Source organism: Microbacterium lacus (assembly GCF_044794305.1).
GTDB classification, from domain to species: Bacteria; Actinomycetota; Actinomycetes; order Actinomycetales; family Microbacteriaceae; genus Microbacterium; species Microbacterium lacus_B.
Genome location: NZ_CP084996.1, coordinates 2,295,744 through 2,352,066, shown reverse-complemented (window position 1 = coordinate 2,352,066; position 56,323 = coordinate 2,295,744). Strand labels below are relative to the sequence as shown.

Here is a 56,323-nt window from a genome sequence, read left to right as displayed (position 1 = left end):
TTGCCGTTGTCGTCGAAGACGGTGGCGGTCAAGGTCAGTCGGGTAGCGGCAACACGATCGCCGCGCCGATCGCGAAGAAGGTCATGGAGGCGGTGCTGGGACGATGAGACCGACACAAGGTGTGACTTTCGGCGGCCGGTACGAGCTGGACTCTCGCATCGCCATCGGCGGTATGGGTGAAGTGTGGGAGGCCACCGACCACGTCATCGGGCGCACGGTCGCCATCAAGATCCTCAAAGACGAGTACATGGGCGACCCGGGCTTCTTGGAGCGCTTCCGCGCCGAAGCCCGCCATGCCGCTCTGGTGAACCACGAAGGAATCGCGAGCGTCTTCGACTACGGCGAGGAGGCCGGCTCCGCGTTCCTCGTCATGGAACTCGTACCGGGCGAAGCACTCTCGACGATTCTTGAGCGCGATGGGTCGCTGTCGACCGACAAGACTCTCGACATCGTGGCCCAGACGTCCGCTGCCCTGCAGGCGGCACACTCTGCGGGTCTCGTCCACCGTGACATCAAGCCGGGCAACCTTCTCATCACGCCGGACGGGCGTGTGAAGATCACCGACTTCGGCATCGCCCGCATCGCCGACCAGGTGCCGCTCACCGCCACCGGTCAGGTCATGGGAACAGTGCAGTACCTCTCGCCCGAGCAGGCTTCGGGTCACTCGGCGAGCCCTGCGACCGACACCTACTCGCTCGGCATCGTCGCGTACGAGTCGCTCGCGGGAAAGCGCCCCTTCACGGGCGAATCGCAAGTGGCCATCGCGATGGCGCAGATCAACGAACCACCGCCGGCCCTACCGCCCACCGTTGCGGTGCCCGTGCAGAACCTCGTCATGGCGATGATCGCCAAAAAGCCTGAAGATCGGCCGGCCTCGTCCGCCGCGGTCGCCCGTGCAGCAACCGCACTGCGTCGCGGCGACGTCGCCGCAGCCGCGGCCGCGGTTCCCGCGATCGCGACAGGGGCTGCTGTCGGCGACGACGCGACGCAGTTGCTCGTTCCCGCGGGTGATACCGCCGGCGCAACGATGATCCTTCCGGCTACTACTCCCGTCGAGTTGCAAGAGGGCGAGCAACGCAAGCGCAGCCCATGGACCTGGCCCCTGATCGCCTTGATCACCCTCCTTCTACTCGTGCTGGGTGGAACCATTTGGGCGGTCCTTGCAAATCAGGAACCCGCTCCCGACCCGACAACCTCGTCAAGCGGTCCGTCAGAGACGCCCTCCGAGACTCCGAGCGAATCTCCAACGCCGACCACGGTCGATATCGACGCACTGAGCCTCATGGACCAGGACTGCGAACAAGCTAGGGCGACGGCGCTGGCTGCCGGGATGGCGACGGTGACCTGCGCGCCCGGCCGTGCGGCGACTGATTCGGCCCAGGTCAACCTCGTCTACTCGATCGAGCCGCGAGGCAATGTCCCGAAGGATCGTGAGCTCGTGCTGACGTTCTACAGTGACCTCACGCCGATCAACCCGCCGAGCGCCGCTCCGACCATCGAGGGTGGCACCTCGGCGACGACGGTCGAAGAAGGATCGACGGTCCAGATCAACTGGGCGGCCTTCACCTGCCCGTCTGGCACCGGATCGGTGAGTGCATACAACCTGACCGCGGTGAACGGAACGTTCCCAGCCACCGGTCAGTCCACGGCATCCTTCGGTCCGACTCAGCGGCCGATCGATCTGGTCGTGGCCAACGCACCCGGCCAGTCGCTTTTCGTCACCTATACCGTGACCTGCACGGGTAACGGTGTGAGCCGAGACTCCGGTGAATCCCCGCAGGCGCAGGCCGTGATTGAAGCGGCCACGGCACCCGCTCCCGACCCGGCGCCGAGTGCTACACCGTAGGACAGACGGCTAATAACGCACGCGGTGGCCGGGGACGTCAGCGGCAGAGGTGCGGGCCAGGCTAGTCTGGCTGTAGTTCCACCAGGGAGTGAAGTGACAGTAGAGCCGCGCGTCCTGTCCGGACGCTACCGCATTGACGAGCCGATCGGCCGGGGCGGTATGGCGAGCGTCTATCGCGGTTTCGATCTCACCTTGGGTCGGCAGGTGGCGATCAAGATCCTCGACCGTGACCTCGCGAGCGACAACACGTTCCGTACGCGTTTTCGCCTCGAGGCGCAGGCAGCATCGCGCATGGCGCACCCCACGATCGTCCGCGTGTACGACGCCGGTGAAGATTCCGAGACGCAACCCGACGGCACCGTGCGACCGGTTCCGTTCATCGTGATGGAGCTCGTTCATGGGCGCCTTCTGAAAGAGATCATCGCCGAGGGGCCGGTTCCGGTCCCCGAAGCGATTCGCTATGTCGACGGCATCCTCGAAGCGCTCGAGTACTCGCACCGCGCGGGAGTCGTCCACCGCGACATCAAACCCGGCAACGTGATGGTCACCGACGTCGGCCAGATCAAGGTCATGGACTTCGGCATCGCTCGTGCAGTGTCGGACTCGTCTTCGACGGTCGCCGAGACCACCGCGATCATCGGCACAGCGGCGTACTTCTCTCCTGAGCAGGCTAAGGGTGACCCCGTCGACTCGCGCGCCGACCTGTACTCGGCCGGTGTCGTCCTGTACGAACTTCTCGCGGGCCGCGCGCCGTTCCGTGGCGAGTCGCCGGTCGCCGTCGCGTATCAGCACGTGAGTGAGGCGCCGCTGCCGCCGTCCGAGATCCGCGAGAGTGTGCCGCGCGCCCTCGACGCGGTGACGCTACGCGCGCTGGCGAAGGATCCCTTCCAGCGCTATCAGGACGCCGCATCGTTCCGCGATGCGCTCGATGCCACGGTCCACGGTAAAGGCCCTTCGAAGCGTCAGGTCGGCGCGCTCACCAACGACCTCTACGGACCGAACCCTCGGCAGGCTGCCGAGACCGCTCGGTCACTCCGCCAGCTGAGTACCGACACGACGATGCGTCGGACACAGGCGGGGCCTCCCGTGGCGTGGATCTGGGCGGCGGTTGCTGTCCTCGCCGTCCTGCTGATCGCGGTGCTGTTCTGGGTGCTTTCGATTCGTCCGGAGTCGACGCCTCCCTCGACGGCACGCATCGTTCCCGACGTTTCGGGCATGACATACGAACGCGCGAACACCGAACTCTCTGCCGTCGACCTCCTCGCCTTCCGCGTGGATGAATCGAACGCAGACGTGGCGATCGGCAACGTCATCAGGACCGATCCCGAAGCCGATGCATCGGTCAGCCCCGGGCAAACGGTTCGGGTGTACGTGTCGACGGGGCAAGAGGTGGCTGCCGTTCCCACATTGGAGGGGTTGAGTCAGGATGCCGCGGCTCAGGCGCTCACCGGCGTCGGGCTCGTTCTCGGCACAGTAACGCAACGCAACGACCCCGGACTCGCGGGCGGAACAGTGATCTCTGCCGATCAGACCGCAGGTACCGAACTCGCGCTCGGTACGGCCGTGAACCTGGTCGTAGCGTCCGGTCTCGTCACGATCACCGATGTCACGGGCTACACGATCGACGCGGCGACACGCGAACTGCAAGGCCTCGGTCTCGAGGTCATACCTCAGGAAGACCCGAGCTGTCCCGCGGACGCTCCGCCCACAGTCGCGTCGCAGTCGCTTGCACCCGGTGACCAACCGATCCGCTCGCAGATCACTCTGAACTTCTGCTCGGGTACCTAGGTGAGCTGACTCAGCGGCGCGGATGCAGCGTCGCGCCGCGGACCGCAGCATCCGCGTACCCGACCTGACTCAGCCAGTTGCCCAGCAGTCGATACCCACCCTCGGTGAGCACGCTTTCGGGGTGAAACTGCACACCCTGGATCGGCGCGGTGCGGTGGGCGACGCCCATGATGACGCCGGATTCGGTGCGGCTCGTCACCATGAGTTCGGCTGGCATGGTCGCCGGCTCGATCGCGAGCGAGTGGTACCGGGTGGCGACGAAAGGATCGGGGAGTCCGTCGTACAGCGGGTCGCCCGCGTGGTGCACGAGCGAGGTCATCCCGTGCATCAACTCCGGGGCACGCGCCACCGTGGCCCCGTAGGCCTCGGCGATCGCCTGATGGCCCAGGCACACGCCGAGTAGCGGAACTGCGCGAGCCGACGCGGCGTGCACGACGGCGATCGATGCCCCGGCCGCCGTGGGAGCGCCCGGTCCCGGAGAGATCAAGATTCCCGCGTGGCCCTGGATCGCGGCATGCGCGTCGTCGATCGCGTCCGCCTCGACGAGGTGAGTGCCCGCACCGAGCTCGTGCAGGTAGCCGACGAGGGTGTGAACGAAGCTGTCGTGATTGTCGACAACCAGAATGCTCACTGGACGGTGACTTCTTGCGGGTTGACGAATTGGCTGATCCACGGAAAGACGTAGAACAGCAACCCGTAGAGGACCGCCGCAAGAAGGATGAGAAGGATCAGCAGACGAACCCACCACGGGCCGGGAAGCACGCTCCATAGTGCGGCGTACATCAGAGTTCCTCACTGAGAGCGGCGGGCGGGCCCGCGTCACGGGGTGTGTACGACTCGAACACGCCATAGGCGATGATCCGCTCGGTCATCGCGAACATAGGGCTGCAACTGGTGAGGGTGATGTACTTCGTACCGGCGGGGATGCCCGCCGCTTGCGGCACAGGAAGCAGCACCTCCACCTCGTCCGGCGTGACGTACTCCAGCGTGCGGAATCGGTAGGTGTACCACCCACCCTGGGTCTCAACGACGATCGCGTCGCCGATGTGAAGATCAGCGATGCGGTTGAAGGGCTTGCCCCAGGTCGTGCGATGGGCGGCGAGTGCGAAGTTGCCCACCTCGCCGGGCATGGCGGTGCCCGGGTAGTGACCGATCCCGATCGGATCCAGTGTCCGTGCGCGCGACACTCCACCCGCAATCGGGAACGCGTAGTCCGCACCGAACCGCGGAACGCGCATCACTCCGAACTGCTCAGCGTCGGCGGGCTCGGCGATGATCACGGGCTCGACCTGAACCGGAGTCTCGGGCTGGTCGGGGGCGATCGACGGCGGCGTCTCGGGTGTGAATTCCTGTGCCCAGGTTTGAGACAGTTCGTTGCCCGATGCATTGCGCTCAGCGCCGTAGATCACATCGCCGATCCACAGTTGCCAGACAACGTAGAGGAGTGTGATGGCACCGGCCGTGATGAGGATCTCGCCGATCACGCCGACGAAAGACGTCCGTCGACGTGGCCGGGCAGGACGAGACTCGTCGCGCAAAGAAGCGCCACCCCCGGCATCCGTCACGATCTCATCCACAGGTGGATTCTAGCCAGCACATGCTGTGGCCGCGCTGGCAGATAGACTTCATGCCATGGCACGACGCGGCAATGACGACGAGACGCTCATCGAGCGCGCAGAAGGCGAAGCCGCACCCAACCCGGTGTGGTTCAAGCCCATCATGATCGGCCTCATGCTGATCGGCTTGGTCTGGGTGCTGGTCTTCTACTTGAGCGGAACGCTCTACCCGATCCCCGGTATCGGCGGCTGGAACCTGGTTGTCGGCTTCGGCATCGCGTTCGTCGGCTTCCTGATGACGACGCGCTGGCGCTAGCCATGCTCTCTCGGCGATTTCGCTCGCGCTAATCACACTGGTGTAATTCATCCCCAGCTGTGGATAAAGCTGGGGATAACTTCAGGCGAGGACGAGTAGCCGCGCGACGAAGAACAGCGCGATGAGACCGACCGCGACGGTCGACAGCAGCACGATCTGCAGCGTTCGCTGTTGTGGTGCGCGTGTGCGAGTGAAGATGAGGCCGACCAGAAGTCCGGTGACGAGCCCGCCCACGTGCGCCTGCCACGAGACGTTGAAACCGGGGATGAAGCCGATGACCAAGTTGACGCCCAGCACCACGGCGATGCCGGCGATGTTCGCGCCGAGGTGACGACCGATCACGATCAGCGCTCCGAAGAGTCCGAAGATCGCGCCGGATGCCCCCACCACCGGGATGGCCGGTGCGATCAACGCCACGGCCGCCGAGCCACCGATCGTGCTCAGGACGTAGAGCGTGATGAACCTCCAACGCCCCAGGAGTGGCTCGAGGCTTCGCCCGATCAACAGCAGCGCCAGCATGTTCAGGGCGACGTGGATGAAACTGCCGTGCACGAGTGCGACCGTGACGATCCGCCAGGGCTGGAAGGTTCCGACGATGTCGGGGAACAGCACATCACGAGCCCGGAACAGCAGCGCTTCGCGGACCGTGTCACCGAACCCGGGAATCAGCGTCACGAGATACACGAGCGCCGTGACGGCGATGATGCCGTAGGTAGCCAGCGGTCGTGAATCGCTGACCGCTACCGGCCGCGAGCTCGCCCAGCGGCGCTCCGCCTTGCGCTGAGCACCGGTGGCCTGCGACCGCTGTTCTTTCATACACTCGGGGCAGATAACCCCCACGGCTGCCTGAGTCTGACACTCGGGGCAGATCGTCCGCAGGCACCGCTGGCACAGCACGAAGCTTTGTCGGTCGGGATGCCGGTAGCAGTAGTTGTCGCTGTTGCGAGTGAAATCGGCCGAAGTCACGGGAATGGCTGCGGACTAGACCGCGACGATGTCGACAGACTGCAGGACGACGGGCTCGATCGGCCGGTCACCTGCAGCGGTCGGCACAGCCACGATGGCGTCGACCACAGCCTTGGAGTCTTCGTCGGCGACCTCACCGAAGATGGTGTGCTTGCCCTGCAGCCACTCCGGTCCGCGGCCACCCTGACCCGGCACGGTGATGAAGAACTGCGAGCCGTTCGTACCCTCAGCCTTGCCGGTGATGGCGTTGCGGCGCAGGCCGGCGTTGGCCATCGCCAGCTTGTACGGAGCCGTGAACGTCAGCTCGGGAGAGATCTCATCGTTGAACGTGTAGCCCGGGCCACCCGTTCCCTGACCGAGCGGGTCGCCGCCCTGAATCATGAAGCCGTCGATGATGCGGTGGAAGACGACGTCCTTGTAGAGGGGTCCTTCACCGGGCTTTCCGGTCGCAGGATTCGTCCATGCTCCGGTCCCGTCGGCGAGGCCGATGAAGTTCTGGACGGTGCGGGGAGCGTGGTCACCGAAGAGGTTGACGACGATGTCGCCGTGATTGGTGTGGAAAGTGGCGACTGAAGTGTGCTGAGGCATGTCGACTATTCTCTCAGAGTTCGGTGGGAAGGCTTCCGCCTTGGCGTAGGTCTGGCAAGATGGACAGAACCACATCCCCCGTAGAATGGGAGGGCCTCGTGAGCCTCAGCCGCAAGCGCAAGAAGGAACTCAGCAAGTTGCAGACCCAGGCCAACAGCCTGTGGGAGTCGCAACAGATTCTCGTTGGGGAGGCGGCCAACGTTGCCCGCGAAGCAAGTCGGCAACTCGGCCACTTGCACCGCGAGCAGGTCGTCCCACAGGTACAGGCGACCTACGGCAAGTACGGCGCACCAGTCGTTGACCGCGGGGCGCAGTTCGTCGACCAGGGCGTCAAGGTCTCGAAGGACGTGATCGAAAAGAAGATCGTTCCGACGGTCGGTGGCGTCGTCGGTCAAGCGCTTTCAGCGTGGGATGCCGCGGGTGAAACCCGCGCGCGGCTCGCCTCGAGCCGCGCGTTCTCGGCGTTCGCCAAGCCAGTCGCTGCAGTCGTTCCGCAGAAGAAGGGCATCGGTGCCGGTGGCATCTTCGCCATCATCCTCGGCGTTGCCGCTGCTGCGGCGGTGCTGTACGCCGCTTGGCAGACGCTGCGCGCGGACGATGAGCTCTGGGTCGCTGACGACCCGCTGCGCGCACCCGACGCGTGATCGCTGACGAAGCCGCGGGCCTCACGAGAGTGCGGGCCGCGGCTTCGTTGCGCGGTCTTGAGATCGAGATCCGAGAGCGACCCGCTGCGAAGAGTCTCGCGGAAGCTGCAGAACTGCTCGGGCTCAGCCCGGCCGGCATCATCAAGACGCTCGTGGTCAAACGTGCCGACGATACCTTCCTCTTCGCGTTGATTCCGGGTGATCGAGCGATCTCATGGCCGAAACTGCGCGCTCTGGTGGGTGTGAACAAACTGCAGATGCCGGATGCTGCGGTCGCCCTCACGGCCACCGGGTACGAGCGCGGCACGATTGTTCCCCTCGGTGCCGACGGCGACTGGCCGATCTTCGCCGACGAGCGCATCGTGGGCAAGCGGATCGCTATGGGCGCCGGCGCACACGAGTACAGTCTGTTCATCGAGGCCGACGACCTGATCTCGAGCTACGGTGCGACGGTCGCCGACATTTCGCAGGAGTCTGGGCAGTAGCATCCGGTCATTCGTGGCCCTCGACGGAGAGCCCGGCCATCTGCATGCCGATGTCGACGAGCTTGACCCTGTGCAGATCCGCCACGCTCGAGAGTGGGAACCACTCCGCACGATCGGTCGAACCGTTCTTCTCGTTGCGCAGTGTCCCACCTACGACGTGCGCGCGATAGACGATGCGCAGAGTATGCAGTGGTTCGCTCACGTCGCTGAGCCGGCGTGCAGGCGGAATCACGCGGGAATGGATGCCGAGCAGGTCATCGAGCACGACCTTGTAGCCGGTCTCTTCTGTGACTTCACGGCGAGCGGCCCTCTCGGGCTCTTCACCGTCCTCGAGTCCGCCACCCGGGAGGGTCCAGGCTGCCCGCCGACCCTCGTTCCAATGCGCGAGCAGAATACGGTCGTCCCCATCGACGATGATCGCGTACGCCGCGACTCGCATATCCATGCTTCAGCCTATCGAGGCACCGGCATCACGACGAAGCGCCGCTCCTTGCGGAACGGCGCTCACATTTTGTGGAGCCTAGGAGATTCGAACTCCTGACATCCTGCTTGCAAAGCAGGCGCTCTACCAACTGAGCTAAGGCCCCGGGGCTTCGGGAGTGGGGCTACCAGGATTTGAACCTGGGACCTCTTCATTATCAGTGAAGCGCTCTAACCAACTGAGCTATAGCCCCGAATCGTGCCGGAGTTTCCGCCGTCAACCTCCAAGACTTTACCCGAACCGGGAGGTTTTCACGAATCGATCAGTTCGAGGTGAATCCGACCAATAGTCCACCGGTGACCTTGACCGCGAGGTTGTAGATTCCTGCGACCACCGCACCCATGACAGTCACGACGATCAGGTTGAGGATCGCGACGACCGCGGCGAATGCCATGACCTGCGGGAGACCCACGAACGCCTGGATCGACGACCCATCCGTGATGCTCATGAAGAACTCGTCGACCGTGTCAATGAGTCCGGTAGAACTCACAACCGTAAACACCAGCAAGAAGGTGACGACGGTAACGATTGCAATGGCGATCGCCGCGAGGAACGACAGTTTCACGGCCGACCAGAAGTCGATGTAAACCAGGCGCAGACGGACCTGCTTGGCCGTCGTCTTGTGACTGGACTTCTTTGCGAGCTTGTCGGCTACGGTGCTCATGCGTCAGTACTCTCTTCGGGGATCTCGGGAGATGAGGCCTGCTCATCAGTCGATTCGGCGTCGGCCTCTGCGGCGGCGGCCTCAAGTTGTGCGGCCAGCCCTCGCTCCCCATTTCGCGCGATCGCCAGGATGCGATCGTCCTCGTCGGGGCGGGCAAATACGACACCCATGGTGTCGCGACCCTTGGCAGGAACCTCGGCCACGGCAGAGCGTACCACCTTGCCGCTGGCAAGAACCACAAGGACCTCGTCGTCTTCGACGACGATCAACCCACCCGCGAGCACCCCGCGATCGTCGTTGAGTTTGGCCACCTTGATGCCCAAACCACCGCGACCCTGGACTCGATACTGGACGACCTCGGTGCGCTTGGCGTAGCCGCCCTCGGTCACCACGAAGACATAGCCGTCGTCAGTGGCGACGGATGCCGAAAGCAGACTGTCACCCTCGCGAAACGACATTCCCTTCACGCCCGAGGTCGAGCGACCCATCGGACGCAGCGTCTCGTCGGTCGCAGCAAAGCGCAGCGACATTCCGTGGCGGCTGATGAGCAGAATGTCATCGCCCTCGTCGACAAGCAGGGCGCTGACGACCTCGTCCGAGCCGGGGGCGTATTCGTCGCCGTGCTCTTCGGTGTCATCCGACGCGTCGTCGCGCAGACGAATGGCGATCACGCCGCCCTGGCGATTCGTGTCGTAGTCAGTGAGGCGGGTCTTCTTGACCAGTCCGCCGCGCGTTGCCAGCACGAGGTAGGTGGCCACCGTGTAGTCGCGGATGTCGAGAATCTGCGCGATCTCTTCACCGGGCTGCAGTGCCAAGAGGTTGGCGACGTGCTGACCCTTGGCGTCACGGCCGGCCTCGGGCAGTTCGTACGCCTTCGACCGGTAGACGCGACCCTTCGTGGTGAAGAAGAGCAGCCAGTGATGGGTCGTCGTGACGAAGAAGTGCTCGACGACGTCGTCGGCGCGCAACTGCGCGCCCTTGACACCTTTGCCCCCGCGGTGCTGAGACCGGTAGTTGTCGCTCCGGGTGCGCTTGATGTATCCGTCGCGCGTAACGGTGACGACCATCTCTTCTTCGGGGATGAGGTCTTCCATCGACATGTCGCCGTCGAATCCGTGCAGGATCTCGGTGCGACGTTCGTCGCCGAAACGATCAACGATCACGGTGAGTTCGTCGCGGATGATGTGACGTTGACGCAGCTCGTCCGCAAGGATCGCCTTGAAGTCGACGATCTGGGCTTCGAGCTCGTTCGCCTCGTCGATGATCTTCTGGCGCTCGAGAGCCGCGAGGCGACGCAACTGCATCGCGAGGATCGCATCGGCCTGAATGTCGTCGATCTCGAGCAGGGACTTCAGTCCAGTGCGGGCATCGTCGACGGTCGGCGAGCGTCGGATGAGCGCGATGACCTCATCGAGCGCATCGAGGGCCTTGAGGTAGCCCTGCAGAATGTGCATGCGCTCTTCGGCCTTGCGCAGGCGGTACCGCGTGCGACGGACGATGACTTCGATCTGGTGGGTGATCCAGTACGAGATGAACCCGTCGAGAGGCAGGGTGCGCGGCACCCCGTCGACGATCGCCAGCATGTTGGCGCCGAAGTTCTCTTGCAACTGGGTGTGCTTGTAGAGGTTGTTGAGCACGACCTTGGCGACAGCATCCCGCTTCAGAACAATGACGAGACGCTGACCGGTGCGACCGGAAGACTCGTCACGGATGTCGGCGATGCCGGTGATCTTGCCCTCGCGGGCGAGGTCGCTGATCTTCACCGCTACGTTGTCGGGGTTGACCTGGTACGGCAGCTCGGTGATCACCAGGCACGTGCGGCCCTGGATCTCTTCGACGTTGATGACGGCACGCATCGTGATCGAGCCGCGACCGGTGCGGTAGGCATCCTTGATGCCCTTGGTACCCAGAATCTGCGCGCGGGTGGGGAAGTCGGGGCCGGGGATGCGCTCCATGAGCGCTTCGAGCAGCTCTTCACGCGAAGCATCCGGATTCTCGAGTGCCCACAGCGCACCCGACGAGACCTCGCGCAGGTTGTGGGGGGGAATGTTCGTGGCCATACCGACCGCAATACCCACCGAACCGTTGACGAGAAGGTTCGGGAAGCGAGCGGGCAGAACCGTGGGCTCCTGCGTCTGACCGTCGTAGTTGTCTTGGAAGTCGACGGTCTCTTCTTCGATATCGCGCACCATCTCGAGCGCGAGGGGAGCCATCTTGGTCTCGGTGTATCGCGGAGCCGCCGCACCCTGGTTGCCCGGGGAACCGAAGTTTCCTTGACCGAGCGCCAGCGGATAACGCAGCGACCAGGGCTGAACGAGACGAACAAGGGCGTCGTAGATCGGTGAGTCACCGTGCGGGTGGTACTGACCCATCACTTCGCCCACGACACGCGCGCATTTGGAGAACGACTTGTCGGGACGGAAACCGCCGTCGTACATGCCGTAGATCACGCGGCGGTGGACGGGCTTGAGCCCATCGCGGACATCGGGCAGCGCACGCCCGACGATGACGCTCATCGCATAGTCGAGATAGCTGCGCTGCATCTCGGCTTGCAGATCGATCTGGTCGATCTTGCCGTGGTTGTGGGCGGGCGTCTCGTCCGGGCGGATCTCGTCAGTCATGTGAATTCTTTCCTTGTATGCGTGTGGTCTCGCTCCGCGGTGTCACCGCGGAGGGAACACGCATCAGATGTCGAGGAAGCGGACGTCCTTGGCGTTGCGCTGGATGAAGCCGCGACGCGACTCGACGTCTTCACCCATGAGGATCGTGAAGATCTCGTCGGCCGCAGCCGCGTCGTCGATCGTCACCTGCTTGAGAGTGCGCGTCTCGGGATCCATCGTGGTCTCCCAGAGCTCTTTGTCATTCATCTCGCCGAGACCCTTGTAGCGCTGGATGCCGTTGTCTTTCGGGATGCGCTTGCCCTGGGCAACACCCTCGACCAGCAGCGCATCGCGCTCACGGTCGCTGTAAACGTACTCGTGCGCTGAGTTCGACCATTTCAACCGGAACAGCGGCGGCTGTGCGAGGTAGACGTAGCCGGCCTCGATCAGTCCGCGCATGTAGCGGAAGAGCAGGGTGAGCAGCAGAGTCGTGATGTGTTGACCGTCGACATCGGCATCGGCCATCAGCACGATCTTGTGGTACCGCGCCTTGGCGATGTCGAAGTCTTCACCGATGCCCGTGCCGAAGGCTTGGATCATCGCCTGGACCTCTTTGTTGCCGAGTGCTCGATCAAGCCGCGCCCGCTCGACGTTGAGGATCTTGCCGCGCAGCGCGAGGATCGCCTGGGTGTGCGGGTCGCGACCCTGAACTGCTGAACCGCCGGCCGAATCACCCTCGACGAGGAAGATCTCGCTGATCGCGGGGTCTTTGCTCGTGCAGTCCTTGAGCTTGTCGGGCATGGCCGCCGACTCGAACACGCTCTTACGTCGGGCGGTTTCTCGAGCCTTGCGCGCGGCGAGTCGAGCCGTCGCGGCATCAAGCGACTTGCGGATGATGTTCTTCGCCTGAACCGGGTTGCGGTCGAACCAGTCACCCAGGCGATCACCGACGACCTTCTGGACGAAAGCCTTCGCTTCGGTGTTGCCGAGCTTGGTCTTGGTCTGACCCTCGAACTGCGGCTCGGCGAGCTTGACCGAGATGACGGCGGTCAGGCCCTCGCGGACGTCATCGCCCGAGAGGTTCTCGTCCTTGTCTTTCAGGATGTTGTTCGCACGCGCGTACTTGTTCACCAGAGTGGTGAGCGCCGCACGGAAACCCTCTTCGTGGGTGCCACCTTCGTGCGTGTTGATCGTGTTGGCGTAGGTGAAGACGTTCTCGGTGTAGCTCGTCGTCCACTGCATGGCTACTTCGAGCGAGATCTTGCGATCGCCGTCTTCGGATTCGAAGGCGATGATCTCGTCATTCACGTGCTCGGCCTTGCGCACGTGGTTCAGGTGCTCGACGTAGTCGACGAGCCCGCGCTCGTAGAGGAACGAGTCGGTCGGCTGTTGGAGCACAAACTCGCCGGGTTCGGTTTCTTTCTCATAGGCGTGAGCAGGGCGCTCGTCGTGCAGATCGATGCGGAGTCCCTTGTTGAGGAACGCCATCTGCTGAAAACGGGTGCGGAGGGTGTCGTACTCGAACTCGACCGTCTCGAAGATCGAGTCGTCGGGCCAGAAGGTGATCATCGTTCCGGTGTCGTCGCTCTTCTCAGCACGCTCGAGGGGTGATTGCGGCACGCCCCCGGTGTTGTACGTCTGGCGCCAGACATAACCCTGACGCTTCACTTCGACATCGAGGCGGGACGAGAGCGCGTTGACGACGGATGAACCGACACCGTGCAGACCACCCGACACGGCGTAACCGCCACCACCGAACTTGCCCCCGGCGTGCAGCACGGTCAGCACGACCTCGACGGTGGACTTTCCCTCGGTCTTGTGCATGTCGACGGGGATGCCTCGGCCGTTGTCGATGACGCGCACGGCGCCGTCGGGGAGGATCGTCACGTCGATGGCGTCCGCGTAGCCGGCGAGTGCCTCGTCGACAGAGTTGTCGACGATTTCATACACAAGGTGGTGAAGGCCCCGCGGGCCGGTCGACCCGATGTACATACCGGGCCGCTTGCGGACCGCCTCGAGTCCTTCGAGGACCTGAATCTCGTCTGCCCCGTACTCACCGCCGGTCTTCTCGCGTGGAGCGGGAGTCGGCTTTGCGGGTTCTTGGGGAACGCTGTCGGGATTCACAGAGGTCATAAGTATTTCGCGCTCCAGCTCGGTCGTCGGCGTGCCCCTCCAGTCTATCGCGCGCGACGACATCCTGCGTGGTCATATGCCCGTCTGGCGCGACCAAATCCGCCGCGACACCTACGGACGTGACTTAGCCGTAGGTATCGCGTGGGCCGCGCCCTGGAATGGCTCTGGGGCCCCATTTCCAGGAGGGGACGTCAGGCCCGATGAAGCGGACTGTATCCACTCCCGCCGCAGGGAAGCGTCGGATGATCTCTGTGAGGATCTGCGACCGCATCAACTGGAGCTGTTTCGCCCACGCCGTGGAGTCGGCCTGGACCGTCAGGGTTCCCCCTTGGAATGCCACCGGATGCGTGTGCTGCGCGGTGTTGTCACCGGCGACTTCTGCCCATGCGTTCACCACGTCTTCGCGTGCCAACTGGGGTTCCCACCCGGCGTCTCGGGTCATGGCGGCGAGCACATCGCCAACCCCGCGCGGATCGCGACCGGGTGTAAAGGGGGCATTCTCGTCATCATCGCGGGTGCGCTTGCGTCGGCGGTACGTTCGCGCAGACGGCTGCAGTCCGCGCAAGCGCAGGTAGGTGGCGACGGTCTCGGGAAGGACGTCAGCGGATGCCTCGGACGGTGCCTTCTTCTTGGAGGCTGTGCTCTCGACCGCTGTCGTGTCGGGTTCGCCGGGTTCAGGCATCCGTCGCCTCCAGAATGCGACCCGCCTCAACCCGCACGATCTGCACGCGTAATCCCACCGGAACGTCTGCTTCGACGGCGGCAGTGACGATGACCTGTTCGTAGCGACCAGCGAGCTCGGCCAACCGGGCCCGTCGATCCGTGTCGAGTTCAGCGAAGACGTCGTCGAGGATCAGCACGGGGTCGCCGAGTTGGGACTCGGCGCGGAGGAGTTCTGCCGAGGCCAAACGCAGCGCCAGCGCTACCGACCACGACTCACCGTGGGAGGCGTATCCCTTGACCGGAAGACCGCGCACGCGGAGCACCAGGTCGTCTCGGTGCGGACCCACGAGCGTGAGACCGCGATCGAGTTCTGCTGCGCGCCGCGCAGCGAGAGCCTCGCGGAACTGCTCTTCGAGCTCGCCTGCCGAAGTGCCGGCGACCTCGGTATCGCTGCCCTCCTCGGGATCCGCACCGCGGATGGACAGCGCCCATTCGAGCTGCGGCTGGTGATCGGATCCGGCGATCGACGTGTACGCATCGACCAGCGGTTGGCGTAGATCGTTCGCCAGCAGAAGACGCGCACGGATGAGCTCTGTGCCCAGGCTCACCAACTTGTCGTCCCACACGTCGAGTGTCGAGAGTGCGTCACCGCGGATTCCGCGGGCGCGTGCGGACTTGAGTAGGGCGGTGCGCTGCTTGAGCACTCGGTCGTAGTCGCTGAGCACGCCCGCCATGCGCGGGATGCGCTGTATCAGCAGTTGGTCACTGAAGCGGCGCCGAGAAGACGGATCACCACGAACGATCTGCAGATCTTCGGGGGCGAACAGCACAACCTGCGCGTAGCGCGGAAGTTCGGCGGTGCGCACAGGCGCCCCACCCACCCGCGCCTTGTTGGATCCCTGGCGATTCAGCTGGACCTCGAGTTGGACTCGGCGCTCACCGTGGGCGAGGCGCGCGCGGATGATGGCAGCATCCGCACCATCGCGCACCATCGGAGCGTCGTTCGACACGCGGTGCGAGCCCAGGGTGGCGAAGAAGGCGATCGCCTCTGCGAGGTTTGTCTTGCCCTGACCGTTGCGTCCGACGAAGACGTTGGGACCGGGATGCAACGCGACCTCGGCTGCCGCATAGTTGCGGAAGTCCACGAGGCTCAGGTGCTCAACGATCACCGAGTCAGACTACGCGGCGGTGTCGACACCGCGTTCACCTCAGGAGCAGGTTGGGCTGCAGCAGGTACCGGAACGACTCTTCACCGCTCTTGTCGACCGAAGTCTGCGGAGTGACAAGAACCGGGCTGAGCTTGTTCGCGTTCTCGCTCGAGGTAAACGTGATGCGGACGAACTCGCTCTTGACCGCACCGAGCGATTCGAGCAGGTACTGCGGGTTCAGGCCAAGAGTGACATCTTCGCCGACCAGGTTCGCATCGACGGACTCGGTGGCCCGCGCCTGTTCAGTACCCGAAGCATCCATCGACACGCTGTCGGTCGTGAACGTGAAACGCAGTGGAGCCGACCGGTCCAGCACGAGCGATACACGGCGAACGGCCTCGACGAGATCTGCGGTGTTCACCACGGCGTGGTGCTCGGTTGCTTCGGGGAACAACCGGCGGACGGGCGGGAAGTTGCCCTTGATGAGCAACGAGGTCACGGTCTTGTTGCCCGAAGAGAACGCGATGATTTCGCGATCGCCTGTTCCTGAGAACGCGATCGAAATGTCGCCACCGTGGGCGAACGTCTTACCCACCTCGGTGAGCGTGCGTGCCGGAACGAGCGCAGTCGTCGGCTCATCGGAGGTGACGCCGGCTGCATCCCACGGAATCTCTCGAAGTGCGACACGGTAGCGGTCGGTCGCAACCAGGCTGAGGGCAGTACCGCTGACCTCGAGTTGCACGCCGGTGAGCACCGGAGTGACATCGTCGCGAGAGGCCGCGAATGCGACCTGGGCGATAGCGGTCGCGAAGTCTTCAGCCGGAACGAAACCCGACTGACCCGAGACCTCGGGAATCGCCGGGTACTCCTGCACGGGCATGGAGGAAAGCGTGAATCGAGCCGAACCGCAGGTAAGGACGATTCCACCATCCTCGTCGACCTCGATCTGGATCGGCGCGTTCGGCAGCCGGCTCGAGATCTCATTCAGCAGACGGCCGTGCACCAGGATCGTGCCTGGCTCGTCGACGGTGGCCTCGATCGTCGTGCGAGCGGATGCTTCGTAGTCGAAGGCGGCGAGCGACAGACCCGCTGCGGTGGCCTCGATGAGCACACCGGCCAGGATCGGCTGCGGATTGCGCTGCGGCAGAAGCTTCACCACGAACGACACGGCTTCGCTGAACACATCGCGATTGACGTGGAACTTCACGGACGCTCCCTTGACATCTGGCTGGGAGTATTCATCCTAGTGACCTCGTTCGTCGGAACCAGAGCAATATTCGTCGGATGCCGCATCCGGAGCGCTGTTCGCTAAAGGTGATCGGATCACGGGGATTCATTAACTCTTCTTGTCATGGTGTTAACCCCTGTGGAAACTGTGGATAACTCGCGCGATCTCAGTTGGGACGATGAAACTACACGCGTGTGAGATGTGGAACGGCTGAGGAAACTCGGCCGGCTCTCAGACGCCGAGTCTGTGGACAGTTTGTTGTTATCCACAGGAGGACCTCCTTCAGCGCCACTGTTTCCGCAGGGTTGCCAAGTTATCCACAGGTTTTCCACACTGGGGAGAAACGGCATAATGCCGCGATGAAACAGACCTGTCAAGAACTTCTTGGGGAATGTGTCGGCGAACGGCCGACACACAGGTCAGCGGCCGTTGCGGCCGAGCTGGGTGGTGATCTCAGAGACCTGGTTGTAGATCGAGCGACGCTCTTTCATGAGGTCGCTGATCTTCTTGTAGGCGTACATCACCGTCGTGTGATCGCGGTTTCCGAAGAGCTGGCCGATCTTGGGCAACGACAGACTCGTCCGCTCGCGACACAGATACATCGCAATCTGGCGGGCCGTTGCGACGGACTGGCTGCGGCTTGACCCGTACAGATCGTCGACGGTGAGCTTGAAGTACGCCGCAGTCGCCGTGATGATGTCGGTCGGCGAAATGACGTTCGCGTCGTCCTGGTCGACGATGTCACGGAGGACGGTCTGGGCGAGCGACATGTCGAGCGTAGACCGGTTCAGGCTGGCAAATGCCGACACGCGAATGAGAGCGCCCTCGAGCTCGCGGATGTTCGACGAGACCACGGTGGCGATGTACTCGAGCACTTCGTCGGGGATGTGCAGACGCTCGCTCTGCGCCTTCTTACGGAGGATGGCGATGCGCGTTTCGAGGTCGGGCGCCTGCACATCGGTGATCAGACCCCACTCGAACCGACTGCGCATGCGATCTTCGAAACCCGTGAGGTGTTTCGGCGGCACATCGCTGGTGATGACGACCTGTTTGTCGTGATCGTGCAACGTGTTGAACGTGTGGAAAAAAGCTTCCTGCGTCTCGGCACGACCCTGCAGGAACTGGATGTCGTCGATCAGGAGGACGTCGACATCGCGGTAGCGAGCCTGAAAAGCCGAACCGCGATTGTTGGCGATCGAGTTGATGAAGTCGTTCGTGAACTCTTCGCTCGAGACGTAGCGTACGCGGATGCCGGAATACAGGCTCATCGCGTACTCACCGATGGCGTGCAGCAAGTGCGTCTTGCCAAGTCCGGAGTCGCCGTAGATGAAGAGTGGGTTATATGCCTTCGCCGGCGCTTCAGCGACGGCTACAGCTGCCGCATGAGCAAAGCGGTTGGACTGTCCGATGACGAAGTTGTCGAACGTGTACTTGGGGTTGAGTCGCGTATCGCTACGCGAGGCGAAGGATGCAGCATCCGGTTCATCCATTGCGGACCGCATCGCTGTCAGTTGTGGTGCCGGCGCATTCTGCGCGGAATTGTGCGCGGAACTCTGCACCGCAATGGGTGCGGTGAGGTGGACGTCGGCGATCTCGGGGTTCACCACCACTCGGAAGGACGTGGCCGGCACCTCGAGGCTGTCGTTGTCGAGACGACCGAGAGCCTCCATGATCGGCGTGCGCATACGCTTCGTGAACTGGGCCGCGGTCAGGTCGTTGGGAACATCGAGATACAAAGTTCCGCTCATCACACCCTGCGGAACAGCCAGGCTCAAGAACCCATGCAGCTGAGGAGTAATGCGCTCGTCGCTCGCGAGGATCTCGAGCACCGCTGACCAGACAGGAACATCTGGAACTTCTTGCGGTGACATGGCCCCCCCGGGGTGTTGATGAGTCCACTTCGACCCGCGGAATATTCACGCAGAGCCTGTGGATAACTGCCCGAGCCACGCTAGTCAGCGCGAGTCGCGGGAGCAAACTCCACCCTAGATCCTGGCAGCGTGTCACTGCCAGGATGTTCGGCTAGATTGGGGATAATGCCGCCCAGAAGTGCTCAGTTTGAGTTATCGGGCGCGACGACGTAGCCTTAATCGGTTGACTTGTGCCTACGGGCCAGTCCCTTCATCGTCGTCTCCGGTCCCACACACCATTTCTCGGTTCCGGTGACACCCTTCACTCGGAAGTGATCTCATGACCAAGCGCACGTTCCAGCCCAACAATCGCCGCCGCGCCAAGAAGCACGGTTTCCGCGCCCGGATGCGCACGCGTGCCGGCCGTGGCATCCTCGCCGCTCGCCGCGCCAAGGGCCGCACCGAACTGTCTGCCTGAATTCGAGCGGTGCTGCCGAGGCCGAACCGACTTACCCGCGGAGCGGATTACAAGGCCGTCGTCCGTAGGGGTCGTCGTTGTGCCACGGCGCATACGGTGACCTACGTGACCGCTTCGGGTGATGGTCACAGCACTCGGTTCGGTTTCATCGTCAGCCGCCAAGTCGGTTCCGCTGTTGTGCGCAATACCGTTCGTCGGCGCCTGAAATCAGTCTGTGCCGGAGCCCTGCCCGACGTGGCACCCGGATCCGACATCGTGATTCGTGCCCTCCCGTCGGCCGCGAGCGCGGACTATGCGCAACTTCGCGACGAGGTCGTCGGTTGCCTGTCTCGGAAGGCCGCCGCATGAGCGTGCTTCCGTCTTACGCCCTCGGTGACGCCCGGTTCGAAGCATCTGCCCTCCTTCGTTCGGTGCCTCTTCTCCCCCGTAACGCCGGCCTTGCGCTCTTGCACGGCTACCGCGCGACGATCTCGCACACCTACGGTGACGTCTGCAAGTACTACCCGTCGTGCTCGGCCTATGCGGTCGGCGCGCTGCAGCAGCACGGGCTGGTCAAAGGGTCGGCGCTGACCGCCGCTCGAATCGGTCGCTGCCATCCCTGGGCCGCGGGCGGCGTCGATGACGTGCCCGCACACTCGAACTTCCGGCATGAACTCACCCCACACGGGTTCGTTGTGCCTGCACCCACAGGAAAGGATTGATCCTCCGCATGGATCTTCTGTTCTCCGCGACGCCGTCGCCAGCCCCCGTCGACGGCGGTGGGTTCGATCTCCTCGGAACCATTCTCTGGCCGCTGAAGTGGCTCGTCGAGGCCGTGCTGGTGTTCTGGCACTGGGTGTTCACCGCTGTGGGGCTTCCCCCCGCGGATGGCATCACCTGGGTGCTGTCGATCATCGGCCTCGTCATTGTCGTTCGCTCGGCACTGATCCCGCTCTTCGTGAAGCAGATCAAGAGCCAGCGCAAGATGATGGAAATTGCCCCTGAACTGCGAAAAGTTCAGGAGAAGTACAAGGGCAAGCGCGATCAGCTCTCTCGTGAGGCGATGAGCCGCGAGACCATGGGGCTATACAAGAAGCACGGCACCACACCGGTCTCTAGTTGTTTGCCACTGCTGGTTCAGATGCCGATCTTCTTCGCACTGTTCAGCGTGCTGAACGATGTCACCCGGCACTACGACGCCGGTATTGGTGGGGTTGGGCTGCTCAACGCAGAGCTCACTGCCGAGTTCTATAACGCCAAGCTCTTCGGGGTCGCATCGCTGCACGAGACGCTGATCGATGCGTTCAACACCGGCAACACCACGGCGATCATCATCCTGCTCGTCCTGGTCGTTCTGATGATCGCGTCGCAGTTCTTCACCCAGCTCCAGATCATCTCGAAGAACCTGTCGCCCGAGGCCAAGACCGGCCAGGCGTACCAGATGCAGAAGATCATGCTCTACGTCCTGCCCTTCGCCTTCGTGTTCTCGGGTGTCTTCTTCCCCCTCGGCGTCGTCATCTACTGGTTCGTGTCGAACCTGTGGACTATGGGTCAGCAGTTCCTGGTCATTCGCGAGATGCCGACCCCCGGCTCGGATGCGGCCAAGGCCCGTGAAGAGCGTCTCGCCCGCAAGGGCAAGGCCATCGACTCTTCGGGCAAGGTCGTTCCGATGGAGAAGTACCAGGCTGAGCAGCAGCGCCTGCTGGAAGAAGCTGAGCGGGCAAAGGCCGCAGCTCCCAAGCGCCAGCAGCCGGTCGGCAAGCAGCGCGCCAAGAAGAGCGGTCAGAAGCCGACCGGTGCGCCGGGCGGCGCGGCTGGCGGCGCATCCGGTGCTGGTGGCGGTCAGAAGCAGCCTCAGAAGCAGCCGAAGCCGGATGCCACGGGCGCCAGCGGCGCAGCATCCTGACCACTCCCCTTGAACTCCTACTCACTCTGAGGAACACATGACTACTTCTGACTTCACGGAAGTCCGTACTGAGCGCGAGCCGGCCACGATTGAACAGCTCGAACAAGAAGGCGACGTCGCCGCTGACTTCATCGAGGGGTTGCTCGACATCGCAGACATCGATGGTGACCTCACCATGGACGTGCGCGCTGGCCGCGCCTATGTATCGGTTGAGGCGCCGGACGGCGGCTCGGTTGCTCTTCTGGCGGACCCTGACACCGTACAGGCGTTGCAAGAGCTGACCCGGATCGCCGTGCAGAACAGCACCGGCCGTTTCTCACGCTTGATCCTGGACGTCGGCGGCTCGCGCGACATGCGTCAGCGTGAGCTGACCAATTTGGTGGAGCGTGCGATCGAACGTCTCGATGAGGGCGCAACCCAGGCCTCACTACCCGCGATGTCGAGCTACGAGCGCAAGCTCGTGCACGACATCGTGTCGGAGAAGGGCTTCACGTCGGAGTCGTACGGCGAGGGCGCTGACCGTCACACGGTGATCAGCCGGGGCTGAATCCGACGGGGATGTTTCACGTGAAACATCTGTCAACGGTTGTCGCTAGACGGTGATCGAGTACCCGGTGATCGAGTAGCGAGGTACGAGCGTATCGAGTTCAGAAACGCCAGGAGATTGAAATGATCGAGCCAGAACCAGCCGTTGCCGCACAGATCTTTGGTAGCCGCATCGAGCTCGCGCGTCAGTTCACCGAGTCGCTCGGACTGTACGGCGAAGAGCGTGGCCTGATCGGTCCCCTCGAGCCGCCGCGGCTGTGGAGTCGCCACATCCTGAACAGTGCGATCGCTGCCCCCCTCTTCTCGGGGCGTGTGGGCGACGTGGGTTCAGGCGCCGGTCTCCCTGGTCTTGTGTTGGCAATCGCGCGTCCTGACGTGGAGTGGGTACTCATCGAACCCATGGAGCGCCGCGTGGCCTGGCTCACTGAGCAGGCGCAGGAGTTAGGGCTCGACAACGTAGAGGTTGTGCGATCGCGCGCCGAGGACTGGAAGTACGGACCGGTGCTGGATGTTGTGACAGCCCGCGCTGTCAGCGCCCTCCGTACACTCGTTCCGATCACTGCGCCGCTCGTCCGTGACGGCGGCGAGCTCATCCTCTTGAAGGGGGCGTCGGTAGCGAACGAGATCGAGGCTGCGGAGAAGCACCTTCGGAAGTTCCGTGTCTCGGACACACGCATCGAGGTACTGGGTGAAGGCGTTCTGGACGAGCCCACGCGTGTGGTGCGCGGGACGGTCCGCGCACACTGAACCGCAGCGGTGATCGAGGAGCGAAGCACGAGCCTATCGAGATCACGCACCCATGTTTCACGTGAAACATGGGGCGCATGGGTCTCCATACGAAGTTGGCGCGCGTACTCCTCTCCACCGGGTGGGTGTGACTACCGCGCTTGCCCCGGTGATCGAGGACCGACGAAGGAGCTAATCGAGATCACGGACCTATGTTTCACGTGAAACATGGGGCGTGTGTCTCGATACGCTCGCAAGCTCGTGCAAAGCGCCTTGCACTCGTGCACGGGAGAATGACCGGTTGAACCGAGTTGACCCGCAGACCGAAGAAGCCCGTGATCGAGCAGCGACGTAGGCGCGTTCGAGATCAGCCACAAATGTTTCACGTGAAACGCCGGGTGTGGGTCTCGATAGGGCGCTGGCGCGCCTACTAGACCACCGAACCGGAGTCTCGACCGACAGGGATCGAGTCATCGCGGGATAGAGTGGACGCTGACCACCGACGACCTGCAGGAGAGCGTTTCACGTGAAACTTCCCGACGACACGGAGGCGGCAGCACCCTTCTCGCTCGATGACACACCGCTCGCCCGTGAACTCGCAGATCTCACCGCCAGACGCCGTGTTCTCGCCAGTGCCGAGGTGCAACTTTCAGGCAAGACCCGTGTTCTGACGGTCTCAAACCAGAAGGGTGGGGTCGGGAAGACCACCACCACCGTCAACATGGCTGCTGCGCTGGTGTCGGTCGGCGCTCGTGTGCTGGTTATCGACCTGGACCCCCAGGGAAACGCCTCCACAGCGCTCGGTGTGCCCCACACAGCCGACATCCCCAGCATCTACGACGTTCTCATTGACGAGTTTCCCATTGCGGACATCGTCCAGACGAGCCCGGAATCGCCGGATCTGCTGTGTGCTCCGAGCACGATCCACCTCGCCGGCGCCGAAATCGAACTGGTCTCGCAGGTAGCGCGCGAACATCGGCTCAAGACCGCCCTCGACGAGTATCTGAACAACCTCGACGAACGTCTCGACTTCGTCCTCATCGACTGCCCGCCGTCGCTCGGGTTGCTTACGATCAACGCTTTCACGGCCGCGAAAGAGCTCCTGATCCCGATTCAGTGCGAGTACTACGCTCTGGAGGGCCTCAGCCAGCTCCTCGGAACCGTGCGCATGATCCAGAAGCACCTGAATCCGCAGCTTCACCTGTCGAGCATCCTGCTCACGATGTACGACGGCCGCACCCGTCTGGCGCAGCAGGTCGCCGAAGAGGTTCGCGAGCACTTCGCGAAGGAAGTACTCGCGACAGTGATTCCGCGCTCTGTGCGGGTCTCTGAGGCGCCGAGCTTCGGACAGACCGTCATCGCCTATGACGGGCAGTCGGCCGGCGCCGTTGCCTACCGCGAGGCGGCCGTTGAACTTATCCGGCGTGAAAACGCACCCAACAACACCACAGAAGGGGAGTCCTGATGGCCAAGCGCACAGGCCTCGGGCGCGGAATCGGCGCGCTCATCCCCACCAGCGAGCCCACTGAGGCCCGCCCGGCGGACGTCTTCTTTCCTCGCAGCGCGTCGGAAGAAGACGAACAACAGCAAGAGGTCGAAGTACCAGACACGATCGCCGACCTCGTCGCCGTGCCCGGGGCGCATCTCGCGTACATCGACCCGATGTCGATCGTGCCGAACCCGCGCCAGCCTCGCACGCACTTCGATGCCGACGACCTTGCTGAACTCGTCCACAGTGTGCGCGAGTTCGGGGTGTTGCAGCCCGTTGTGGTTCGCGCGACCGAAGAAGGCACGTACGAGCTCATCATGGGTGAGCGCCGTACACGCGCTGCGCGCGAGGCGGGGCTCGAGTCGATCCCGGCCGTCGTGCGAGAAACGGCCGACGAGAACCTCCTTCGCGATGCTCTGCTGGAGAACCTGCACCGCTCGGAGCTCAATCCTCTGGAAGAAGCATCCGCGTACCAACAGCTGCTCGAAGACTTCGGGATCACCCAAGAGGAGCTCGCGGGGCGCATCGGCCGTTCACGGCCCCAGATCAGCAACACGATCCGCCTCTTGAAGCTCCCTATGCCGGTTCAGCAGCGCGTCGCCGCCGGTGTGTTGAGCGCGGGTCACGCACGCGCCATCCTGTCGCTTCCTGACGAAGATGCGATGCAGCGTCTCGCCGACAAGATCGTGAACGAGGACCTCTCGGTGCGTGCGGCGGAGGCCGCGGCGAAGCTTCCGGATGCTGCGCGCACCCGTACTCCGGCCCCACAGCCCGGAGCGCGCCGCGCCTACCTCGACGAGGTCGCCGATCGCCTCGGTGACCGACTGAACACGCGAGTGAAGATCGGTTTGACCTCACGAAAAGGCCAGATCAGCATAGATTTCGCGAGCATACAGGACCTGAACCGAATCCTCGAGGAGATGGGTGAAACGGGCTACGGCACGGCCTAGCGAGTCCGACCTGCCGGCCCGAAAAGGCGCCGAACCGAAGTACCCTTGATGGGTGAACGAACAGGATCGGATGCCGCGCAGGCGAGCGAGTCTCGAACTGCTGCGTGCCGAGGCATCCGACGAATTGTCTGTTCTCATCGCCGAACGCCTGCGTCACGGCGAGGACCCGTGGGACTTCATGGAGGACCTGCCGACGGTCGATGAACTGGTCGTGCTCACTCTTCGTGCCGAAAACATCGCCGAGAACGGCGGGTCACGCCCGAACGCGTCGCGTCACTACCGGGTGCTGCGCCAAATCGCCCTCGAGTACCCTCCGCTGACGCGCGCGGTGTGGCGATTGCTCGGCGACAATACGTCGCACCGCGCATGGGATGCCGCGCTGCGGTCCGAAGCATCCTGACCAACAAAGCTCCGAAAAAAACCCCGCTGACCAGGAAATAGTCAGCGGGGTTTCGTCGCTCTATCGAGCGAGATCTCAGCCGATGTAGGCGGCGAGGTCATGCTCGAGCGCGAACTTCGGCTTGGCGCCGATGATCGTGGTCTCGACCTGACCCTTGTTGAAGACCTTCATCGCCGGGATCGAGGTGATCTGGTACTTCATCGCCAGGTCGGGGTTCTCGTCGACGTTGAGCTTCAAGATCGTGATCTTGTCGGGGTGCTCAGACTGAATCTGGTCGAGAACCGGCGAGACCATGCGGCAGGGGCCACACCACTCGGCCCAGAAGTCGACGAGGACGGGGCCTTCGGCCTGAAGCACGTCCTGCTCGAAAGTGGCTGAGGTTGTCGCCTTGGCGGTCATTTTCTCTCCTTGGGTGGGAAGTCTGTTACTCGTTCGAACGCGCGCGAGGAGCGGATTGTTCCGCACGCAGGGGATTGTCAGGCGGCGTCGACCTCGGCGAGGTCATCGATGGGCGACGCAGACTCTGCGGGCGCGCCCGCTTCGCCGAGGGCGGCGAGGTAGTGCTCGACGTCGAGCGCAGCGACAGTTCCGCTGCCCGCGGCGGTGACGGCCTGACGGTAGGTCGGGTCGAGCACGTCGCCGGCGGCGAAGACGCCGGGGATGGAGGTGCGCGATGAGCGGCCGTCGACCCAGATCGTGCCCTCATCGGTCAGCTCGAGCTTGTTGTGCACGAGGTGTGTGCGCGGGTCATTGCCGATCGCGACGAAGATGCCATCGAGCGGCAACTCGCGCCGCGAACCATCAACCGTAGATTCGAGGACGAGACCTGTGACGGCGTCTTCTCCGAGCACATCGACCACGGCGCTGTTCCACACGAACTCGATCTTCTCGTTCTTGAACGCGCGCTCCTGCATGATCTTCGACGCACGCAACTCTTCGCGGCGGTGGATGACGTAGACCTTCGAGGCGAACTTCGTCAGGAAGGTGGCTTCCTCCATCGCGGAGTCACCGCCGCCGACGACAGCGATCGTGCGCTCACGGAAGAAGAATCCGTCGCAGGTGGCGCAGTACGACACACCGCGGCCCGACAGGCGAGCTTCACCCTCGATGCCGATCTTGCGCGGGGCGGAGCCTGTCGCGAAGACGATGGTGGATGCCTGGTGCACGGCGCCGGACCCGAGTGTGACGGTCTTGATCGGGCCGTCGACATCGAGTGAGACGACATCGTCGTAGAGCACCTCGGCGCCGAAGCGCTCGGCCTGCTCCTGCATCTTCGTCATGAGGTCAGGTCCCATGATTCCCTCGGGGAAGCCGGGGAAGTTCTCGACCTCGGTGGTGTTCATGAGCTCGCCACCGGCTTCGACCGAGCTCGCAACGACGAGCGGCTCGAGGTTGGCACGTGCCGCGTAGATCGCTGCCGTGTAGCCCGCGGGGCCTGAACCGATGATGATGACCTGACGCACGAAAACTCCCCTTTTGTATCGACGGATGCCTCGGCCCCGTCGAAGACCTCAACACATCGTAACGGCGGCACATTCCACACCACCCGAGTGTCACCGAATGTTCAGCTCGAGGAGCGCCCGCCCGGCAGAAAGCGTCGGACGAGGGCCAGTGCGGAGTCGAGCTCAGGCGCGCGCAACAGCGCAAGGAAGGCTGCGTACACCAGCAGCACCACGCCCCCGATGACCGCAGTTCCGACCGCGCCGAGAAGCTGGCTGGCGGTCGTCCACCCGGATGCACCACCGAGGAGGAGCCACGTGAGCCATCCCGCGCCGGCAGCGGGCACAGCGGCCAACGCAAATCGCCCGAGTGCCCGCATCCACGCCGCTGTCTGCACTCCTCCGAGGCGTCTGTGGAGCAGCCAGGTCGCGATAATCACCTGCACGACGCTGGCGATCGATTGGCCGAGCGCGACCCCCGCCGCGAGTTGCTCGACGGGCACGATCGCCTGTGCCACGAGCGCCGTGGTGATCACGATCGCCACCTGAACGAGGGTGAAGAAGAATGGTGTGCGGGTGTCGTTGTAGGCGTAGAACGTGCGCTGAATGACGAAGAGCACCGAAAGCGGAACCAGGCTCACCAAGAAGCACAGCAGCACGGGGGCCGCGGCGACGGCCTGCTCTGCGGTGTTGGTGAAGATGCGGGTGGCGGGCACCGCGGCGACGGCGAGCGCCGCGGTAGAGGCCACGATGAAGAGTCCCAGGGTGCGGATGCTGCTGAGGATGTCGTCCTTGACCTCGGTGTGGCGACCCGCCGCGGCATGCTCGCTGAGCCTTGTGAAGTACGGGGTTCCGATCGAGAGCACGATGATCGAGTACGGGAGCATGAACAGAAGCCAGGCGTACTGCGAGGACGCGATGGCGGGAAAGTCCCGGGAGGCGGCAGAAAGTACACGCGACTGCACGACGCCCGCGATCTGCCCGGCGAGCATCATCAAGAACGTCCAGCCGGCCAGGCGGCCGATGTGGTTGAGGCCCACGCCGCGCCAGCGGAAGTCGGGCCGCACGCGCAGCTTCGCCTGGCGCCAGAAGAGCAACAGGATCACCGCCTGGATCACGATGCCGAACGTCGCGGTTCCCCCGAGAATCGCGATCATCTCGGGCGTCCAGCCCTCGATCTGCGTCACTGGAGCGCCGAAGAGGGCGATGAACACCAGGAATCCGACGATCGAAACGACATTGTTGACGATGGGCGCCCAGGTGAACGGCCCGTAGATGCGCCGCGCGTTCAGTGCCTCGCCGACGAGGGCGTAGAGGCCGTAGAAGAACAGCTGGGGAAGGCACCAGTACGCGAACGCCGTCGACAGTGCGAGCTGATCGGGAGTGAACTTGTCGGCGTAGAGCTGCACTAAGAACGGCGCGGCCACCATCGCGAGCACCGTCGTGGCCAGCAGCACCACCGTGCCCAGCGTGAAGAGCTTCGACACGAAGGCACTGCCACCGTCATCGTGCGACGCGGCCTTGACGATCTGCGGCACCACAACAGCGCTGAGCAGTCCCGCCGAAATGATCGCGTAGATGTTGTTGGGCAGTTGGTTGGCGATGGCAAACGCGTCGGCCGCACCACTGCCCACAGAACCGATCGCGGCGACGAGCACGATCGATCGAACGAGGCCGGTGAGGCGCGAGACGATCGTGCCGGCACCGATGATCACGCTCGCTCGGCCGATGCCGCTCACGAAGACTCCTCGTCGGTCGGTGATCCCTCGTCCGTCTTGCCCTTCGCGCGCGCTCGCAGGATGGTGCGGATCACGCCGAGCAACACGAGGCCTCCGACGACGATCGACAGGGCGATCACACCGAAGGTCTCCCACTCTGCGCGGACGCTCACTTCGACCGTCTCGGGTGGCCCGATCGCGACGCTGGCGCGGCTGCGCAGCTGAAGCGAGAGTTCGACCTCGCCGTTGCCGACACGGGCTTGTACCGGCACCTCGACACGTGTGTTGCTCGCAGCGGTCCCGACGATCGGCGTCGCACGCTGAACATCGAGCCGAAGGTCGTTGGGCACCGCGTAGAGCACGAGGTTCACCGGGTACGGAAGGTCATTGCGCACGGTGAACCACAGGCGGGCGTCCGCGCCGAAAAGGTTGATCGAACTCGTCGGCAGCAGCCGAACCGACTCGAGGGTCGTCGCTGTCTGGGCCCGATGCTCGCCGACGGCGACCATCGACCGTGCAGGTTCATCGATCCATGAAACCCCGAGCAACTGCAGGATCTGGCCCCGCTCGGGTCCGGTGATGAGCGTGACGTCGTCGAGGATCGTCGCGAACCGTGCGAGCTCGGTCTCTTCGGCGAAGAGAAGGGATGCTGTGGTCACACGCAGCGGGTCAGCTGCAGCATCCACCATCTCGATCGTGGATGCCGGCGACTCGGCGAGGTCGTCGAGCGATACCGCACTGGCTCCGGGTGCGGACGCTGCGGCCATGATGGCCGTGCGCAAACCCACGCGGGACCGCTCCGTTCCGCGGTCGAGGGTGACCAGCAGTGGAGCGCCGCCGACCTGGTTTGCGGCAAAAGCCAGGTGCGCGGTCGCGGCGGTCAGTGCTGCGCCACGAAGGGGAGAGTCATCGATCCCGGATGCCTCGGTCAACTCTGCAGAGATCGTGCTGTCGTAAACGAGCGCAGCGGCGTCGCCGACTCGAGCGGGAGCGGCAACGGTGGCACCCGCGGAGCCGGCGGTGGTCTGAGTCGAGGTGAGGAGCGTGAGCGAGGTGAGGTCGTCCTGGGCGATGCCTCCCAGCGTCCCGAGCGCATCGGTGCTCGGTGCCCCGCTCGCGGGCCACCACACATCGGGCCGCGCCGAGCCGATATCGAAGAGCTCGTCGACTGTCGGATACACCGGGACGGTCGGATCAACGGTGGCGGACGGCGTCGGAGTGGGCGTGGGCGTCGCACCGAGTGTGGCGTCCGGTACGGGGAGGAAGTTCTCGGCCTGCATGAACGAGGTGAGGGTGGGAGGACCGAGTGGGCGCGAAAGCCCGGCGTCCATCTGGATAGCGGGATCCGCATCGCCGTACTGCAAGGCGAAACGCTCGTTCTCCAGCGCGAGAAGACGCTCGAGCCAGACGGTGGCCGACTCGGGGGCGGAAGTCCCGAGCACGCGGATCGATGCCGGAATCGCGGGGTCTACAGCGAGGATGGCAGGTGTCCCCTCCACGGCATCGAGCTCGTTCGTGAGGTAACCCGTCGGCGCGGTGAGTTCTGTCAGTTCGACGGCAGTGAGCAGGGCCGCGGAGCGGGCTCCGGAGGTGATCGGCACGATGACGCCGATCTGAATCGCAGTCGCATCGTCTGGCACGACCATGACGCTCGTCGACGTGACGGGCCCCGTCGCGCCCTCGTAGGTCGCGCTGAGTGGGTAGACGCCCGGCTCGCGTCCGGCGAGTACGGGCGAGGTCGCGTCGACGACGATGCCGTTGGTTTCGCTCGCACCCGATGCCACGGCGGGGATGCTGGTCGTTCCGACGTCCTCCAGGGTGACGGTGGCGGAGCCCCCGTCGAGCCACTCGGTGAGCGCAACGCGATCGAGGAGTTCTTCAGCGCCCAGGCGAAGCGTGACACTCACCGATTCTGTGGCTTCGCGGGTGTCGTTCTGGATCGTGACTGACACGGCCAGCGCATCGCCCGCTCGGACGATGCCGTTCGCGAGGGGCGAGAGGGTGAACGCCGTCGTGCCGGTTCCCGTGCCGACTGTGGGAGTCGGGTTCGGCGTCGGTGTCGTCGTTGCCGCCGCGGGAGCCGCGAGTCCGGTCGCCAGCAGAATGGCTCCGACGGCGGCAAGCAGTCTGAGTCGCCCTTCGTGTCGCCGGCTGTGGGGCCGGGCACTGCGGGCACCGTGGGGGTGCGGCATCGTGACGGTCATAGGTGTGTGGTTCGCTCCTGTGCGATATCCGGACCGCACGATCAGGTCAGATTCTACGTTCCGAGCCCTAGAGGCCCCCGCCACCCACGCGTGACGATTGAATGGACGAGTGCCTTCTCGCCCACTCCCGCCCACGCCCGACGCCGGCCTCTGTCAGGCACTGGCCGCCGATCTGAGTGATGCGGGATTCGCGTCTGCCGGTCTGCGCGCGATGTGGGGGGCGCCCGCGGATGACGCGATCGTCCGCGGTCTGCGGTCTCCGGCCCTACGCGGGCTCGGGGATCGCGCGGATCCGTTGGCCGTGCTGGGCCGTCTCTTCGTGCTCGGGATGCCGCAGGGCGAGGCATCCGTCGCCGACGCACTTCCCCGAACGCGCGCTGCGGGGCTCAGCGCACTCGGACTCGTCACGGTCGCCGACGGCCAGGCGACCCCGGCGGTGCTGGTGCGCCCGCAGTCCTTCGCCGACGAGTTCGGCGAAGGCGAGTGGTGGATCGCGAGTGACCTCGACGAAGCCGCGCTGCAGGGACCGCTGCCCGAAGACCACGTGCTCGGCGTCGGTGGCGCATCGTTGACTCTGGCGGGGCTGCAACTGCCATTGATCGCTGACAGGGGCCTTGATGTCGGTTCGGGATGCGGCGTCCAAGCGCTGCGCGCACGGCGCATGGTCGACCACGTCGTGGCTACTGACATCTCGGAGCGCGCGCTGTGGTTCACCCAGCTCAATGCCCTGCTGAACGGCGTCGACGGGATCGAGACCCGGCTGGGGAGCCTCTTCGAACCCGTCACGGGAGAAGAGTTCGACCGCGTCGTGTCGAACCCACCGTTCGTCATCACTCCGCGGGTCGCCGGTGTGCCGGAGTACGAGTACCGCGACGGGGGGATGGACGGCGACGACCTCGTTGCTGCCTTCGTCCGCGGCGTCGGTGGCCTACTCGCGCCGGGCGGGGTGGCTCAACTGCTCGGCAACTGGGAGACCCGAGGCGGTGTGGACGGTCTCGACCGGGTCCGCGAGTGGGTCTCGGCGTCACCGGTCCCGCTCGATGCTTGGGTGATCGAGCGCGAGAGTCTCGACCCTCTCGCGTACGCCGAGCTCTGGGTACGCGACGGGGCGACCCTGCCCGGAACCCCCGAGTTCGCGCGGCTCGTCGACGCCTGGCTCGACGACTTCGCGTCGCGCGCTGTGACCGCGGTGGGATTCGGATACCTTCTGCTTCGGCGCCCGATCTCCGGCTCGCCGACCCTCGCGAGGTACGAGCGGCTGCCGCAGGCCTTGCCCGGCACCGGCATCGGGGCGCACCTCGCGGCCGCGCTCGCCGCGCACGATCTTGCGGTGCAGGTGAGCGACGTCGAGCTCGCCGCATCCACTCTTCTGGTCGCTCCTGATGTGACCGAAGCCCGGCATCAGCGCCCGGGTGAGGACGCGCCGACGATCATCGAACTCCGACAGGGCGCGGGTTTCGGTCGCGCGCTCGCGGTCGACCCGGGATTGGCTGCTCTCGTGGGCGCGTGTGACGGCGACCTCAGTGTCGGGGTCCTCATCGACGCGATCGCCGAGCTGCTCGAGGTCGACGCTGAGGCACTGCGCGCCGATCTGCTGCCGCGCGTGCGAGAACTGCTGTTCACGGGGTTTCTCGGCTTCTCCTGAGCGCAGCCGCCCCCGGGTTCGCCCAGATCTGCGCCGGTAGGCTGGCTTCATGCTCAACATGGCCGAGGGCGTCGCACGCCTCGGTGCGCTCGCCGAGTCACCCGTCGTCTCGAGGCTCGCTCACGCCTTCGCGAACGCGGGCTTTGACCTGGCGATCGTCGGCGGGCCTGTACGCGACGCGTTGCTCGGTCACCCGGTGAATGACCTCGACTTCACCACCGATGCGCGACCCGACGACATCCTGCGGATCGTCAAGCCGATCTCGACGGCCCAGTGGGACATCGGTCGGGCCTTCGGCACGATCGGCGCCCGCGTTGCCGGTGAACAGGTCGAAATCACCACGTACCGCGCCGACAGCTACGACGGGGTCACCCGCAAGCCCACGGTCGAGTTCGGCGACACGCTCGAGGGGGATCTGCACCGCCGCGACTTCACGGTGAACGCGATGGCGCTGCGGGTTCCGACGCGCACTCTTGTGGATCCTGCGGGGGGAGTCGAAGACCTCGTGCGCGGGCTGCTGCGCACTCCCGCCGACCCGCGTGTCAGTTTCGGCGATGATCCGCTTCGGATGCTGCGCGCCGCCCGCTTCTCGGCACAACTCGGGTTCGAGGTTGACCCGGCGACAGCGGACGCGATGGCAGAGCTCCGTGAGACGCTGAAGATCGTCAGCCCCGAGCGCGTTCAGGCCGAGCTGGTCAAACTGTTGATCACCGACGACCCGGTGCGCGGCATCCGTCTGCTCGTCGATACCGGGTTGATGGGCGAATTCCTCCCCGAGATTCCGGCCCTGCGGCTCGAAGTCGACGAACACCATCACCACAAGGACGTCTACGAGCACTCGTTGACCGTGCTGCAGCAGGCGATCGACCTCGAGCACCTGCGCTTTCCGGATGCCGCGCCAGACCTGACCCTGCGGCTCGCGGCGCTTCTGCACGACATCGGCAAGCCCTCGACGCGGAGGCTCGAAACGGGCGGGGGCGTGACCTTCCACCACCACGACGTGCGCGGAGCGCGGCTCGCGCGCAAGCGCATGAACGCGCTGAAGTTCGACTCCGCCACGACCGACGCGGTCGCGCAGCTGATCGAGCAGCATCTGCGGTTCTTCGGCTACGCAGAGGGTGCCTGGACAGATTCGGCGGTGCGTCGGTATGTGCGGGATGCCGGTACCGAACTCGATCGCCTGCACATCCTCACCCGCGCCGACGTCACGACCCGCAACAGCCGCAAGGCGGCGAAGCTCGCCCGGGCCTACGACGACATCGAGCGGCGCATCGCCGAACTCACGGTCGCGGAGGAGCTCGGCGCGATGCGCCCGGCCCTGGACGGCAATCGCATTCAAGAGGTGCTGGGCATTCGCCCCGGCCCCGAGGTCGGCAAGGCCTACCGGTTCTTGCTCGACCTGCGCCTGGACGAGGGCGTCCTCGACGAGGCCGAGGCCGAAGGCCGCTTGCGCGCGTGGTGGTCAGAGCAGGGCTGAGCCGGCCGACCTGACCCGCAGGCGACCTAGACTGACAGCACGCTCCCCGACGCCGATCGGAGCACGATGCCCTCGCCGTGGTCACCTCGACGCGAAGTCTCTGCGCAGACTTCGCGCCTGCTGATCGAGCGCGCGCACGAAGAGTTGGTGGCCGGCAACGACGGCGATCGGCGGATGCGCGATGTGCGCCCGCTCGTACAAGAGTCGTGGCGTCGGTCACTCGCGGGGCTCGTCGGGGCTGAAGCGCTCCCGCCCCTCGATCTTGCGAGCGCCGAGCTCGACGAGTACCGCCGTATGCATCCGCTCGCGGGTGTCATGGAGATGATCCGCGCCCTGCTGCTGCCGGGCGAAGTGAGCGACTCGGGTGTTGTCGTCGCGGTCGGCGACGCCGCGGGACGGCTGCTCTGGGTAGAGGGCGATCACCGCATCCTGACCCTCACCGGAGACATGGGGTTTGTCGCGGGGGCGAACTGGTCAGAGGCCGCCGTGGGAACGTCCGCTCCGGGCACCGCACTCGAACTCGACAGCTCGGTGCAGATCAGCGGCGCCGAGCACTTCAACCGCCTCGTGCAGCCGTGGTCGTGCACGGCCGTGCCGGTGCACGATCCCGAATCCCGCCGCATCCTCGGGGTCATCGACGTGACCGGAGGCGAAGAGGTCGTCTCGCCGCAGGCGCAATTGCTCGTGGATGCTACGGCCCGCGCGATCGAAGGCGAACTGCTCGTCGCCCGGCTCCGGGCGCGTGCCGAGCCGCCGGCGCGACCGGCGCGACGCCTCGCGCCGAAGCCCGAGGCCACTCGCGCCACGTTGCGCGTGCTCGGCCGGGACAAAGCTCAGCTCGAGGTCGCCGGCGAAGACTCCGAGACGATCACCGACATCGGGCCCCGGCACGCCGAACTGTTGCTCATGCTCGCCACGCATCGGCAGGGTCTCTCGGCCGAGCGCCTCGGCGAACTGGTCTACGGCGACGCTGACGGATCCGCTGCGGTGACTCTGCGCTCCGAGATGGTGCGGCTGCGCAAGGTGCTGGAGAAGACCGCGCCCGCGCTCGTTCCACAGTCCCGCCCGTATCGCTTGATGATCGACCTCGAGACCGATGCGCAGCAGGTGCTGTCGCTGCTCGACCGCGGGGCGCATCGCGTGGCGCTTTCGGCGTACCGCGGCGATGTGCTCCCTGATTCGACGGCTCCCGGGGTCGAGGAGTTTCGTGATGCCGTGCGCACCGCGCTGCGCGAAGCGCTGATGGCCGAGGCATCCGTCGATGTTCTGCTGACCTTCGCCGACACGGCCGCGGGAAGCGAAGACGAAGCGCTGTTGCGCCTCTGCCTCAAGATGCTCCCGCCGCGCTCGCCGCGCCGCGCCGGCCTCGTCGCGCGCCTCGAACGCCTCGAGGCCTGACCTCCGCACGAGCCGCCGCAACCTTCTGCAACGTGCCGCGGCCTACCGTCGACGCACGCGACAACGGCTGTCGCGAACACGTCGAAGGAGACACAATGACGATCGTCGAAGAGGGCGTCTCGAGCATCTACGCCGCCCCGAACACTCGCGGCGCAGTCGCGGACTACCGCCCCCGCTACGGCCATTACATCGGCGGCGAGTTCGTCGATCCAGTGAGGGGCCAGTGGTTCGAGAACATCTCGCCCGTAAACGGCAAACCGTTCTGTGAGGTCGGGCGCGGCACGGTCGAAGACATCGACAGGGCAGTGGATGCTGCGTGGAAGGCGTTCGCCACGTGGGGCAAGACCAGCGTGACCGAGCGCAGCAACATGCTGCTGAAGATCGCCGATCGCATCGAGGAGAACCTCGAATCGATCGCCGTCGCCGAGACATGGGAGAACGGGAAGCCCGTCCGCGAAACGCTCGCCGCCGACATCCCGCTGGTCGTCGACCACTTCCGGTACTTCGCCGGCGTGCTGCGCGCCCAAGAGGGCGGCATCTCGCAGCTGGACGAAGACACCGTCGCGTACCACTTCCAGGAGCCGCTCGGTGTGGTCGGTCAGATCATCCCGTGGAACTTCCCGATCCTCATGGCCGTGTGGAAGCTGGCCCCGGCGCTCGCCGCGGGCAACTGCATCGTGCTTAAGCCTGCCGAGCAGACTCCGGCGTCGATCCTCTTTCTGATGGACATCATCGGCGACCTCATCCCGCCCGGAGTGCTGAACATCGTCAACGGCTTCGGCATCGAGGCGGGTGCTCCGCTCGCCTCGCACAAGAAGATCCGCAAGATCGCGTTCACGGGCGAGACCACCACGGGCCGCCTGATCATGCAATACGCGTCGCAGAACCTGATTCCGGTCACACTCGAACTCGGAGGCAAGAGCCCGAACGTCTTCTTCGAGGATGTCGCCCGGGCGAACGACTCGTTCTACGACAAGGCGCTCGAGGGCTTCTCGTTCTTCGCCCTGAACAACGGTGAGGTGTGCACGTGCCCGTCGCGGGCGCTCATCCAGCGGTCGATCTACGACCAGCTGCTCGGCGATGGCATCGAGCGCGTCCGCGCGATCACGCAGGGCAACCCGCTCGACCCCGAGACCATGATCGGCGCCCAGGCATCCAACGACCAGCTTGAAAAGATCCTGTCGTACATGGATATCGGACGGCAGGGTGGTGCCAAGGTGCTGATCGGTGGCGAGCGCGCCGACCTCGGTGGCGACCTGACCGACGGCTACTACGTCCAGCCGACGATCTTCGAGGGCACGAACGATATGCGCATCTTCCAGGAGGAGATCTTCGGGCCGGTGCTCTCTGTCACATCGTTCAAGGACTACGACGATGCGATCTCGATCGCCAACGACACTCTCTACGGCTTGGGCGCTGGAGTGTGGAGCCGCGACATGAACACCGCTTACCGGGCCGGCCGTGAGATCCAGGCCGGGCGCGTGTGGACGAATACGTACCACCAGTACCCCGCACACGCGGCTTTCGGTGGGTACAAGCAGTCCGGCATCGGTCGCGAGAACCACCTCAAGATGCTCGATCACTACCAGCAGACCAAGAACCTGCTCGTGTCGTACGCCGAAGGCCCGATGGGCTTCTTCTAAACCGATGCCCATCACAACGCAGTACGACAGGGTGGCCGTGACGGATGCCGCGGCCACCCTGGTGCGCGAACTCACCGCGCAACACGGAAAGCTGATGTTCCATCAGTCCGGCGGATGCTGCGACGGCAGCTCGCCCATGTGCTACCCGATCGGCATGTTCATGACGGGGCCCAGCGATGTGTCGCTCGGTTCGATCGAGGTGGGCCTGGACGACCCGGTCGAGATCTTCATGTCGGAGTCGCAGTTCGAGTACTGGAAGTACACGCACCTGACCATTGACGTCGTGCCCGGCCGAGGCGCGGGATTCTCCGTCGAGGGCCCGACCGGCATGAGGTTTCTCATCCGTTCACGCATGCTCGACCACGCCGAGCTGGCGCACTTCGGGCTCGGGGGTGAGAGCTAGCGGCTGCCCCAGCCGAGGAGCCACCCGAAGATGCCCAACACCTGCGGGACAGCCCAGAACAGCAGAATCACGCCGCCGACGATGATCGCCGGCCACGCGATGCCGCGTTTGAGGCGCTTTCCGGGCGCGGCGACTCCGGGCGGCGGCCGTAGCGCCTGGACCGGTGCCGCGAAGGGCAGCGCGGCATCGGAGGTGATGGACGGGACGGATGCCGCATCCGCCCGCATTTGATCGTCGCGCCAGCGCGACCACTGTGCGAGCTTCTCGAGCAGCGCAGCCACCGCCGAGAACAGCCACGCCCAGGTCGCGGGGTCGAGGGTCGTGAATTGACGCTTGCCGTAGAGGAAGAGCCAGTCGTCCACGATCTCGACGTCGAGTTGGGCCGCGTTGTCGATGAAGCGCGCCATGATGTCGGGCGTGAAGAGGTACAGCGCATCGGTCTCATAGCCCGCGGGACAGTACAGCGAGAAGAAGCGGTCGAAGTCGCCCTCGAGGCTCAGTCGCTGGTCCCTCTGAAAAGGGATCGGCAGGTTCGATCCGAAGAAACTGTTGTTGCCCTCGGCATCGAGCACGATGTGCGGCAAAGGGACGTCGAGCTTGACGGCCACGTACCCCCACTGGTGAGTAGTGCGGCTCTTGCCTGATCCCGTCGAGTAGGTGTAATTGCCGAACTCGACGAAGCGCGGCTGTTGGCCGCGCACGAGGTCGGTGGACTGCCGCGATTTTCCGATGTTGAAGATCATGCCGGGCAACGCGGGGCCCCGGACGCCCGGGTCGTAGGTCATCCCATTCGCCCGGGCGAAGCGATCGAGCCGAAATCGGCGATCGCTCGCTCCGCGAAACCCTCGGAAGATGGCGAAGCCGATGGCGACAAACGCTCCGGCAAGCAAGAGCATCGGCACGAACGAGAACACCACTCCGAAGACGCCGCTCGCTCCGGTACCGGACCCGATCGCGGCGATCGATGCGATGACACCGGCCATCATCCCGGCGAAGATCGAGACGAAGATGGATCCCACCACTACGACGATGACGATTGTGATGGCCGTCTGCGCGCCACCCAGAGAACCCGGAATCCGTAGCGACCTCGAGAACGACCGCACTGCGACGGGATCGACCGGGTCAGTCAGTGGACGGGCGTCGAACGGGACGGACATGGCTCCACGGTAGCGGGGCGCGTCAGCGGATGAGCTCGGAGCGAACCGCGCGGTGCAGCCATGTCACGTAGCGTTCGGTGCTCCAGCCGGACTGGGCGACGAGTTGCTGGTACCCCTCTGGCGAGATCAAGAACGATAGCGCCGCGGCTGTCGCATCAGGGTCGGCGGCGGGCGTCATGTACCCGCGCGCGGTGAGCTCGGCCACCAGCATTCGCAAATCGGCAGCCCGATGAGCCAGGATTCCCTGCAGCGCTGCGTCAACCACGGGGTCGGATGCCGCAGCCCCGAGAAGGACGGTCCACACCGCATGACCGCGCGAGTTGGCGACGGTGATTCGTTCGAGCACCGCGTCGAGGAACCCTTCGTCGGGGAGATCGAGTACGCCGCCACCGATCTCGGTCTCGGCGAGCGATTCTGCGGCCTCTGAACCCGAGAAGGTGACCTCGAACGCGGCAATGAGAAGTTCAGCCTTGGATGCGGCCGACTTCACCGTCTCGGCCGAGACCCCGGCTTCTCGCGCGATCGCCGTAAGCGTCGTCGCCTGGTATCCCTGCGTGGCAAAGAGGCGAGCGGATGCTTCGACAATGCGCCGACGGGTGTCCACGGCCTGTTGCGCTCGCAACTGCGACCGGTAGGCGCGTGGAACCCCAGACTCGGTCGGAAGGATCTCAGAAGACATATTGACTTACCCCACGGTGTAGTGAATACTTCATCAGTACATTCAATACTACCGAGAGACCAACAGATGTCCAGCTACCTCATCACCTGCACTCCGGCACATGGCCACGTCATGCCCCTGCTGCAGATCGCTCGTCACCTCGTCGCACGCGGCGACCAGGTGCGCTTCATGACCAGCGTCCGCTACGCCGATCGAGTTCGTGCCGCCGGAGCTCAGTTCGTCGCGCTGCCCGCCAGTGGGGACGTCGACCTCGACGACGTCGACGCCGCCTTTCCCGAGCGCGTCGGATTGAAAGGACCTGCCGCGCTCCGCTTCGACATGAGCAACCTCTTCGTGCGCCCCGCCGCCGCCCAGCTCGCTGCCGTGCGCGCAGAACTCGCGATCGCCGACATCGACGCGGTGCTCACCGAGCCGCTCTTCATCGGCGCTGCCCTCCTCGCACAAACGCCACTGAGTGAGCGCCCGCCCATTGTTGCTTTGGGCATCTTCCCTCTGGGAGCCAAGAGTCGCGACACCGCGCCGTTCGGCCTCGGGATCACACCGCTTCCGGGTTTGATGGGGCGTCTGCGAAACGCCGCGCTCTCTGCCATGGCCGAAAAAGTGATCTTCGGCGGCGTCCAGCGCGAGGCTGACGAGATCAGCGTGCGCGAGACGGGACGGCCTCTCGGCGGCTTCGTCCTCGACTGGCCATCACGCGCAGACGTGATGGCGCAGTTCACCGTGTCTGGATTCGAATACCCGCGCTCCGACCTGCCCGACACGGTGCACTTCGCAGGACCGCTCCTGGCCCCACCCGGGAGCGAGGCTCTGCCGAAGTGGTGGTCCGATCTGGACGGATCGGTGCCGGTCATCCACGTCACTCAGGGCACGATCGCCAATTCTGACTTCGCGCAGCTCGTGCTGCCGACTGTCACCGGGTTGGCAGCATCCGAGGTTCTGGTAGTGGTCTCTACCGGGGGCCGACCGCGCGCTACGCTTCCCGCCGAACTGCCGGCGAATGTTCGCGTCGCCGAGTACCTCCCGTACGACAGACTGCTTCCGCTGGTCGACGTCATGGTCACCAACGGCGGGTACGGCGGGGTGCAACAGGCGCTGTCGCACGGAACGCCGCTGGTCGTCGCGGGTCAGACCGAAGACAAAGTCGAGGTGTCGGCCCGAGTCGGGTGGTCGGGCGTGGGCATCAACCTCAAGACCAACGCGCCGTCCGCTGAACAGGTCGCGAGTGCGGTGCGGCGAGTGTTGACGGACGAGTCCTACGCCGCACGCGCACGCGCGTTGGCCCACGAACTCACCCGCGCGAACGGGCTCGATGGGCTCGACAGGGTGCTCGAGACCCTCGCAGAACCAGCCGATGACCGGCAATTCGGCGTCGGTCGAGGCATCCGGTAGTATTGGAGGGTTGTCCATCTACGCACCCCTGTGTGCGATTCGTGGATGACGTGCACACACCCTCCTGCTGTCGGGAAATGCCCGGCAGCCGTTCTAGTCCGAAGGAGGTGGGTTAGTGACGCACCAGTACGAACTCATGGTCATTCTGAGCCCCGAGATCGACGAGCGCCAGGTCGCCCCGACCCTCGACAAGTTCCTGAAAGTCATCACCAACGATGGTGGCTCGATCGACAACGTCGACATCTGGGGCAAGCGCCGTCTTGCGTATGAGATCCAGAAGAAGAACGAAGGCATCTACGCCGTCGTCGCTTTCACTGCGACCAGCGCTGCCACTCAGGAGCTCGACCGCCAGCTGGGTCTGAACGAGCAGATCATGCGTACCAAGGTGCTGCGTGCCGAAGACGCGATCGCCATGATCGCTTCTGAGAAGCAGCGTGCCGACGAGAAGGCAGCCCGCAAGGCTGCTCGTCCCGCGAAGCCCGTCAAGCAGGACGCGTAACGACGATGGCCGGCGAAACGATCATCACCGTCGTGGGAAACCTCACGGCTGATCCCGAACTGCGCTACACGCAGAACGGCCTTCCCGTCGCGAACTTCACGATCGCATCGACGCCGCGCAACTTCGACCGTGCCGCCAACGAGTGGAAGGACGGCGAAGCGCTGTTCCTCCGCGCGTCGGTCTGGCGCGAGTTCGCCGAGCACGTCGCGGGCTCGCTGACGAAGGGTTCCCGTGTCATCGCGACCGGTCGCCTGAAGCAGCGCAGCTACGAGACGCGCGAAGGCGAGAAGCGCACCTCGATCGAGCTCGAGGTCGACGAGATCGGCCCTTCGTTGCGCTACGCGACCGCTCAGGTCACGCGTGCAGCGGGTGGCAGCGGTGGCGGACAGTCCCGTGGCCAGGGTCAGGTCGCTGAAGAGCCGTGGTCGACTCCCGGTTCGCAGCAGGCGTCCGCGCCGGCTGCCGGTGGCGACGCGTGGGCAGCCCCGGGCGCCTACGGCGACGACACTCCGTTCTGATCTCGATACGCCGCTTCGCGACTACTCGATCCGGCGGACACTCACGACACAGATTCCGGATGCCTCCGCACGAGGCATCCGACAACAACACCTAAGGAAACAACATGGCTGGAAAGTCAAGCGGCGACCGCCGCAAGCCGCGGAAGGGCGGGAAGGTCACTGCCCCCGCGAAGCCGACCCGCGTCGGGCTCATCGACTACAAAGATGTCGCCACCCTTCGCAAGTTCATCTCGGAGCGTGGAAAGATCCGCGCCCGTCGTATCACCGGTGTCTCGGTGCAGGAGCAGCGTCTGATCGCCAAGGCGATCAAGAACGCGCGCGAAATGGCGCTCCTGCCTTACGCCGGCGCTGGCCGCTAAGGAGCACCCGATGGCAAAGCTGATTCTCACGAACGAGGTCGCCGGGCTTGGTAGCGCCGGTGACGTCATCGAGGTCAAGAACGGGTACGCCCGCAACTACCTCATCCCCCAGGGCTTCGCAGTGGCCTGGACGCGCGGTGGCGAGAAGCAGGTGGCGTCGATTCGCGCCGCTCGCGAGTCGCGCGCGATCCACGACCACGAAGAGGCCGTGGCGCTCAAGGACGCCCTCGAGGGCGCCAAGGTGCGTCTGGCCGTCAAGGCCGGCACCGAGGGCCGTCTGTTCGGCTCGGTCAAGACCGAGCACGTGGCCGACGCCGTCAAGGCCGCTGGCCTGGGCGACCTCGACAAGCGCAAGATCCACATCACCTCGCCCATCAAGGCGCTCGGTGAGCACGAAGCCACGGTTCGTCTGCGCGACGACCTGACCGCCGTGATCACCCTGTCGGTGGTTGCTGCGAAGTAGCTTCACAGCACGACGGATGCCGCAGCCCGGCCCTCTCGCGAGGGTTCCGGTCTGCGGCATCCGTCTTTCGGTTCGCGCTTCTTTTGTTCACGCGACGAGGCGGGTCGGGCCAGGCGCCCGGCCCGCCTTCGCGCTACGCGACCCGGCGCCGCGCGACCGCGGCACCACCGGCGACGATGAGCACGAGGCCCATCAGAAGCGCGGCGAGTCCGCCAGTCCCCCCAGTTGCGGCGAGCTGGGTCGAGGCCATCGACGCCGTGGCGCCGATTGTCTCGGTGGTGTGAATCACGGTTCCGGGGGTGCCGGGTGTTCCCTCGGTACCGGGTGTTCCCTCGTTACCGGGTGTTCCCGGGGTTCCGGGTGTTCCGGGTGTTCCGGGGGTTCCGGGTGTTCCGGGGGTTCCGGGTGTTCCCGGGGTTCCGGGGGTTCCCGGGGTTCCGGGTGTTCCGGGTGTTCCGGGTGTTCCGGGTGTTCCCGGCGTTGTCGGCGTTGTCGGCGTTGTCGGCGTAGTCGGCGTAGTCGGGTTGATCACGGTGCTGTCACCGATCACTGAGACGGCGTTCCCGCCGATCGTGACGGGGAGGTTAATCACGGGGATGATCTGGTTTCCGCTGAGGATTCCGTCTTCACCCGAGGTGATCGGTGTGATCCAGCTGGTGCCGCCGGTCGTGCCGGTGTGTCCGGCGCTGCCGCCGATGACCGTGCTGTCTCCGATGACGGAGACGGCGTTGCCCGTGACGTTCACGGGGGCGTTGATCACGGGGATGATCTGGTTTCCGCTGAGGATTCCGTCTTCACCCGAGGTGACCGGTGCGGCCCACACGGACTCGCCTTGAGCGGGAGCTGCGGCGGGTGCCGTCGCCCCGTTCACGACGGTGCTGTCTCCGATGACGGAGACGGCGTTGCCCGTGACGTTCACGGGGGCGTTGATCACGGGGATGATCTGGTTTCCGCTGAGGATTCCGTCTTCACCCGAGGTGACCGGTGCGGCCCACACGGACTCGCCCTGAGCGGGAGCTGCGGCGGGTGCCGTCGCCCCGTTCACGACGGTGCTGTCACCGATGACCGACACCGCGTTGCCCGAGACCGTGATGGGCAGATTCACGTCGGCGAGGACCTGGTTTCCGCTGAGGATCCCGTCCTCTCCGGACGTGACCGGTCCTTCGACTGGGGCCGTGCTCGTCTCAGTGACCGCAGGAGCGGCCGCAGGAGCGGCCTCAGGAGCGGCCGCAGGAGCCGCGTGCACGACCGTGCTGTCACCGATGGCCGACACCGCGTTATCCGTGACGGTGATCGGGATGTCGACGCTCACGAGGGCCTGATTGCCCGACCCGATGCCGTCCTCCCCACTGGTGATAGGCGCCTCGGCCGGTGCGGCAGTGACGGGGGTCGGCTCGGTCACGGGAGTCGACGGCATCGTGACACGGGTGCTGTCGCCGATGACTGAGAGGGCGTTGCCGGTGACCGTGACCGGCACCGACAGGTCGATCAGGGCTTGGTTGCCGGACAGCAGTCCGTCCTCGCCCGTTGTCTCGGTCGCATTGGCGACCGTTGCGCTGAGCAGCGTGATGCCGCCAGCCAGGAGCGTACCCACAAGGGCGCGCTTGATGAAGGTGTGCATGATCTCTCCTTGAGACGTGTTGAATGATCGGATGCGCGCAAAAGGCGCGTGATTCTCTGCCGTCAGAAAGACGACGAGCATCCGGTCAGTCGGGAGAGACGTCGGTGGACAGCACGGGCGCGGCCGGGGCTACGTCGTTCTCGGGTCCGGAACGTCGCACCCAGGCACGGTATGCGATGACGAAACCGAGGGCGACCAGCACCCACGCGCCGGGACCCGCACCACTGGGTCCGACGAAGGCAGAGTCCGCCTGCATTACAGAGCGGAGAAGAGCAAAAGAGATGTCCGCGACGGCCGCGGCCGCTGTGGTTACCGCGGCTCCGTCAGCAGCAGAGAACGTGGCGGGGAGTTCCGGTGCGAGTGCGAGCAACGCCGTAGCGCCTGACGTATAGGCGGTACGGGCGAACAGGTCGAACGCGCTGGCTTCAGCATCCGTCGTCCTTGCGACGACCGTGCTCGTAACAACTCCGCTCGAGGCGAGCAGCGGTGCAACGACGGGAGAATCGGGGCTTGTAACGATGCCGGTGGTGGAGTCGACTGCATCCGTCAGGGTGCCGGTCACGCCATCTAGGGTGCCGGTGACCGCGCCCGCCGTGCCCTGTAGGAGGCCATCGACGCTCGAGCCGAGGGTTGTGGCGGCGGTGTCGATGCCGAGGGCGGATACCACCTCGTTCACCACGGGAACCGTGTCGACGACGGCGACCGTCGAGTCCACGATCGGCGCCACCACGCCGTAGTCGGCAATCACGGAGACGGTGTTCGTCACCGGAGCGACGACCGTCTCGACGACGTCGGCAACTGGCGGGACCGAAGCGACGGACTCGACCACGGGTGCGACAGGCTTGACGACCGCCTGCACGACCGGTGCCACGGGTTGGACGACAGTGGTGGCGGTTCCTTCGACAACGCTCGTGACAGCCACCGCGGTCTCTTCGACTGTCGATGTGAGGTCGCCGAGAAGACCGCCGTCTTCTCCGGCGTGCGCCTGCGAGGCGCCCAGTCCGAGAGCGAAAGAGAGCAGCACCCACGCGAACGCGACGCCGATTCCTGCGAGCAGCATCTTGGAGATTCTCGACAAGTGCTGCGAGTCTGCGGTGTCCACGTTCACCTCCGATACAACGATCGATGTCGGTCAGCTCTCGATTTGAGAACCGACCGTAGGGTGCCTGGGTGACCGACGCTAGCCCACATAGGGGGAGATGTCCACCCTCCTTCGACGAAGTCGCGGTCTATTCAGTGGAATCTGTACACAGGCAACTGGTATCAGATCCAACCTTCAAGTGACACTTCAAACACATCTCTACTCACAGCCCAGCCTAAGAAAAAAACGAGATCAGCATTTAAAAATGTCTCACACATCCCTCTATGAACGAGAGTTCTCCACAGACGTTGTGCACAGGCTTATCGGCGTTTCGCGCAGGCTCTCCACAGAGTTATCCACAGGACGTCTTGCATGTGTGAAAAGCGCTCTCTAGCGTGGGGTGCGGCCCACAGGGGATTGACGCGCCACACGTCGATGACGACGCATGTCGGGGGCTCGTGATCTGCTCACGTGAGGGCGAGAAGGATGCTGCGGCTTCTTGTCTCGTCTCTCTGGTGTGCGTTCACGCGCGTAGTCCAATCCCTGCAAGCAGTCCCTTGCGTAGCCGAATGACCCGAAGGAAGTGCACATGTCGATTGCCGACATCTCGGACGATCGCCTGGGTGGGCAGCGCCGGGAGCACGAGCGAACCCCGCCGCACGACCTTCTCGCTGAACAGAGCACGCTCGGCGGAATGATGCTGTCGAAGGATGCTGTCGCCGACGTCATCGAGACGCTGCGCGGACCCGACTTCTATGTGCCCAAGCACGAGCTCATCTTCGAGGCCATCCTCACGCTCTACTCGCACGGTGAGCCGACCGACGTCATCGCGGTCACTGACGAGCTGATCAAGTCGGGAGAACTGCAGCGCGCCGGCGGTGCCGACTACCTGCACACCCTCACCTCGATCGTGCCGACCGCGGCCAACGCCGGCTACTACGCCTCGATCGTCGGCGAACGTGCGTTGCTTCGCCGGTTGGTGGATGCTGGCACTCGCATCGTGCAGATGGGCTACTCGGGTCAGGGTGAAGCGCTCGACCTGGTCAACAACGCCCAGGCCGAGATCTACGGTGTCACCGGCGCGGACGCGGCCGAAGACTACGTCCCACTCGAGGTTGCCGTCAGCGCTGCCGTCGAAGAGATCGAGGCGGCCCGCGGCCGCGACGGCCAGATGACCGGCATCCCCACCGGCTTCGCTGGACTCGACACCCTGACCAACGGTCTGCACCCCGGCCAGATGATCATCATCGCGGCGAGGCCGGCTATGGGCAAATCTACGCTGGCTCTAGATTTCGCTCGCGCTGCGGCGATCAAGCACAAGTTCCCAACCGTTCTCTTCTCGCTCGAAATGGGCCGCAGCGAGATCGCGATGCGTCTCATGAGCGCCGAGGGTTCGGTGCCCCTGCAGAACATGCGCAAGGGAACGCTCGACTCACGCGACTGGACGACCATCGCCTCCACGCGCGGTCGCATCAACGACGCGCCTCTCTTCATCGACGACAGCCCCAACATGACGCTGGTCGAGATCCGGGCGAAGTGCCGCCGGCTCAAGCAGCGCGAGGGTTTGAAGATGGTTGTCATCGACTACCTGCAGCTCATGACCTCGGGCAAGCGCGTCGAGTCGCGCCAGCAAGAGGTGTCGGAGTTCTCGCGCGCCCTCAAGCTGTTGGCCAAGGAGTTGCAGGTTCCGGTCATTGCGCTGTCGCAGCTGAACCGCGGTCCCGAGCAGCGCGCCGACAAAAAGCCAGCCCTCTCTGACCTTCGTGAGTCGGGCTCGATCGAGCAGGACGCGGATATGGTCGTGCTCCTGCACCGCGAGTCGGCTTACGAGAAGGATTCCCCGCGCGCCGGCGAGGCCGACCTCATCGTCGCCAAGCACCGCAACGGCCCCACCGACACGATCACTGTGGCGTTCCAGGGTCACTTCTCGCGCTTCACCGATATGGCTCCCGGGGACTTCGGGTAGTTGTAGGTGTAGTTTCAGCCTTTTGACGGCCCAGGCGCGGAGGGTGTGCTGTGCACCGGCATCTGGCGCCTCGCGCAACTCGCGGTACTGTCGAGGATGTCCACCCGTATGCCCTGGAGCTCGCTGCCGGCGACCGTGACACGGTGGGTCGAAGCGGAGCTCGGTGGGAGAGTCGTCACCACGAACGCACAGCGGAATGGGTTCTCCTCTGGATCCGCCGACCGAGTGATGGCCGACAACGGGCGTCGAGTCTTCGTGAAGACGATGTCGCGCAGTCGCAATGCGGAGACCTTGGAGCTTCACCGCAGAGAAGCCGCAGTCATGCGGATGCTCCCGAATGAGGTTCGGGCACCGGCCCTGCTCGGTGTCTACGATGACGACGAGTGGATCGCCTTGATGATGCATGACATTGAAGGTGCGCATCCCGGCGGGCAGCACGGTGCAGACATACCCGCCGTGCTCGACGCGATCGCAGAGCTTCCGGAGGCCGCTGGCCGGCTCGGCACCCTTCCGCGACTTCAGGACGAACTGGTCGGCGACTTCAGCGCCTGGAACCGTATCGTCGCCGACGGTGTCGACAGCACCCTGCCGTCGCTCGCCCTCGCGCTGCGCGACCGCATGATGGAGGCCGCAGTCGGAGCCGCCGGCGCCGTCGTCGGCGATCATCTGGTTCACCTCGATTGCCGCGCCGACAACATCCTGATCGATGGATCGGGTACAGCGTGGCTCATCGATTGGCCATGGGCATCGATCGGGGCGCGTTGGTTCGACGGCGTCACCTACCTCCTCGATGTCGTAGTGCGAGGTGAGTCAGTCGACGTCGACTGGTATCTGAGCCACCCGCTATTCGACACCCTGCGGTCAGAGCAAGTGGATGCCGTGCTCGCCGCACTCGCGGGCACCTTCTACAACAACGCCCGACAGCCCTCACCCCCCAACATGCCTACGCTTCGCGCATTCCAGCGAGCCGAAGCGGACGCAGCCGTCGCCTGGCTCGCCCGCCGCTGGGCATAGCGGGGACAACACGACCCGCTTTCCGGCCGGACTTACCCGGGCATTTCGGGCTGCGATCTCAGCGCTTCGCCCACACGGACAGGTCGGCAACGCTCGCGCGCGAGGTTTGGGCACTCTGGGAACAGGCGTGCACGCAGCGCCCTACGCTCGAAAGGACGAAAGGGCTCGCATGCGCGCGATGGTGATGGATGCTGTGGGCAGGCCTCTCGAGGTGCGCGAGGTCGCCGCGCCCGTGGCTCCTGCCGGGGGTGTCGTCGTGACTGTGCGGGCGACGGGTCTCTGCCGCAGCGACTGGCACGCATGGGTGGGTCACGAGCAGATTGCGCTGCCTCACATCCCCGGCCACGAACTGGCAGGGGTCGTGGATACTGTCGGCGAAGGAGTCACAGCGTGGCGGGTGGGCGACCGGGTCACGGTTCCCTTCGTGTGCGGATGTGGGCAATGCGAGTGGTGCCTGCGCGGGGACGCGCAGGTGTGCCCGCACCAAGAGCAGCCCGGGTTCACTCACCACGGGTCGTTCGCTGAGCGCGTGGCACTTCACGCCGCCGACACCAACCTCGTCCGGATCCCCGACTCCGTCTCCTTCGACGCAGCCGCAGCGCTCGGTTGCCGCTTCGCCACCGCCTTCCGCGCGGTTCATGTGCGCGCGCGCCTGCTACCCGGCGAGTGGCTGGCGGTGTTCGGCACGGGCGGGGTCGGACTCAGCGCCATCATGATCGCGCGAGCACTCGGCGCGCGGGTGATCGCGGTCGATCGCAATCCGGGCGCGCTGGATGCGGCGGCCTCGCTCGGCGCTGACCACACGGTGCTCGCCGACGGCAGTGACGGCATGCCTGTCGCGGACCGCGTGCACGAGCTGACCCACGGCGGCGCGCACGTATCGGTGGATGCGGTGGGCAGCGAGCAGACCTCGAGCGACAGCATCCTGAGCTTGCGGCGTCGCGGGCGTCACGTGCAGGTGGGTCTGCTTCCGTCCGAGTCGGGGCTGTCGGCGATTCCGATGGCGCGGGCTATTTCGTGGGAGCTCGACATTCTCGGCAGTCACGGCATGGCCGCGGTCGACTACCCGGCGATGCTCGCGCTGATCGAGCGGGGTGCGCTGCGCCCGCAAGACCTCATCACTGCGACGATCTCGCTCGAAGAGGCGGCGGAGCGGCTGACGGTTATGGATCGCTCGACCGCTGTGGGTATGACGATGATCGACCCGACGGCTCAGTAACCCGGCCGGTCGGCGTGAGAGCATGCACGCACGACTTTCGCGAACGTAGGAATGCTGGGGACCAAGCCCGGATTGCGGGATGAGGTGGTGGCAATCCTGACCCGCCGCAGCACTGAGCTCGCCGACGCGGGATGCCTTCTCTATGAAGTGGGCGTGAGCGAAGACGCACCCGACACCGTGTTCGTGGCAGAGTTGTGGACCTCTCCGGAGGCACATCGCGCATCACTCCAGCTGACCACCGTACGTGCGGCGATCGCCGAGGCGATGCCGATGCTGTCCGGCGAGATGGGCGGCAACCAGTTCTTCGTCATCGGATCACCTTTGCGCGATCGAACGCCCGTGGGAATCCCGTGTGAGTCTCGGAATGGGTCCGGTCGTGTCCATAGGCTTGCGCGGACAGAGACGAGGAGGTCCATCATGCTCCCGCACCGTCACCGTAAGGCTGCACTGGCCGTTTCCGTGCTGACCGTCCTGCTCGTCACGGGCTGTGCCGCTCCGAGTGCACCGGACGATGCATCCGCCCCACCCGCCGAGACTTCGTCGTCGTCTGCACCGTCGTCTCGACCGTCAATCGACCCGGCGCCGTCCTCAAGCGCCACAGGTTCTGGAGCCGTCGGGATCGGGATGCCGTTCGATGAGGCGATGGCGGCCATTGGGGCAGAGCCTGCGGCGGATGCCTGTCCCTGGGTAGCCCTGGTCGCAAAGGATGAGTTGATCCTCGTCATCCAACGTGATGCGGCGGGAGATGACTCGTCGCCGGTTGTCCTCGTGTCGGCGTCGGCTCCGGCCGAAGCGTCCGGCTCGGTCGGCCCACGCACGCCCGAAGGCATCGGCATCGGATCTACCGTCGACGAGGCGCGGGCCGCCTATCCCGACGCGCAAGAGTTGGCGCCCGAAGGTATGGGCGATCGCCGCTACATCATTGTCGACACTGCCGAAGACTCGGACACCTTCTTCGCCTTCACCGAGGGTGAGCAACGAATCTGGGAGCTCACCGTCACCAGCCTTCCAGTCCCGCCGTACGAGCCCTGCGCGTGATCGTGAATTCCGCAGCGCTCATCGTCGTGGCGGGCCTCCCCGGTAGCGGCAAAAGCGCGATCGCTGAAGCGGCGGCTCGTCGTCTCGGATGTGGGGTCGTGTCGGTCGACCCGCTCGAAGCGGCGATGTGGCAGGCGGGCATTGCTCGCGCTCAGCCCACGGGCCTCGCCGCGTACGTCGTTGCCGAAGCGGTCGCGCGGGAGCAGCTTCAGCTCGGCCATGATGTGATCGTCGATGCAGTGAACGATGTCGAGCCGGCCCGTCAACAGTGGCGCGACCTGGCCGAACAGATGGGCGTTCGCGTGCTCTTCGTCGAGGTCGTCGCCTCCGACCCGGTCGAGCATCGGCGTCGACTCGAAGCGCGTCGCCGCGATATCGCGGGGTTCCCCGAGCCATCGTGGGAGTCGATCGACGCTCGCCGAGCCGGCTTCGCGGAATGGGAGGACGATCGCCTCCGCCTTGACTTCTTGACTGATGCTGCGGCCAACACCGAGCTCATCGTCGCCGCGGTCGAGCGTGCGCGATGACTCTCACAGGAGTGTTCATCTTCGTTCTTCGGTGAAGTCTCAGAACGGCGGCGGATCAGCGCCGCAGTCGTGATGCGGCACACTGCCCCGAGCGTTCAGCATGTCTGACGGGACGAACTGCACGACGCCTGGCGGCCTATCGAGGTAGTTGCGAGCAGTCGGACTGGTCCATTTCAGGATGCCACCACCGAGCTGCTCGACAGTCCATGCGCTTGCGTGCTTTACGGTGTGGTGCCTTCGACACAGGTGGGCGAGGTTTTCGGCGCTGGTCGGTCCGCCGTAGGCGGCGTCGACGGTGTGGTCGAGGTCGCAGCGCCACGGCCGCTGGATGCAGCCAGGGAATCGGCAGCGCTCGTCGCGCACGCTGAGGAACCGACGCAACTCAGCGCTTGGGTGGTAGCGGTCGACGGCGAGTGGAGCGCCGGTGTGCGGGTGCGTCATGACTCGGTCCCAGCCGGGAGCGCCGGCTGCAAGGCGCGCGGCGGTATCGCGGTCGATCGGGCCGTAACCGGCGAGCAGAGCGGGCTCGTTAGCCAGACCTGCGGCTGTGAGAACCGGAATCGTGACCTGAACGCGTCCGCGGATGGCGCCGAGTGTGTCACCTTCGCCGTGGCCCGTGGGAGCGGCAGTCAAGAGCATGTCGACGAAGATGTCAGCGCGGATCTCATCCAGTGTGCGGGTGTCCACCACGCAGGCATCGCCGTCGTCGGCTTCAGCATCCGCCCTCGCCTCGCGCACATCGCGCCCCATTTGGGTGAGGCGATCGTGGATCGCGTGGGCATGGGCGGCGGAGACGTCGGCCATGACGCGTGCCATGTCATCGTCGAGATTGATGACACGAATGTGCCGCCGCTCGCGGGCTCGCTGCTGCTGGTCGGAGACCGACTCGGGGTCGAGGCGAGCCGCGACAACCCGCGCGATCGAGCGCAGGCGTGTGGGCGTCTCGAACCGCGCTGCCTCCAGGAGTAGTTGCTCATACTGTGCGCGCAGATCACCGTGGGCGACGCTGCACCCGGCGTCGATGATCGCGCTGACATGACCGGCATCGATCTCACCGGCCTCGAAGGCCGCACGAGTCGCGGGGAACGATTGATCGAGAGTGGACGCCGATGCCATGCGGGCCTGCACCGCGCGGTCGCTCAACCGCATCGCCGCCCCGAGTTCGCTGGTGACCTCGCGAAGCGCGAGATCGGTGTCCCACCGCTTGCCCGCTTCACGGCGAGAGGCTGTCCGCACCATGACCAGGTCGGCGGCCTCGGCAAGCAAACCGGACTCTTGGGCTTGCAGGCGGGCGATCTCGGCACGTGTGTCGACGACTCGCGTTACTACGTCATCGAGCGCGCTCCACGTCCCTGTCGGGTCGATCGGCGTGTGCCCCATGAGTACTCCCGTAGTGACGACACCAGCGTGATGTCATCCGGTCGCGCGTGGGCACTTGCGCAGGATCTGTTGGAAACAGTGTAGCACATAACAGCGATGCTCAGGTGTCGAAAGGTCGATTAGCGCCCATCGAACGTCGAACATAAAAATGAGCAAGGTTCGACGGGTTCGCCCGGCGCAACCCTCGCGGACGTGGTGCGGGCTTGCTACGCTCGCCCTGCCTGCACACCGCCGCGCTGACTGACGGAGGAGTCCGCATGACAACTCCCGTTCCCACCGGAGAGATCGTCGAGGGCTCGCGCGGTCGAGAATTGCGCCTGAGTCGACGACTCGACGCCGACATACATGACGTATGGGCGTGGATGACTGAATCCGACCGGCTCGAGGAGTGGATCGGACGCTGGCAAGGAGATCCCACCTCTGGACAGCTGACCTTCTTCATGACGGCCGAAGGCGACGATGTTCCTGGCGAAGAGGTGACGATCCGCGCGTGCGATCCACCCCATCGGTACAGCGTCGACACGAGTGTGGGAGAAAACGTCTGGCGCTTGCGACTCGAGCTTGCCGACGATGGCGGCGCCACGACCGTGCAATTCAGCCAAGTGATCGGCGCTGATGACGTCGGCAGCGTCGGGCCGGGTTGGGAGTATTACCTGGACCGATTGACCGCAGCGATCGACGGGACGACTCCCTCAGCGATCGACTTCGACGAGTACTTTCCCGCGATGCAGTCCTACTACCGCGACTTGTTGACCTGACGACACCGCGATTTGTTGAGCTGACGACGACGCGTGACGAGCGCCCAATCAACGATCTCCGCCCGCGCGGAGGTACCTCACATGGGTCGCGAGCGGTGAGTGCAGCACCTCGACCGGTTCCATCAAGAATGCCTCGATGCCGTCGAAGATGCGCTCGCCCGACCCGAGAAGAACGGGCGCGATGTCGAGGGTGAGTTCGTCGACGACCCCGGCCGCGAGCGCTTGCCTGACCGTCGAAGCGCCACCGGCGACGTGCACGCCGGATTCGCCGTCCGCCTCCGAAGCGAGGGCGTAGGCCTCGTCGAACCCACCCGTGACGAAGTGGAAGGTCGTGCCACCCGCCATCTCGATCGAGTCGCGCGCGTGATGGGTCAGCACGAAGACGGGTGCGTGGTACGGAGGCTCGTCGCCCCACCACCCGCGCCAGTCGTCCTTCCATTCGCCTCGAATCGGGCCGAACATGTTGCGGCCCATCACGACGGCGCCCTGCGCGCGGCCGAGCCACGCGCTCGCCGCGGCGTCGGCCTCGGTCGCGCGCTCGTCGCCGAGGTGCCAGCGATGCAACTCGAGTCCGCGAACGCCGAGAGGGTTCTCCAGACTCTGGTCGGGCCCCGCGATGAAACCGTCGAGTGAAATCGATACGTGAGCGGTGGTGTGCGGCATCCGTTGCCCTTCGTCTGCGTCGTCTGATCGTATCGACGTACCATCGATCCGTGCTCACCACCTCGTTCGCGCTGCCGCTCGAACAGTGGCGCGCCCTCGAACAGCAGCACCACGCGCGCGCCGACGCGCTGACCGCGGGCCGCCGAGCACGCGCCGCGCGGGGGCAGACGCATCCCGTCGACGATTTTCTCTACAACTACTACTCCTACAAACCGGCGGTGCTGCGACGATGGCACCCGGGCCTCGACACGCGATTGCAGGATGCCGCGGCCGAACCCCGCGCACAGTGGCGGTGGTACTCCACCGAACAGAACGACGTCGTGGTCGACTCGGCCGCCTTCGTGGCCGAGAAGAGCCTGATGCTCACCGGCATCCACAACATTCTTCGCTCAACGGCGAACGGACGTGCGCAATACGGATGCTTCGGGCTCCACGAGTGGGCCATGGTCTATCGCGAGAGCGAACACCGTCACCCGGTCCCGCTGAGGCTGGGACGCGAGGGAACTGACGCGGTCGTCGAGGCGAACCCCCTGACCTGCACGCACTTCGACGCATTCCGGTTCTTCACCCCCGATGCGGTGCCGCTCAATCGGCGCCCGCTCAGTCGCGACCAGCAGGCGGCGACCGAGCAACCCGGGTGCCTGCACGCCAACATGGACCTGTACAAGTGGGCGGTCAAGCTCGGCCCGCTCGTCCCGGGCACCGTGCTGTTGGACTGCTTCGAGCTCGCCCGAGACATCCGCGAACTCGACATGCGCGCCTCGCCCTACGACCTCACCGGCTGGGGCTACGCACCCGTGCAGATCGAGACGGCCGACGGCAAGGCCGCCTATGTCGCGAGGCAGAGGGAATTCGCCGAACGTGCCGCACCGCTCCGCGCGACGCTCATCGAGACCATCTTTCGCGTGACGACGTCACGCGCCTCAGCGACTCGGCCGAAGCACGGCCTGCCCGGCTGAGACCTCGACATCGATCGTGCTCCGCGCCCCTGGGGTGGATCCGATGCGGTCGTCGAACGAGCCGCCCGACACGTCGGAAGTGACTTCGTAGCGCCCCTCGGGAACAGCGAGGGTGAGAGACCCGGCGCTGACATCGGCAACGATCTCAGAGGGTTGGGTCCCGGTCAGGCCTACGCTCAGTGTCCCGGCGCTCACGCTCAGCTCGGCGGTGTCCACACCATCGAGGTCGACCTCCCCACGCCCGGCGGCAACCTCGAGGGTCAACGCGGTGGCTGAGCCTTCGACGGCGATGCGCCCCGCGCCGAGGTCAATAGTGAGGTCGCCGAAATCTCCAGACGCTTCGAAGCTGCCGGCAGCGACCGAGACATCGGCGTCGACTCCTGCCAGGTCTCTCGGCAGCCGAAGCTCGGCCTCGCCTGCCGACCCGCCCCAGAACCACATCTCTCCCCACAGACGATCGCGCGAGCGCACCTCGAGAGTGTCGCCGTCGCGCTCGAGCACCCATCGGTCAGCGCCGGATGTTCCGGTGACAGTGAGTTCGGCCTCGTCGATGTCAGCGAACTCGATCGTCAACGATCCGGCCGCGAGCTCGGCGTCGATGTTGGTCACACCCGAGACAGCGGTGGCGTTGGTGCCGGTTCGGATGGATGCCGAAGCCACTGTTGCCCACGCTGCCGAGCCCATCGTGCCGACGATCGCCAGAGCACCGAACACGATCGCAAGGATCGCGATCACCCGCGACGACGTAGACCGAGGCGGTGGCGGTGTGGGCTCGCCCTGGGGAGCGGGCGGCACGGGCGTGGGAGGAAGGATCGTGGTGGTCATCGCTGGGCTCCTGTCTGCGGCGGTGTTCCGCCGGGGCGAGGTTCTGGGTGGGTTCCGCCGTGCGAAAGGTGCGCGAGGGCGGCGAGCACGCGGCGGTTGCCCGACTCGTCTTGCTCGAGGTCAAGCTTTTGGAAGACGGCGGTGATGTGCTTTTCGACGCTGCCCTCACTGACGTGCAGCGTGCGGGCGATCGCCTGGTTTGACCGCCCTTCAGCGATCAGGGCCAGCACCGTCGATTCGCGGTCGGTGAGCCGCAGCATCCGGTCATCCCTCGTGCGCCGGCTCAGCAGTTGCGCCACCACTTCTGGGTCGAGCACCGTGGCTCCCGCACCGATGCGCATGATCGCGTCGAGAAAGTCGCTCACATCGGCCACCCGGTCTTTGAGCAGGTAGCCCAGCGAGCCGCCCTGGGCGGCGATGAGGTCGGTGGCGTAGCGCTCTTCGACATATTGAGAGAGCACGAGCAGCGGAAGGGCAGGTCGCGCAGCACGCAGACGCAGGGCCGCACGGATGCCTTCGTCGGTCCACGTCGGAGGCAGCCGCACATCGAGAATGCACAGTTCAGGATCGGTGGCCTCCACCTCGTCTTCGAGGCGAGTGGCATCCGGGAGCGCTGCCACCACGGTGTGCCCGGAGTCTTCGAGCACACGCACGAGCCCTTCGCGCAGGAGCGCGGAGTCTTCACAGATCAGGATGCGCATGGGAGTGTCACCTCCACGGCGGTCGGGCCCCCGGTGGGGCTGTCGATCCGCACATGTCCTCCGGCGGCCGCGATGCGGTTCACGATGCCGTCCAGTCCTCCGCCGGGGACGACCCGCGCCCCGCCGATGCCGTTGTCTTCGACACGGGCC

Annotated in this window: 57 protein-coding genes, 2 tRNA genes and 1 pseudogene (2 of these 60 only partly in view); 32 read left to right on the top strand and 28 right to left on the bottom strand. The window is 65.1% G+C overall.

The features are described 5' to 3' along the window. From LG299_RS11235 to pknB, 3 genes are all read left to right on the top strand, one after another. Nucleotides 1-107: the end of a peptidoglycan D,D-transpeptidase FtsI family protein gene (locus LG299_RS11235; RefSeq protein ID WP_404430224.1), read on the top strand. It extends 1,354 nt beyond the left edge of the window; 107 of the gene's 1,461 nt are visible here — the last part of the coding sequence; its start codon lies beyond the left edge, outside the window; it ends in the stop codon at nt 105-107. Next, on the top strand, nt 104-1,846 hold the full coding sequence (locus LG299_RS11230) for a serine/threonine-protein kinase (RefSeq protein ID WP_404430222.1): 1,743 nt from the start codon (nt 104-106) through the stop codon (nt 1,844-1,846). The genes LG299_RS11235 and LG299_RS11230 overlap by 4 nt, the downstream gene beginning before the upstream one ends. A 159-nt stretch (nt 1,847-2,005) precedes the next feature. After that, nucleotides 2,006-3,634 carry a Stk1 family PASTA domain-containing Ser/Thr kinase gene (gene pknB / locus LG299_RS11225; protein WP_404434866.1) on the top strand — a complete coding sequence of 543 codons (1,629 nt, stop codon included), beginning with the start codon at nt 2,006-2,008 and terminating at the stop codon, nt 3,632-3,634. A 10-nt stretch (nt 3,635-3,644) separates the two neighbouring features. On the opposite strand, the gene LG299_RS11220 is transcribed toward pknB, so the two are convergent. From LG299_RS11220 to LG299_RS11210, 3 genes are read right to left on the bottom strand one after another with little or no spacing between them, the layout of a single operon-like run. Continuing rightward, complete coding sequence (locus tag LG299_RS11220) at nt 3,645-4,265, bottom strand: anthranilate synthase component II (protein WP_404430220.1); 621 nt, start codon at nt 4,263-4,265, stop codon at nt 3,645-3,647. Continuing rightward, complete coding sequence (locus LG299_RS11215; protein WP_404430218.1) at nt 4,262-4,417, bottom strand: hypothetical protein; 156 nt, start codon at nt 4,415-4,417, stop codon at nt 4,262-4,264. The genes LG299_RS11220 and LG299_RS11215 overlap by 4 nt, the downstream gene beginning before the upstream one ends. Further along, nucleotides 4,417-5,211: a class E sortase gene (locus LG299_RS11210; RefSeq protein ID WP_404430216.1), complete on the bottom strand. Its 795-nt coding sequence runs from the start codon at nt 5,209-5,211 to the stop codon at nt 4,417-4,419. Before LG299_RS11210 ends, LG299_RS11215 begins: the two co-directional genes overlap by 1 nt. Before the next feature lie 55 nt (nt 5,212-5,266). Here LG299_RS11210 and LG299_RS11205 point away from each other — a divergent pair, with 55 nt between their 5' ends. After that, entirely contained in the window at nt 5,267-5,506 is a 240-nt protein-coding gene (locus LG299_RS11205; protein ID WP_404430214.1) for a cell division protein CrgA, read from the top strand. An 81-nt stretch (nt 5,507-5,587) separates the two neighbouring features. Here the strand turns inward: LG299_RS11205 and LG299_RS11200 are convergent, their stop codons facing one another. Then, on the bottom strand, nt 5,588-6,472 hold the full coding sequence (locus LG299_RS11200; RefSeq protein ID WP_404430212.1) for a rhomboid family intramembrane serine protease: 885 nt from the start codon (nt 6,470-6,472) through the stop codon (nt 5,588-5,590). A gap of 15 nt (nt 6,473-6,487) precedes the next feature. Further along, entirely contained in the window at nt 6,488-7,060 is a 573-nt protein-coding gene (locus LG299_RS11195; RefSeq protein ID WP_404430210.1) for a peptidylprolyl isomerase, read from the bottom strand. 98 nt (nt 7,061-7,158) lie between these two features. Here LG299_RS11195 and LG299_RS11190 point away from each other — a divergent pair, with 98 nt between their 5' ends. Then, a complete protein-coding gene (locus LG299_RS11190) occupies nt 7,159-7,704 on the top strand; it encodes a DNA helicase (protein WP_404430208.1) in 546 nt (181 codons plus the stop codon). Beyond that, complete coding sequence (locus LG299_RS11185; RefSeq protein WP_404430206.1) at nt 7,701-8,189, top strand: aminoacyl-tRNA deacylase; 489 nt, start codon at nt 7,701-7,703, stop codon at nt 8,187-8,189. The genes LG299_RS11190 and LG299_RS11185 overlap by 4 nt, the downstream gene beginning before the upstream one ends. A gap of 7 nt (nt 8,190-8,196) precedes the next feature. On the opposite strand, the gene LG299_RS11180 is transcribed toward LG299_RS11185, so the two are convergent. The 10 genes from LG299_RS11180 to dnaA form a co-directional block, all read right to left on the bottom strand. Continuing rightward, nucleotides 8,197-8,634: an NUDIX hydrolase gene (locus LG299_RS11180; RefSeq protein ID WP_404430204.1), complete on the bottom strand. Its 438-nt coding sequence runs from the start codon at nt 8,632-8,634 to the stop codon at nt 8,197-8,199. A 69-nt stretch (nt 8,635-8,703) separates the two neighbouring features. Then, nucleotides 8,704-8,776 (bottom strand) — tRNA-Ala (locus LG299_RS11175). Nucleotides 8,777-8,789: 13 nt separating this feature from the next. Then, nucleotides 8,790-8,863 (bottom strand) — tRNA-Ile (locus LG299_RS11170). A gap of 69 nt (nt 8,864-8,932) precedes the next feature. Beyond that, the gene (locus tag LG299_RS11165) at nt 8,933-9,334 is read right to left on the bottom strand and encodes a DUF3566 domain-containing protein (protein ID WP_404430202.1); all 402 of its coding nucleotides are present in this window, start codon (nt 9,332-9,334) and stop codon (nt 8,933-8,935) included. Continuing rightward, nucleotides 9,331-11,955 (bottom strand): DNA gyrase subunit A, encoded by a 2,625-nt coding sequence (gene gyrA / locus LG299_RS11160; RefSeq protein WP_404430200.1) that lies wholly within the window; start codon nt 11,953-11,955, stop codon nt 9,331-9,333. Before gyrA ends, LG299_RS11165 begins: the two co-directional genes overlap by 4 nt. A gap of 63 nt (nt 11,956-12,018) precedes the next feature. After that, on the bottom strand, nt 12,019-14,067 hold the full coding sequence (gene gyrB / locus LG299_RS11155; RefSeq protein ID WP_404430198.1) for a DNA topoisomerase (ATP-hydrolyzing) subunit B: 2,049 nt from the start codon (nt 14,065-14,067) through the stop codon (nt 12,019-12,021). Between the two features lie 124 nt (nt 14,068-14,191). Further along, nucleotides 14,192-14,749 (bottom strand): DUF721 domain-containing protein, encoded by a 558-nt coding sequence (locus LG299_RS11150; protein WP_404430196.1) that lies wholly within the window; start codon nt 14,747-14,749, stop codon nt 14,192-14,194. Next, nucleotides 14,742-15,899: a DNA replication/repair protein RecF gene (gene recF / locus LG299_RS11145; RefSeq protein WP_404430194.1), complete on the bottom strand. Its 1,158-nt coding sequence runs from the start codon at nt 15,897-15,899 to the stop codon at nt 14,742-14,744. The genes LG299_RS11150 and recF overlap by 8 nt, the downstream gene beginning before the upstream one ends. A 34-nt stretch (nt 15,900-15,933) precedes the next feature. Further along, nucleotides 15,934-17,085, bottom strand: coding sequence for a DNA polymerase III subunit beta (dnaN, locus tag LG299_RS11140; protein WP_404430192.1), 1,152 nt, complete (start codon nt 17,083-17,085; stop codon nt 15,934-15,936). Between the two features lie 440 nt (nt 17,086-17,525). Further along, complete coding sequence (gene dnaA / locus LG299_RS11135) at nt 17,526-18,977, bottom strand: chromosomal replication initiator protein DnaA (RefSeq protein ID WP_404430190.1); 1,452 nt, start codon at nt 18,975-18,977, stop codon at nt 17,526-17,528. A gap of 319 nt (nt 18,978-19,296) precedes the next feature. Between dnaA and rpmH the strand changes: the two genes are divergently transcribed. The 9 genes from rpmH to LG299_RS11090 all read left to right on the top strand — a co-directional run bounded on the left by rpmH (nt 19,297) and on the right by LG299_RS11090 (nt 25,430). After that, nucleotides 19,297-19,434 (top strand): 50S ribosomal protein L34, encoded by a 138-nt coding sequence (rpmH, locus tag LG299_RS11130; RefSeq protein WP_045278552.1) that lies wholly within the window; start codon nt 19,297-19,299, stop codon nt 19,432-19,434. Between the two features lie 9 nt (nt 19,435-19,443). Further along, a complete protein-coding gene (rnpA, locus tag LG299_RS11125; protein WP_404430187.1) occupies nt 19,444-19,782 on the top strand; it encodes a ribonuclease P protein component in 339 nt (112 codons plus the stop codon). Beyond that, nucleotides 19,779-20,135 carry a membrane protein insertion efficiency factor YidD gene (yidD, locus tag LG299_RS11120; protein WP_404430185.1) on the top strand — a complete coding sequence of 119 codons (357 nt, stop codon included), beginning with the start codon at nt 19,779-19,781 and terminating at the stop codon, nt 20,133-20,135. The genes rnpA and yidD overlap by 4 nt, the downstream gene beginning before the upstream one ends. An 8-nt stretch (nt 20,136-20,143) precedes the next feature. Next, complete coding sequence (gene yidC, locus LG299_RS11115) at nt 20,144-21,319, top strand: membrane protein insertase YidC (protein ID WP_404430183.1); 1,176 nt, start codon at nt 20,144-20,146, stop codon at nt 21,317-21,319. Between the two features lie 37 nt (nt 21,320-21,356). After that, nucleotides 21,357-21,866, top strand: coding sequence for a protein jag (locus tag LG299_RS11110; protein ID WP_404430181.1), 510 nt, complete (start codon nt 21,357-21,359; stop codon nt 21,864-21,866). Nucleotides 21,867-21,988: 122 nt separating this feature from the next. Next, entirely contained in the window at nt 21,989-22,612 is a 624-nt protein-coding gene (rsmG, locus tag LG299_RS11105) for a 16S rRNA (guanine(527)-N(7))-methyltransferase RsmG (RefSeq protein ID WP_404430179.1), read from the top strand. 505 nt (nt 22,613-23,117) lie between these two features. Further along, a complete protein-coding gene (locus LG299_RS11100; protein ID WP_404430177.1) occupies nt 23,118-24,056 on the top strand; it encodes a ParA family protein in 939 nt (312 codons plus the stop codon). Further along, a complete protein-coding gene (locus LG299_RS11095) occupies nt 24,056-25,030 on the top strand; it encodes a ParB/RepB/Spo0J family partition protein (RefSeq protein ID WP_404430175.1) in 975 nt (324 codons plus the stop codon). The genes LG299_RS11100 and LG299_RS11095 overlap by 1 nt, the downstream gene beginning before the upstream one ends. Nucleotides 25,031-25,100: 70 nt before the next feature. Then, nucleotides 25,101-25,430, top strand: a complete 330-nt coding sequence (locus LG299_RS11090) for a tryptophan synthase subunit alpha (protein ID WP_404434865.1) — start codon at nt 25,101-25,103, stop codon at nt 25,428-25,430. Between the two features lie 75 nt (nt 25,431-25,505). Here the strand turns inward: LG299_RS11090 and trxA are convergent, their stop codons facing one another. The 4 genes from trxA to LG299_RS11070 form a co-directional block, all read right to left on the bottom strand. Beyond that, a complete protein-coding gene (trxA, locus tag LG299_RS11085) occupies nt 25,506-25,829 on the bottom strand; it encodes a thioredoxin (protein WP_404430173.1) in 324 nt (107 codons plus the stop codon). A gap of 77 nt (nt 25,830-25,906) precedes the next feature. Continuing rightward, nucleotides 25,907-26,893: a thioredoxin-disulfide reductase gene (gene trxB, locus LG299_RS11080; protein ID WP_404430171.1), complete on the bottom strand. Its 987-nt coding sequence runs from the start codon at nt 26,891-26,893 to the stop codon at nt 25,907-25,909. 101 nt (nt 26,894-26,994) lie between these two features. Next, a complete protein-coding gene (gene murJ, locus LG299_RS11075; protein WP_404430169.1) occupies nt 26,995-28,608 on the bottom strand; it encodes a murein biosynthesis integral membrane protein MurJ in 1,614 nt (537 codons plus the stop codon). Beyond that, the gene (locus LG299_RS11070; RefSeq protein ID WP_404430167.1) at nt 28,605-30,791 is read right to left on the bottom strand and encodes a DUF6049 family protein; all 2,187 of its coding nucleotides are present in this window, start codon (nt 30,789-30,791) and stop codon (nt 28,605-28,607) included. Before LG299_RS11070 ends, murJ begins: the two co-directional genes overlap by 4 nt. A gap of 109 nt (nt 30,792-30,900) precedes the next feature. On the opposite strand from LG299_RS11070, the gene LG299_RS11065 reads away from it, so the two are divergent. From LG299_RS11065 to LG299_RS11045, 5 genes are all read left to right on the top strand, one after another. Further along, nucleotides 30,901-32,436 carry a methyltransferase gene (locus tag LG299_RS11065; protein WP_404430165.1) on the top strand — a complete coding sequence of 512 codons (1,536 nt, stop codon included), beginning with the start codon at nt 30,901-30,903 and terminating at the stop codon, nt 32,434-32,436. A 49-nt stretch (nt 32,437-32,485) separates the two neighbouring features. Further along, nucleotides 32,486-33,913: a CCA tRNA nucleotidyltransferase gene (locus tag LG299_RS11060; RefSeq protein WP_404430163.1), complete on the top strand. Its 1,428-nt coding sequence runs from the start codon at nt 32,486-32,488 to the stop codon at nt 33,911-33,913. Between the two features lie 66 nt (nt 33,914-33,979). Further along, a complete protein-coding gene (locus tag LG299_RS11055) occupies nt 33,980-35,311 on the top strand; it encodes a GAF domain-containing protein (protein WP_404430161.1) in 1,332 nt (443 codons plus the stop codon). A 95-nt stretch (nt 35,312-35,406) separates the two neighbouring features. Continuing rightward, nucleotides 35,407-36,954, top strand: a complete 1,548-nt coding sequence (locus tag LG299_RS11050) for an aldehyde dehydrogenase family protein (protein WP_404430159.1) — start codon at nt 35,407-35,409, stop codon at nt 36,952-36,954. 4 nt (nt 36,955-36,958) lie between these two features. After that, nucleotides 36,959-37,357: a DUF779 domain-containing protein gene (locus tag LG299_RS11045; protein WP_404430157.1), complete on the top strand. Its 399-nt coding sequence runs from the start codon at nt 36,959-36,961 to the stop codon at nt 37,355-37,357. Here LG299_RS11045 and LG299_RS11040 read toward each other — a convergent pair. Both LG299_RS11040 and LG299_RS11035 read right to left on the bottom strand, forming a co-directional pair. Then, entirely contained in the window at nt 37,354-38,514 is a 1,161-nt protein-coding gene (locus tag LG299_RS11040; RefSeq protein WP_404430155.1) for a hypothetical protein, read from the bottom strand. The two genes, LG299_RS11045 and LG299_RS11040, sit on opposite strands and share 4 nt — an antisense overlap. 22 nt (nt 38,515-38,536) lie before the next feature. Then, nucleotides 38,537-39,193 (bottom strand): TetR/AcrR family transcriptional regulator, encoded by a 657-nt coding sequence (locus LG299_RS11035; RefSeq protein ID WP_404430153.1) that lies wholly within the window; start codon nt 39,191-39,193, stop codon nt 38,537-38,539. 66 nt (nt 39,194-39,259) lie between these two features. On the opposite strand from LG299_RS11035, the gene LG299_RS11030 reads away from it, so the two are divergent. The 5 genes from LG299_RS11030 (at nt 39,260) to rplI (ending at nt 42,421) form a co-directional block, all read left to right on the top strand. Then, nucleotides 39,260-40,582 (top strand): glycosyltransferase, encoded by a 1,323-nt coding sequence (locus LG299_RS11030; RefSeq protein WP_404430151.1) that lies wholly within the window; start codon nt 39,260-39,262, stop codon nt 40,580-40,582. A 115-nt stretch (nt 40,583-40,697) separates the two neighbouring features. Beyond that, the gene (rpsF, locus tag LG299_RS11025) at nt 40,698-41,081 is read left to right on the top strand and encodes a 30S ribosomal protein S6 (RefSeq protein ID WP_404430149.1); all 384 of its coding nucleotides are present in this window, start codon (nt 40,698-40,700) and stop codon (nt 41,079-41,081) included. Nucleotides 41,082-41,086: 5 nt separating this feature from the next. Beyond that, the gene (locus tag LG299_RS11020) at nt 41,087-41,599 is read left to right on the top strand and encodes a single-stranded DNA-binding protein (protein WP_404430147.1); all 513 of its coding nucleotides are present in this window, start codon (nt 41,087-41,089) and stop codon (nt 41,597-41,599) included. Nucleotides 41,600-41,703: 104 nt separating this feature from the next. Beyond that, nucleotides 41,704-41,958 (top strand): 30S ribosomal protein S18, encoded by a 255-nt coding sequence (gene rpsR / locus LG299_RS11015; RefSeq protein ID WP_404430145.1) that lies wholly within the window; start codon nt 41,704-41,706, stop codon nt 41,956-41,958. A 10-nt stretch (nt 41,959-41,968) separates the two neighbouring features. Further along, the gene (gene rplI, locus LG299_RS11010) at nt 41,969-42,421 is read left to right on the top strand and encodes a 50S ribosomal protein L9 (protein ID WP_404430143.1); all 453 of its coding nucleotides are present in this window, start codon (nt 41,969-41,971) and stop codon (nt 42,419-42,421) included. Between the two features lie 133 nt (nt 42,422-42,554). Here rplI and LG299_RS11005 read toward each other — a convergent pair whose 3' ends face one another. Both LG299_RS11005 and LG299_RS11000 read right to left on the bottom strand, forming a co-directional pair. Next, on the bottom strand, nt 42,555-44,042 hold the full coding sequence (locus tag LG299_RS11005; RefSeq protein WP_404430141.1) for a chaplin family protein: 1,488 nt from the start codon (nt 44,040-44,042) through the stop codon (nt 42,555-42,557). Between the two features lie 85 nt (nt 44,043-44,127). After that, nucleotides 44,128-45,144, bottom strand: coding sequence for a hypothetical protein (locus LG299_RS11000; RefSeq protein ID WP_404430139.1), 1,017 nt, complete (start codon nt 45,142-45,144; stop codon nt 44,128-44,130). 568 nt (nt 45,145-45,712) lie between these two features. On the opposite strand from LG299_RS11000, the gene dnaB reads away from it, so the two are divergent. The 5 genes and pseudogenes from dnaB (at nt 45,713) to LG299_RS10975 (ending at nt 50,887) form a co-directional block, all read left to right on the top strand. After that, entirely contained in the window at nt 45,713-47,089 is a 1,377-nt protein-coding gene (gene dnaB, locus LG299_RS10995; protein WP_404430137.1) for a replicative DNA helicase, read from the top strand. A gap of 108 nt (nt 47,090-47,197) precedes the next feature. Further along, nucleotides 47,198-48,103 (top strand): phosphotransferase family protein, encoded by a 906-nt coding sequence (locus tag LG299_RS10990; protein WP_404430135.1) that lies wholly within the window; start codon nt 47,198-47,200, stop codon nt 48,101-48,103. A 169-nt stretch (nt 48,104-48,272) separates the two neighbouring features. Further along, nucleotides 48,273-49,322 carry a zinc-dependent alcohol dehydrogenase family protein gene (locus tag LG299_RS10985; protein WP_404430133.1) on the top strand — a complete coding sequence of 350 codons (1,050 nt, stop codon included), beginning with the start codon at nt 48,273-48,275 and terminating at the stop codon, nt 49,320-49,322. Nucleotides 49,323-49,373: 51 nt separating this feature from the next. Further along, nucleotides 49,374-49,649, top strand: a pseudogene (locus tag LG299_RS10980) (putative quinol monooxygenase); the annotation flags it as partial. 707 nt (nt 49,650-50,356) lie between these two features. Next, nucleotides 50,357-50,887, top strand: a complete 531-nt coding sequence (locus tag LG299_RS10975; protein WP_404430131.1) for an AAA family ATPase — start codon at nt 50,357-50,359, stop codon at nt 50,885-50,887. 39 nt (nt 50,888-50,926) lie between these two features. Here LG299_RS10975 and LG299_RS10970 read toward each other — a convergent pair whose 3' ends face one another. Continuing rightward, the gene (locus tag LG299_RS10970; RefSeq protein WP_404430129.1) at nt 50,927-52,267 is read right to left on the bottom strand and encodes a DUF222 domain-containing protein; all 1,341 of its coding nucleotides are present in this window, start codon (nt 52,265-52,267) and stop codon (nt 50,927-50,929) included. 257 nt (nt 52,268-52,524) lie between these two features. On the opposite strand from LG299_RS10970, the gene LG299_RS10965 reads away from it, so the two are divergent. Next, nucleotides 52,525-53,025 (top strand): SRPBCC family protein, encoded by a 501-nt coding sequence (locus LG299_RS10965; RefSeq protein WP_404430127.1) that lies wholly within the window; start codon nt 52,525-52,527, stop codon nt 53,023-53,025. Nucleotides 53,026-53,073: 48 nt separating this feature from the next. Here the strand turns inward: LG299_RS10965 and LG299_RS10960 are convergent, their stop codons facing one another. Continuing rightward, a complete protein-coding gene (locus tag LG299_RS10960) occupies nt 53,074-53,688 on the bottom strand; it encodes a dihydrofolate reductase family protein (RefSeq protein WP_404430125.1) in 615 nt (204 codons plus the stop codon). Between the two features lie 50 nt (nt 53,689-53,738). On the opposite strand from LG299_RS10960, the gene LG299_RS10955 reads away from it, so the two are divergent. Beyond that, nucleotides 53,739-54,647, top strand: a complete 909-nt coding sequence (locus LG299_RS10955; RefSeq protein WP_404430123.1) for a 3-methyladenine DNA glycosylase — start codon at nt 53,739-53,741, stop codon at nt 54,645-54,647. Here LG299_RS10955 and LG299_RS10950 read toward each other — a convergent pair. The 3 genes in view from LG299_RS10950 to LG299_RS10940 are tightly spaced (each overlapping or abutting the next) and all read right to left on the bottom strand, a layout consistent with a single transcriptional unit that may run on beyond the window. Further along, nucleotides 54,612-55,472 (bottom strand): DUF4097 family beta strand repeat-containing protein, encoded by an 861-nt coding sequence (locus LG299_RS10950; RefSeq protein WP_404430122.1) that lies wholly within the window; start codon nt 55,470-55,472, stop codon nt 54,612-54,614. The two genes, LG299_RS10955 and LG299_RS10950, sit on opposite strands and share 36 nt — an antisense overlap. Further along, the gene (locus LG299_RS10945; RefSeq protein ID WP_404430120.1) at nt 55,469-56,173 is read right to left on the bottom strand and encodes a response regulator transcription factor; all 705 of its coding nucleotides are present in this window, start codon (nt 56,171-56,173) and stop codon (nt 55,469-55,471) included. The genes LG299_RS10950 and LG299_RS10945 overlap by 4 nt, the downstream gene beginning before the upstream one ends. Further along, on the bottom strand, nt 56,161-56,323 hold the end of the coding sequence (locus tag LG299_RS10940) for a histidine kinase (protein ID WP_404430118.1). The gene runs 1,136 nt beyond the window's last position; the window shows 163 of its 1,299 coding nt (coding positions 1,137-1,299); its start codon lies beyond the right edge, outside the window; it ends in the stop codon at nt 56,161-56,163. The genes LG299_RS10945 and LG299_RS10940 overlap by 13 nt, the downstream gene beginning before the upstream one ends.

What these genes read in the sequence shown, in the direction of transcription:
- rpmH (WP_045278552.1), top strand. Translation starts at nt 19,297, where the DNA reads ATGACCAAGCGCACGTTCCAGCCCAACAATCGCCGCCGCGCCAAGAAG.
- LG299_RS11230 (WP_404430222.1), top strand. Translation starts at nt 104, where the DNA reads ATGAGACCGACACAAGGTGTGACTTTCGGCGGCCGGTACGAGCTGGAC.
- LG299_RS10945 (WP_404430120.1), bottom strand. Translation starts at nt 56,173, where the DNA reads ATGCGCATCCTGATCTGTGAAGACTCCGCGCTCCTGCGCGAAGGGCTC.
- LG299_RS11180 (WP_404430204.1), bottom strand. Translation starts at nt 8,634, where the DNA reads ATGGATATGCGAGTCGCGGCGTACGCGATCATCGTCGATGGGGACGAC.
- LG299_RS10965 (WP_404430127.1), top strand. Translation starts at nt 52,525, where the DNA reads ATGACAACTCCCGTTCCCACCGGAGAGATCGTCGAGGGCTCGCGCGGT.
- dnaB (WP_404430137.1), top strand. Translation starts at nt 45,713, where the DNA reads ATGTCGATTGCCGACATCTCGGACGATCGCCTGGGTGGGCAGCGCCGG.
- yidD (WP_404430185.1), top strand. Translation starts at nt 19,779, where the DNA reads ATGAGCGTGCTTCCGTCTTACGCCCTCGGTGACGCCCGGTTCGAAGCA.
- LG299_RS11060 (WP_404430163.1), top strand. Translation starts at nt 32,486, where the DNA reads ATGCTCAACATGGCCGAGGGCGTCGCACGCCTCGGTGCGCTCGCCGAG.
- LG299_RS11040 (WP_404430155.1), bottom strand. Translation starts at nt 38,514, where the DNA reads ATGTCCGTCCCGTTCGACGCCCGTCCACTGACTGACCCGGTCGATCCC.
- yidC (WP_404430183.1), top strand. Translation starts at nt 20,144, where the DNA reads ATGGATCTTCTGTTCTCCGCGACGCCGTCGCCAGCCCCCGTCGACGGC.
- LG299_RS11055 (WP_404430161.1), top strand. Translation starts at nt 33,980, where the DNA reads ATGCCCTCGCCGTGGTCACCTCGACGCGAAGTCTCTGCGCAGACTTCG.
- LG299_RS11050 (WP_404430159.1), top strand. Translation starts at nt 35,407, where the DNA reads ATGACGATCGTCGAAGAGGGCGTCTCGAGCATCTACGCCGCCCCGAAC.
- LG299_RS11150 (WP_404430196.1), bottom strand. Translation starts at nt 14,749, where the DNA reads ATGCCTGAACCCGGCGAACCCGACACGACAGCGGTCGAGAGCACAGCC.
- LG299_RS11070 (WP_404430167.1), bottom strand. Translation starts at nt 30,791, where the DNA reads ATGACCGTCACGATGCCGCACCCCCACGGTGCCCGCAGTGCCCGGCCC.
- rpsR (WP_404430145.1), top strand. Translation starts at nt 41,704, where the DNA reads ATGGCTGGAAAGTCAAGCGGCGACCGCCGCAAGCCGCGGAAGGGCGGG.
- trxA (WP_404430173.1), bottom strand. Translation starts at nt 25,829, where the DNA reads ATGACCGCCAAGGCGACAACCTCAGCCACTTTCGAGCAGGACGTGCTT.
- dnaA (WP_404430190.1), bottom strand. Translation starts at nt 18,977, where the DNA reads ATGTCACCGCAAGAAGTTCCAGATGTTCCTGTCTGGTCAGCGGTGCTC.
- rplI (WP_404430143.1), top strand. Translation starts at nt 41,969, where the DNA reads ATGGCAAAGCTGATTCTCACGAACGAGGTCGCCGGGCTTGGTAGCGCC.
- LG299_RS11195 (WP_404430210.1), bottom strand. Translation starts at nt 7,060, where the DNA reads ATGCCTCAGCACACTTCAGTCGCCACTTTCCACACCAATCACGGCGAC.
- gyrA (WP_404430200.1), bottom strand. Translation starts at nt 11,955, where the DNA reads ATGACTGACGAGATCCGCCCGGACGAGACGCCCGCCCACAACCACGGC.
- LG299_RS11215 (WP_404430218.1), bottom strand. Translation starts at nt 4,417, where the DNA reads ATGTACGCCGCACTATGGAGCGTGCTTCCCGGCCCGTGGTGGGTTCGT.
- LG299_RS11045 (WP_404430157.1), top strand. Translation starts at nt 36,959, where the DNA reads ATGCCCATCACAACGCAGTACGACAGGGTGGCCGTGACGGATGCCGCG.
- LG299_RS11090 (WP_404434865.1), top strand. Translation starts at nt 25,101, where the DNA reads ATGCCGCGCAGGCGAGCGAGTCTCGAACTGCTGCGTGCCGAGGCATCC.
- LG299_RS10970 (WP_404430129.1), bottom strand. Translation starts at nt 52,267, where the DNA reads ATGGGGCACACGCCGATCGACCCGACAGGGACGTGGAGCGCGCTCGAT.
- LG299_RS10950 (WP_404430122.1), bottom strand. Translation starts at nt 55,472, where the DNA reads ATGACCACCACGATCCTTCCTCCCACGCCCGTGCCGCCCGCTCCCCAG.
- LG299_RS11095 (WP_404430175.1), top strand. Translation starts at nt 24,056, where the DNA reads ATGGCCAAGCGCACAGGCCTCGGGCGCGGAATCGGCGCGCTCATCCCC.
- LG299_RS10985 (WP_404430133.1), top strand. Translation starts at nt 48,273, where the DNA reads ATGCGCGCGATGGTGATGGATGCTGTGGGCAGGCCTCTCGAGGTGCGC.
- LG299_RS11020 (WP_404430147.1), top strand. Translation starts at nt 41,087, where the DNA reads ATGGCCGGCGAAACGATCATCACCGTCGTGGGAAACCTCACGGCTGAT.
- LG299_RS10990 (WP_404430135.1), top strand. Translation starts at nt 47,198, where the DNA reads ATGCCCTGGAGCTCGCTGCCGGCGACCGTGACACGGTGGGTCGAAGCG.
- LG299_RS11005 (WP_404430141.1), bottom strand. Translation starts at nt 44,042, where the DNA reads ATGCACACCTTCATCAAGCGCGCCCTTGTGGGTACGCTCCTGGCTGGC.
- LG299_RS11035 (WP_404430153.1), bottom strand. Translation starts at nt 39,193, where the DNA reads ATGTCTTCTGAGATCCTTCCGACCGAGTCTGGGGTTCCACGCGCCTAC.
- gyrB (WP_404430198.1), bottom strand. Translation starts at nt 14,067, where the DNA reads ATGACCTCTGTGAATCCCGACAGCGTTCCCCAAGAACCCGCAAAGCCG.
- LG299_RS10960 (WP_404430125.1), bottom strand. Translation starts at nt 53,688, where the DNA reads ATGCCGCACACCACCGCTCACGTATCGATTTCACTCGACGGTTTCATC.
- rsmG (WP_404430179.1), top strand. Translation starts at nt 21,989, where the DNA reads ATGATCGAGCCAGAACCAGCCGTTGCCGCACAGATCTTTGGTAGCCGC.
- LG299_RS11030 (WP_404430151.1), top strand. Translation starts at nt 39,260, where the DNA reads ATGTCCAGCTACCTCATCACCTGCACTCCGGCACATGGCCACGTCATG.
- LG299_RS11165 (WP_404430202.1), bottom strand. Translation starts at nt 9,334, where the DNA reads ATGAGCACCGTAGCCGACAAGCTCGCAAAGAAGTCCAGTCACAAGACG.
- LG299_RS11110 (WP_404430181.1), top strand. Translation starts at nt 21,357, where the DNA reads ATGACTACTTCTGACTTCACGGAAGTCCGTACTGAGCGCGAGCCGGCC.
- LG299_RS11205 (WP_404430214.1), top strand. Translation starts at nt 5,267, where the DNA reads ATGGCACGACGCGGCAATGACGACGAGACGCTCATCGAGCGCGCAGAA.
- pknB (WP_404434866.1), top strand. Translation starts at nt 2,006, where the DNA reads ATGGCGAGCGTCTATCGCGGTTTCGATCTCACCTTGGGTCGGCAGGTG.